Origin of the sequence: Streptomyces antioxidans (assembly GCF_000968685.2) — a bacterium.
Classification (GTDB): domain Bacteria; phylum Actinomycetota; class Actinomycetes; order Streptomycetales; family Streptomycetaceae; genus Streptomyces; species Streptomyces antioxidans.
This window is the reverse complement of record NZ_LAKD02000001.1, coordinates 403,078-458,546: the sequence shown is the minus strand read 5'-3', so window position 1 is coordinate 458,546 and position 55,469 is coordinate 403,078. Positions and strand designations below refer to the sequence as shown.

Here is a 55,469-nt window from a genome sequence, read left to right as displayed (position 1 = left end):
CGCACGACGGGTCGCCCACCCCTGCGGTCCCGAAGTCGATCACCGCGCTCAGCCGCCCGTCCGCGACCAGCAGATTGCCCGGCATCAGATCCGAGTGCACCCACACCGGCGGCCCGTCCCAGCCGGGCGCCGCCAGCGCCTCCTCCCACGCCGCGGTGGCCGCGTCGGTGTCGACCGTGTCCGGTGTGCCGCGCAACAGGCCGATCGCGGTACGGGTCTCCTCGTCCACTTCCCGCAGCGGTCCGCCCCGGTAGGCGGGCGGGCCGTCCGCGGGCTCGATCGCGCGCAGCGCGACGATGAACTCCGCGAGGTCGGCCGCGAGTGCTCCGGGCCGGGCGACCCGCCCCTCCGTCGGGTTCTCCCCGTCGAGCCAGCGGTGCACGGTCCACGGCCAGGGGAAGCCGTCGCCCGGCGCGCCCTTGCCGAGCACCGCGGGGATGGGGACCGGCAGCGCGGGCGCGAGCCGGGGCAGCCAGTGGTGCTCCAGCTCCACGCCCTCGGCGCCGCCCGCGACCCTCGGCAGCCGTACGGCGAGCCCGTCGCCGAGCCGGAACAGGGCGTTGACGGTGCCGGACGAGGCGAACCGCTCGATGGGCAACCCGGCCCACCGGGGGAACTGCGCGGCGAGCAGCCGCCGTACGAGAGCCGCGTCGATGGGCCGTTCGTCGGCGTGCATCGTGCTCGCGCTCATCGGCACCCTCCTGAGTCGTGTGGCACACCACTAGGCCCCAGGGGAGGGTTCGGCCGCAACCGAATTTGCCCCGGCGGGCGTTGGGGGCGCCCGGACCGTTCCGCCCGTGGGCGCCCGCGGCGGCCTGTTCCCCTTCCCGCCCCTTCCCACAGCCCCGAAAAGCGGCTCCGCCCGGGGTCAGAGCCAGCGCGGGGTGTCGGCGCCCAGGTGGCCCGGGGGACGGACCCAGTCCAGCGGGCCGTCCGGGGTGGCGATCGGTGAGCGGGCGTACCGCAGCGTGCCCAGGTCCGAGTCGGTCTCGGCCAGCCAGGGCTCCGGGTCGTGCGCGGGGCCGTCCCCCCGGGCAGCGGGGGCGATGCCGTGCGTCAGCCACGACGCGGTTCCCGCGAGGGACAGCCGCAGATGGCGCCCGGCACCGTCCTCCTGGCGCTCGGTCAGCGCCCGCAGCACCGTCGCCGCCAGCAGATAGCCGGTGCCGTGGTCAAGCGCCTGGGCGGGCAGCACCCCGGGGTGGCCGTCGGAGTCTACGTCGGCGTTCGCCTCGATCGCGGCGATGCCGGTGGCCGCCTGGACCAGGCTGTCGAAGCCGCGCCGCCCGGCCCAGGGCCCGGACCAGCCCCATGCGCACAACTGGGCCACGACCAGCCCGGGGTGACGCCCCAGGACGTCCGGGGCGAGCCCGAAGCGGTCGAGCGCACCGGGTCGGTAACCGGTGACCACCACATCAGCGTCCGCGAGCAGCGCCTCGACGGTCCGGCGGTCCTCGGACACCGAGAGGTCCAGCGCGGCCGAGCGCTTGCCGAAGCCGGTGTCGGCGTGGGCATCCGGGTCCTCGGGCAGCCGGGGCGAGTCGATACGCAGCACATCGGCGCCGAGCAGGGCCAGCGTGCGGGTGGCCACCGGCCCGGCGATGACCCGGGTCAGATCAAGCACGCGCACGCCGCTTGCGGGCAATGCGCCGCTCGTCGGCAACCCTCCGCTCACGGATGGCCCTCCGCTGGCGGGCGGCCTATCACTCGTGGGCCCAGCGCTCGCGGACGGCCCGCCGTCCGCGGACAGCGCCCCGCTCCCGGGCGGTCCTCCACCCACAGGCAGCCCGCCACCCGCACGCGAGGGCGCATCGCCGAGGCGGCGCGGGGCGCCTTCCCCGGCCCGCCGGGACTCGATCAACGGCAGTGCGCCCAGCGGGATCTCGCTCTCTCCGGGCTCCGCCACCGCCACCGCCAAACCGCCCGCCGCGTAGACGGCCTCCTGGATCGCGCGGGCGGGGCGGGCCGCGAGCGTCCCCGCGAGTCCGTCCGGCCCGGTGTCGCCGGGCAGGTCGAGGGCGGCGAGCAGCCGGGCCCGGTGGTGGGGGTAGTTGGCGTGCGTGCGGACCCACCCGTCGGCCGCGCGCCAGAAGCCGGACAGCGGGGCGAAGTTGGTGGGCTTCCGGCCGTCGATCCGGAGGTGCCGTTCGCTGACGAACGCGGTGGCGACGGCGTCCTCGTCGACCCGTACCGCAGGAACGGCCCCGCCGGAGCGCCGCGCGCCCAGCTCGGCGGCGGCCAGCGAGCACACGCCCACGGTGGCGCGGGCCAGTTCCGCCACGGGCAGCCGGGCGGGCAGTCCGCCACTCACCGCGCGGTACGTCACCCGCTCCAGCAGCGCCGGGTCGCCGCCGAGGGCGGCCCAGGCATGGGCCGTGGCCGCGTCCGGTGATACATCGCTCCTCGTCATGCGCTCATTGTGCGCCGGGCCACCGAATCGCCCAGCGGCGAGGCCCACCGAGCGCTTGGCAAACGCCCGCCGGGGGCAAGGCACTAGCCCGGCGAAGGCCGGGCTAGTGCCTGGCGGGGGTCCCGGCCCCTCCGCCCGGTCGGGGGCGGAGAGGGCGGGACGTGCCGAGGTGGGTGGTGGGGTTAGGCGGCGCCTGCCTGCTGGTAGAGGCCCAGGGCCTCGTTGCCCAGCGTCGGGTGGTACTCGTTCGTGCCCGCGCTGACGCTGATGTTCCCGATCAGATAGCCCCCGCCGCCCGAGAAGTCGGCGAGGAAGCTGCCCCCGCTCGACCCTCCGGTCTGGACGCAGTCGATGCCCCACATCGTGGAGCCCGGGCGGCCCGCGTCGGCGAACTCATCGCCCTCGCAGTGGTTCAGCCGCTCACCGTTGCCCTCGGCGGCGGAGCCTCCGTAGCCGAAGGAGTGGACATGGCGGCCGGTCTGCGAGTTGAAGGCGATGCCCTGGGCGCCCACGGTGTCGGCCAGGGTGCGGCCGTTCAGCGTGTCCATCACGGCGAAGGCGTAGTCCCAGTTGGCGTTGCCCTGGGTGGAGACGTACTGGCCGTCCCAGAAGAGGCGGCGGGCGGTGAAGGTGCCGTAGGGGCGGTTGCCGTTGTTGTAGCCGGGGATGAAGACCCAGTTGCGGTAGCCGGTGCCGGTGGCCGCGTCCACGGTGCAGTGACCGGCGGTGAGCACGACGGACTTGTTGTCGCTGTTGGCGACGGTGGCGGAGCAGGCGAAGGTGCCGCCGGAGGCGTTCTGGAAGAAGACCTTGCCCGCCGTGGTGCTGATCAGGCCGCCGCCGGTCCAGGGGGCGGGGGACGTGGCCCGGGGCGAGGGCGCGGAGACGGAGACGGGGACGGGGGCGGTGGGGCCCGGGAGCGGGGGCACGGTCACCCGCTCACCCGTCGTGGGCGCGGGGGCCGCGAGCTTCGCGGTGCGGGCGGCGGACAGGGTGGTGACGTCCTGGGCGGTGCGCAGCCGTTCCGCCGTCCAGAAGTGGACGGCGGCGCGCTGCTCCTGGGTGGAGACGGCCCTTCCCTCGGCGGAGGGCGCGGAAGGGGACGGGGCGGCGGCGTGGGCCGTGGTTCCCGCGGCCCAGCTGAGGGTGGCGAGGCCAAGGGCGAGGGCGCTGAATAAGGTGGCGACACGTCTCATGCGGTCTGCTCCACGTTTGTTGGAGGTGCCCGAGAGCGTCAGACAACGTTGTCTAACGCTTTGTCGCCGGTAGGGTGCCACGACTGGTCCAGACCTGCCATAAGGGCGGACGTCACAATTAGGGATCCCCCTAGCGCGCTTGGGGCGCGCCCTCCCTAACGCGAGGCGCCTGAGGCTCCCCGGGCCGACGGAGCCGACGGAGCCAGCGTCGCCTCGATGCCCGCCACGAGGGCGCGCAAGCCCTCCTCGAAGCGCACCCCGTAGTCCTGGAACAGGTCCGAACTCACCGCCGCCGCCAGCGGATACCCCTCGGCCGCCATGCGCTCCTCGCGCTCCGCAGCCGGCACGCCGACGCGGCGGATGACGAGGCGGACCCCCGCGCAGATCCGGGCCACCCGGGCGAGGCGGTGCCCCAGGTCCGCTTCGCCCCTTGCTCCCGAGGCCGACCAGCCGACCGTCACCGCCGCGAAGACCTGTACCGGCGGGCTGATCGCAGTCGGCACGCCGACGCGGGGGAAGGCCGAGCGGGCCCCGCGCACATCCGGGCCACCCGGCCGGGGGACGTGGCGTAGCCCCGGGGTCGCTTTCCCCTGGACCGTCGCCCCCGCGGCCAGCTCACTGGCCGGGGCGCCGACCGCGCCACCTGCCACCCGGCGGGGCTGGGGCGAGAACCTCAGTTGTGGGAAGGGGCGGGGAGGGGAACAACCCGCCGCAAGCACCAAGACCCACCGCGCCGCACACACCTAGCGCACCCCAACCCGGAGGCCGGGGCGGGAGCCCCGGTTGTGGGGAGGGGCGGGGTGGGGAATGGGCCGCCGCAGGTGGCGACCGCCATCGGGCTCGGGCTACGCGAAGTCCAGCAGGACCTTGCAGGACCGGCTGCGGTCAGCGGCCAGGGCGAACGCCTCCGCCGCCTCCCCCATCGGCCGTACCCCGCTGATCAGCGCGTCGAACGACGGCTCCGCGGCCAGCAGCCGCAACGCGTCGTCGAACTCGGCGTGGAAGCGCAGCGCGCCCCGCAGTTCGATCTCCCGGCTGACCAGTACGTTCCCGGCGAACGGGCTCTGTCCGGGCGGCAGCATGCCGAGTTGGACGACGACCCCGCCGCGCCGCACCCTCCGCAGGCAGGTATCGAGCCCGGCGGCCACGCCGGATGCCTCGATGGCGACGTCCACCTCGTCCGAGGGCCAGTTGGGGTCGTCCGGGTCGTCGGCCCGTACGCACGCGCTCGCCCCGGCCGCCGCCGCGAACTCCAGGGCGCGGGGCAGCAGATCGGTCGCCGTGATGGTCGCCGCGCCCGCCGCGCGGGCCGCCGCGATGGTCAGGCAGCCGATCGGACCGGCCCCCGTGACCAGCACATGGCGGCCCTGCACCGGGCCCGCCCGCCGCACCGCGTGCAGCGCGACGGACAGCGGTTCGGCGAGCGCCGCCCGGCGCGGGTCCAGCCCGTCCGGCAGGGCGCGCAGTTGCGCCGCCGGGACGGCGATGCGGGAGGCGAAGCCGCCCTGGACGTGGGGGAAGCGCGCGGCGCTGCCCAGGTAGCGGGTGTCGCGGCAGACATTGGCGCGGCCGTCGGCGCACTCCGGGCACACCTCGCACGGCGTCGCCGGGTGTACGGCGACCGGCGTGCCGACCTCGGGCCCGGTCGCGGTCGCGGTCGCGGTCGCGCCCTCGCCGTACGCCACGACCGTGCCCACGACCTCGTGCCCCAGCACCATCGGCTCCTGGAGCAGGAAGTCGCCTACCCCACCGTGCCGGTGGTAGTGGAGATCCGATCCGCAGATCCCGCCGTAGCGGATCGCCAGGAGCGCCTGCCCGGGCGCCGGTTCCGGCTCCGGAAGCTCCTCGACCCGCAGATCGCCCCGCCCGTGGATCACACAGCCCAGCACCATCCGCCCAGCCTCCTCACGCTCACCCGGTGTCCCGGCGTTCACAGCACGCTCGTCATGCCGCCGTCTACGTACAGCACCTGTCCGCTCACGAAGTCCGCCGCCGGGGACGCGAGATACAGCAGCGCCCCGATCAGGTCCTCGGTGCGGCCCCAGCGCCCCGCCGGGGTCCGCCCGCGCACCCAGGCGCTGAACTCCTCGTCCTCGACCAGCGGCCGGGTCAGCTCGGTCTCGATGTAGCCGGGGCCGAGCCCGTTGACCTGGATTCCGTACCGGCCCCAGTCCGCGCACATGCCCTTGGTGAGCATCTTCAGCGCACCCTTGGTCGCCGCGTAGGGCGCGATGCCGGGGCGGACCACCTCGCTCTGCAGGGAGCAGATGTTGACGATCTTGCCGTGGCCGCGTGTGGTCATCCGCCGGGCGGCCTCCCGGCCCACCAGGAAGGCGCTGGTGAGGTTGGTGTCCAGGATCTGCCGCCAGGCGTCGTCGGTGAACTCCAGCAGGGGCGCCCGGTGCTGCGTCCCGGCGTTGTTGACCAGGATGTCGATCGGGCCCACCCGCTCCTCGGCCTCGGCGATACCGGCGGCGACGGCCGGGCCGTCGGTGACGTCGAACGCGGCGGTGTGCACTCCCGCGACCCCGGTGCCGCCGCCCAGGTCGGCGGCGGCCTTCTCCAGGGCCCGCGGATCGCGCCCGTTGAGCACCACCGTGCAACCGGCCTCCACGAGGCCGCGCGCGAGGGCGTGGCCGATGCCCCGGCTGGAGCCGGTGACCAGCGCGGTGCGGCCCGCGATGTCGAAGAGCGGATGTGTCGTCATGGCGTACGTATCCCTTCGCGCCTGCCCAGCGCTTCCGTTCGCCGCTGCCCGGCGCTAGATCACCAGGGACAGCAGCAGCACGAAGACCAGCCCGACCACGGAGATGATCGTCTCCATCACCGACCAGGTCCGCACCGTCTGCCCGACGCTCATCCCGAAGTACTCCTTGACCAGCCAGAATCCCGCGTCGTTGACATGGCTGAAGAAGAGCGACCCGGCGCCGATGGACAGCACAAGCAGCGCCACATGGGTGCTCGACATATCGGCGGCCAGCGGCGTCATCAGCCCGGCGGCCGAGATCGTGGCCACCGTCGCCGAGCCCGTGGCCAGCCGGATGGCGACCGCGATCAGCCAGGCGAGGAGCAGCGCGGAAACGCTCCAGTCCTCGGAGATATCCATGATCATCTTGCCGACGCCGATGTCGATCAGCGTCTGCTTGAAGCCGCCGCCCGCGGCGACGATCAGCAGCATGCCCGCGATCGGGGCGAGCGAGTGCTCGACGGTGGCGGAGATCCGGTCCCGGGTGAAGCCCGCCGGGCGGCCCAGCGTGAACATGCCCACGATCACCGCCGCGAGCAGGGCGATCAGGGGATTGCCGATGACGTCGGCGACCCGCTGAATCCCGTCCTCCGGATCGTCCACGACGATGTCGACCAGTGCCTTGATCAGCATCAGCACGACCGGCAGCAGCACGGTGAACACGGTGACGCCGAACCCGGGGCGCCGCTCCAGCTCCGCCGACGGGCGCGTGGGGATCAGCCGGTCCGGCGGGGTGACGTCCACCCAGCGGTCGGCGACGCGCGAGAAGACCGGGCCCGCGATGATCGCGGTGGGAATGGCGATGAGGACGCCGAGCGCCAGGGTGATCCCCAGATCGGCGTGGACCGCGTCGATCGCGGCGAGCGGGCCGGGGTGCGGCGGCACCAGGCCGTGCATCACGGACAGACCCGCGAGCGCCGGGATGCCGATCCGCATCAGCGAGAAGTTGCCGCGCTTGGCGACCAGCAGCACCACCGGGATCATCAGCACCATGCCGACCTCGAAGAAGAGCGGCAGCCCGATGATCCCCGCGATCAGCACCATCGCCCAGGGCATGGTCCGGTTGTTGGCCCTGGCGAGGATCGTGTCGACGATCTGGTCGGCGCCGCCGGAGTCGGCGAGCAGCTTGCCGAGGATCGCGCCGAGGGCGATCAGCACGCCGACGCCCGCGACGGTCGAGCCGAGACCGGCCGAGAAGCTGGTGATGACCTTGTCGAGCGGGGCTCCCGCGACGGCGCCGAGCGCCAGTGAGCCGATCGTCAGCGACAGAAACGCGTGCAGCTTGGTCTGGGTGATGAGCAGGACGAGGACGGCTATGCCGACGAGGACGGCTATGCCGAGCTGTGCGTGACCTGCCGACGTGATCGGGTCGACGGTGTCCGCTGCCAGCACCTCGGCGCTGAGTCTGGTCACGGCGGGTTCCTAACGTGCGCTACTGGTGGTCGAGCCGCCGCAGTTCGGCGGCGGCCCGCTCGGTGATGACGCCGGGTTCCGGGGAGACGTCCACGGCGACGCCGTACTCGTCCGGCTGGAGCGGTTCGAGCGTGGCGAGCTGTGAGTCGAGCAGTTCCCCGGAGAAGAAGTGGCCCTTGCGCTCCTTCATCCGCTCGGCGATCAGCTCGCGGTCGCCGGTCAGATGGAGGAAGACGACGCCAGGAGCGGCGGACCGCAGCCGGTCGCGGTACATCCGCTTGAGCGCGGAGCAGCTCACCACTCCCCCACCCGCGGCGTGGGAGTGGGCCCAGGCACCGATGGCGTCCAGCCAGGGGCGTCGGTCGTCGTCGTCCAGCGGGGTCCCGGCCGACATCTTGGCGATGTTGGCCGGCGGGTGGAAGTCGTCGGCCTCGGCGTACGGGACGCCGAGCTCCTCCGCCAGCAGCGGGCCGATCGTGGTCTTGCCCGTACCGGACACTCCCATGACGACGACAACCTGGGGGGCGTGCATCGTGTGAAACCTCGCTGTCTTCTTCGACCTCGGCGCCGCCGGACACTCAACCCCACAGATACGACGTATTCAAGAGTTCGTGACTTAAAAGTCATACTTAATTGCCGAGGTGCCGGCCGCCGTCGCGCCGCCGTCGCCCCGTGACCTCAGCCGGGGCGCTGGGTGCGGGGGGTGACCAGGCCGGTCTCGTAGGCGAAGACGACCAGCTGGGCGCGGTCCCGGGCGCCGAGCTTGATCATGGTGCGGCTGACATGGGTCTTGGCGGTGGTGTGCGAGACGACGAGCTGCGCGGCGATCTCCTCGTTGGACCGGCCGGAGCCGACCAGGGTGAGCACTTCGCGCTCGCGCGGGGTGAGGACGTCGAGGGCCGGGGCCGTCACGGGGGTGGGCGGCCGGGCGACATACTCGGCGATCAGTTTCTGGGTGATCAGCGGCGACAGCAGCGCCTGCCCGTCGACCGCGACCCGCACCGAGCGGAGCAGTTCGGCGGGTTCGGTGTCCTTGACCAGGAAGCCGCAGGCCCCGGCGCGCAGGGCCTCGAAGACGTACACGTCCAGGGCGTAGTTGGTGAGGATCACGACGCGTACGCCGGCGAGCTCGGGGTCGGCGGCGATACGGCGGGTGGCCTCGATGCCGTTGGTGCCGGGCATCTGGACATCCATCAGGACGACGTCGGGACACAGCCGAGAGGCCAGTGACACGGCCTCGTCACCGTCGCCCGCCTCCCCGACGACGTCGATGCCCGGGTCGGAGTTCAGCAGGGCCGAGAACCCGGCGCGGATCAGCGGCTGGTCGTCGGCGAGCAGGACCGAGATCGTCATGCCGGGGGCTCCTTCGGGGTGGTTCCGGGATCGGCGCCGGGAAGGGGCAGGACGGCACGCACGCGGAAGCCGCCCTCGTACGCTCCGGTGTGCAGCGCGCCGCCGATCGTGTCGACGCGTTCGCGCATGCCCACCAGTCCCTGACCGCTGCCGGGCGGGACGCGCGGGTCGGGTGCGCCCCGGGCGGGACCGTTGCGGACCGTCACCTCGAAATCCTGGCCCCGGCGGCCGATCTCCACCACGACGTGGGCACCGGGCGCGTGCCTGGCCGCGTTGGACAGGGCCTCCTGGACGATGCGGTACGCGGCCCGGTCCACCTCGGGCGGCAGCGCGTCCGCGGCGCGGACGGTGACCGCCACGGACAGCCCAGCCGCCCGCGACCCGGCCACCAGCGGTTCGAGCCGCGCCAGGCTCGGCCCCGGCTCGTCCGCCGGATCGGCGCCGGGGTCGATCCTGCGCAGCACCTCGACGGTCGAGCGCAGCTCGTGCAGGGCGTCGGAGCTGGCCTGCCGGATGGTCTCCAGGGCGCCGGGGATCCGCTCGGGCTCGCGCTCCAGCAGATGACCGGCCACGGCGGCCTGCACGTTGATCACGGAAATGCTGTGGGTGAGCGAGTCGTGCAGTTCGCGGGCGATCCGCAGCCGCTCCTGCTCGGCGCCCCGCGCGGCGGCGGTCTCGGCGCGCAGCCGCTCCTGCTCCAGCAGCTGGCGGCGCTTGCGGAGGGCTTCGCCCGCCCCGGCCGCGGCGGCCATCCAGCCGAGCACCCACAGCGGTCCGACCGCCGCGGCCCCGGGCGTGAGGCCGTGGCCGAGCCCGGCCGCGTACGACCCCAGGCACACCACGCTCGCCGCCGCCACGGCATACGCCCCCCGGCCCAGCAGCACGGCGAAGAGCACCGCCACCGTGGCCGGGGCGGGCGCGAAGATGCCCTGGTAGCCGAGGGCGTAATAGCCCACCGGTGCGAGGGCCGTGACGACGAGGACCGGCACCAGCGCCACCGGGGCCCACACCGCCGCGAACGCGGAGACGACCAGCAGCAGCCAGCCGCCCGCGTCCATCGGCCGCACCGGATGGCCCGCGGGCACGCTCAGCGTCGCGGCCACGCAGAAGAACGCGAGCACCGCACCCCACACCAGCCTCCGCCACACGCGCCGACGATATGCGGACACCTCCGCTGCCACCACGGCGGGCGTCCTCAGGGCCGGACCGCGCGGCGCTGCGCCCATGGAGTGCGGAACCGCACCAGCGCCACGAGCAGCACCACGGACAGCACCACCGCACCGCCGTCGGTCACCGCGCTCGGCAGCACGCCCCAGGCCCCGTACCGGTCGCTCACCACGGTCCACATCTCGGAGGGGATCATGACCCAGCCGAGCCCCTGCGTGACGTTCACCGCGAGCACCCACCAGTACAGGACCTGCGAACGGCTCCACAGCGCGAGGACGCCGAGTGCGTTGCCGACGACGTAGACGGTGCCGACGATCCGGAACCCGGTGGTGAAGCCGGGTGCGTCACCGGCCGGGTCCGCGCCGCCCGCACGCCGCATCATCTCCTCGATCACGCTGGTGTCGATCACCGCGAAGCCGTGCAGCGCCGACCCGAGCGCGAACAGCAGCGAACAGACGGCCGTGACGACCTGCAACGTGCGGGTGGCCGAGGTCGGGGTCGGACCGAGGGCCTTCGCGGGTTTCCGGGCGTGCATGACGTCTCTCCTGCTGCTCGTGCGGCTCGTCCGTCCCGGACGGGGTGGTGGCCCCACACTCCCGCCGGCCGCCCGCGAGATCGTCGTACGGGCGCACCGTCTTCCCCGTACTTCCCGGGAAGTACACGGTGTGGGCACGACGGCGGTCATACGGCCCGCGGCCGTCCTGGGGCGCCTGGGCGGACGACACGTAGGCTGAGCCCATGAACGACCAGGCGCCCACGGGGCGGGGGCTGCACGCCCGGGTGCTGCAATCCCTCGGGCCCGCGATCACGGCGGGGGACTACCCGCCGGGTACGGTGCTGCGCACCGACGAGCTCGAACACCGATTCGACGTATCGCGCACCGTCGTCCGCGAGGCGGTGCGGGTCCTGGAGTCCATGCACCTGGTGGAGTCCCGCCGCCGGGTCGGGGTGACGGTCCGCCCCACCGAGGAGTGGGACGTCTTCGACCCCCAGATCATCCGCTGGCGCCTGGCCGGTCCCGACCGCCCCCGCCAGCTCCGCTCCCTCACCGCCCTGCGCTCGGCCATCGAGCCCGCCGCCGCCGGGCTGGCCGCCGAGCACGCCACACCGGAGCAGTGCGCCGAACTCACCGAGCACGCGCTCAACATGGTGGCCACCTCGCGCGGCCAGCAGCTCCCCGCGTACCTGGTCCACGACGTGGCCTTCCACCGGGTGGTCCTGCGCGCCTCCGGCAACGAGATGTTCGCCCGCCTCGGCGATGTCGTCGCCGAGGTCCTCACCGGCCGCACCCAGCACCACGTCATGTTCAGCGACCCCGACCCGGAGGCCGTCACCCTCCACGTCCGCGTGGCCGAGGCGGTCCGCGCGGGCGACGCGGAGGCGGCGGAGCGCTATACGAAGGAGATCACCGTGGGCGCGCTGCGGGAGCTGGACATCCTGGCGCCCTGAGCCCGCCCGCGGGGAGCCGGTGCACCCGGGTCAGATCTGGTTCTCACCCCCGTCGACATAGAAGTTGGCGCCGAGGACGAAGCTGCTCTGCTCGGAGGCGAGGAACGCCACCAGCCCGGCGACCTCCTCGGGGCGCCCCATCCGGCCGATCGCCGTGGCCGCGGCCAGGTGCGCCCTGCCATCGGCCGCGTTCTCACCGAAGAGGCCCGTGATCCCGGGGGTGTCGACCGGGCCCGGCGAGACCGCGTTGACCCTGACGCCGCGGCCCCTGAGCTCGTTGGCCCAGGTCCGCGCGAAGGACCGGATCGCGGCCTTGGACGCCGCGTACGCACCGAACGCCTCCGTGCCGTTGTCGGCGGCGGTGGAGGCGTTCAGGATCACCGATGCGCCCTCGTTGAGCAGCGGCAGCGCCTTCTGCACGGTGAAGAGCGTGCCCCGCACATTCACGGCCAGGGTCTGGTCAAGGTGCTCCTCGGTGACCTCCTCCAGCGTCGCGAACGAGGCGGCCGCCGCGTTCGCGAAGACCACGTCCAGGCCCCGGCCCCGGGCGCGGACCGCGTCATAGAGCCGGTCCAGGTCGGCCAGGTCCGTGACGTCACCCGGGACCGCGGTGGCCCGGTCCGGGCCGATGGCCTCGACGGCCGCGTCCAGCTCGGCCTTCCGCCGGCCGGTGATGAACACGTGCGCGCCCTCGGCCGCCAGCCGTACGGCGCTGGCCAGGCCGATCCCGGTGCCGCCGCCGGTGATGACGGCGGTCTTGCCCTCAAGCTGTCCCATGCCAATGACCTCCACACATTTTCGTACCGTTCAGTACTGAAGACGAGCCTAGCGCACTTCTGAACCGATCGGTACTGAAGAGGTATGCTCGACAGCATGAAGACGCGGCAGCAGGCACCGATCGGCCGACCGAGGGGTTTCGACGCCGACGAGGCCCTTGAGCGGGCCATGCGGGTCTTCTGGGAGCAGGGCTACGAAGGCGCCAGCCTCACCGATCTCACCAGCGCCATGGGCATCACCCGCACCAGCATGTACGCGGCCTTCGGCAACAAGGAGGAGCTGTTCCGCAAGGCCCTGGAGCGCTACACGGAGGGCCCCGCGGGGTACGCGGACCGGGCCATGCGGGAACCGACCGCCCGGCAGGTGGCCACCGCGTTCCTGCACGGCGCCGTCCGGGCCAACACCCGCCCCGGCTGTCCCGCCGGCTGTCTCGGCGTCCAGGGCTCACTCGCCGCGGGAGAGCCCGGACGCAACGCCCGCGACGCCCTCATCGCCTGGCGCAACGAGGGCACGGCCCGCCTCGGCGCCCGCTTCCGGCGGGCCGTCGACGAAGGCGATCTGCCACCGGACACCGATCCCGCGGTACTCGCCCGCTACCTCATGACCGTGGCGAACGGCATCGCCGTCCAAGCGGCCAGCGGTGCCACGCAGGAGGAGCTGAAGCAGGTGGCCGACATGGCACTCCGCAACTGGCCGCCCACCTAGGGCGTGTGACCGAGGCCATCGCCACGATCACCGGAGGTCACCAGATGTCCGGTGTGGGGACCGTCCGGCTGAAGTCGCCACCGCGCAGTGCGCCGGTGGGGATCGACCAGTGCATCCAGCCGCTGTCGCCGCCGATCCACCACTCGTCCTGTCCGGACAACTGGAGCAAGTGCTGGTAATGGCTGGACTCTTCGCCGTCCGGCAGCATCGGCGAGGACCCCGTGGGGAACAGCGGCCAGCCGAAGGCCAGGTCGTCGGCGTGGAGCGCGTACGGCTGCTCCGGCCAGCCGGGGAGCAGGGCGGTGATGTCGTAAAGGGGCATGTCGTCGACCACGGAGCCCAAGTCGACCGTGCCCCAGGCCGGATCCCACGCATCGGGGAAGGCGAACCCCGGTGCCGCCGACCACGGGACCGGCTCGAAGGCGGCGGGATCGGCCCGCTCCGATGCGGAGTCGAGGGCGAAGAAGTTCAGCAGGCCCGTTCCGGCGGGAAGTAGGTCATCGAGCCAGGGAGCCAGGGCGTCGGTGTCGAGGACAGCGAGCAGGCTCAGCGGTGTGCCCTCACAGTCGGGCCACGGCGTGCCCGGCTCGAGCATCGCCCGGCCGCCGAATCGACTGTGCCCGGCCGCCTCACCGGGCCCGGCTTGGGTGAGTTCGAAACCGGGCCGGGCGAGACGTACGAGGCGCGCGGCCGAGGGGGCTCCGAGCCGTTCGGCACAGAAGTCGTGCAGGGCGGAAAACGTCGTCTTGGGGCCCATCGCCTCAAGGTCCATCCGGGAAGTCAAACACCCACTTGTGACAGGCAGGACACCTCAGGTCCCGAACTCCACCCACAACGGCTGAAGCGCCGGACCAAGGCAGAGGGCGGAGGGCTCCCCGGCGTGGCCGGGGAGCCCTCATGGGAATTGCCCGTCAGCAGCCCCGGGAGATATGGGTGACCTTCCCGGAGGCACCGGTCTGGTACTTCTTCTTGCCCTTCTCGCGGGCGTCTGTCGTAAGACAGTGCTTGACCGGGCCCTCGAGGTCGGTGATCTCAACGCTGACATTCACCGAATGGCTGCAGTGGTTGTTGAAGTAGATGGTCGTGTTGATGGTGCCGGACTTCCAGGAGAAGTTGGCGGTGTCACCGGGCGTCTGGCATGCGACGACATAGCCGCGCTTAGCCGATACGTCACCGGCAGTGGAGTGCTCCGCGGCGTTCGCCGGTCCTGCGAACAGAAGAGCGGAGCTCGCCATCGCCGCGGCGGCGATTCCGGAAATTGCTGACGCCTTGCTCAGCCTCATGGTGTTGCCTCCCCGTGTTTTTGCTTTCGGTGCGGATGTCCCGAATAGGTGCCGGTCATCCGCTATCTGACGGTGTGCTGTGGTCAGCAGCCCCTGGTCAGCTTGTCGATGTGTTCACCACCGACGTACAGGTACTTCTTGCTCTTCGTGTTGGCGTTCGCCGCGATGCACTTCTTGGTGCCGTCGCTGATGTTGATGGCGACGTTCACATCGTGTCCACAGTGGTTGTTGTAGTACACCGTGGTCGAGGCATTGTCGTCGGGGTCGTATTTGAAATTCGCCGTGTCCCCCTGGGTCTCGCATGCGACGACGTAACCTCGCCATGCCTTCGTGGAGACATCGGAACCCTCTGCGGCGGAGGAGGGACTGGCGGTGACCGCCGCACATGTTGCCGCGGCGGCAGCGATAACCGCCGCCTTCAGGAATTGCTTGGTCTTCATCTTCATCCTCCCGTTTGCGACCGCCGGAGCGATCGCGAAAACCCTACATACATCGATGCGCCATGAGTCAAGGGGTGACGGCCGGTTGACCTGTGGAGGCCAACTCCCTTTGTGTAGGTCAGTTGAAGAACGTTGTATCCAGCGGAGCGCTTCGGGCAAAGCGAGGACGCGGTCGGGCTTCGGGATACAAGCTCTTCCTTATGAGCATCGAGTACGGCAAGTGCCCGCAATCGACCGCAGAGTGAGGGTTCATTGTGGCGACGGTGACCGCTTCGGCGATGCGGGCCCTGCCCTCGGTGAACCTCCCGGCCAGCGTCCCGATGTCCGGCGCCTCCCCGTCCGGTGCCTCCGGTCACCAGAGGAGACATCCCGTCCCTACCGTCAACCAGGCCGAGAATTGCCCCGATTTCGCCGTGATCGACCTCGTTCGCTTGCTCGACGCTACGGGCGGCGGGCCAGCAAGTGGGTGTCGAGGAAGCCCCGTTCGGAGGCCGGGTCGTGGAGCAGCCGGGCCATCGTGACCCCCGCATCCGACATCGGCTGCCCGCGGGTTTCCCGTGCCGCGCACGAGTTCCGCGAAGGTACCGATCATGTTCCGCGCGAACGGCCGCGCCTCCAGCCGATTGGCGACGCCCTGGTCTCGTCCTGGTGCTCCAACACGGGAGGGAAACTAGCAGCCGCGCCGTGTGCCCCGACCGCGAGCCCGGCGGACGCCGCTCGGGCTGACAGGTTGATCGTGGTCGCGGTGACCACATCACCCCCGCACCCGCCCCAGCCGTTGTAGCGTGGCAGCACAGGACGCACGACCTGCCAAAACGCCCGCGGGTTCGTGGACGTAGCATCCACGGATATGACGAAGCCAGGCGACCAGAGTGTCCGCCCTTTCCGCGTCGACGTCCACCCGGACGAGCTGGACGATCTCCACGAGCGCCTTGACCGTACCCGTTGGCCGGACGAACTGCCCGGAGTGGGCTGGGCATACGGCATCCCGCGCGACTACCTGAAGGAGCTCGTCCACTACTGGCGGTACGAATACGACTGGCGCGCGGCGGAGGCCGGACTGAACGAGTGGCCGCAGTTCACCACCACCGTCGACGGCGCGAACATCCACTTCGCCCATATCCGCTCCCCCGAACCGGACGCGACACCGCTGCTGATGACCCACGGCTGGCCCGGCTCGATCGTCGAATTCACCGACGTCGCCGGCCCGCTCACCGACCCGCGAGCGCACGGCGGCGACCCGGCCGACGCGTTCCACCTGGTGCTGCCCACCATCCCCGGATTCGGCCTCTCCGGCCCCACCACGGACACGGGGTGGGAATTCCGCCGCGTGGCCGCCGCCTTCGCCCGGCTGATGGAGCGACTCGGCTACCAGCGGTACGGAGTCCAGGGCGGCGACTGGGGAGCCGCCGTCTCCCGCGAACTCGGCCGCACCCGGCCGGACAAGGTCATCGGCGTACACCTGAACCTGCTGCCGAACTCCGCCCCGACGCGGGAGCCGGGTGCGGAAGAGCTCAGAGCCCTGAGCACGGACGAGCGCGAGCGCACCCTGGCCTCCTGGAAACGCGCCCAGGCATGGAGCCGCGACCGTCAGGGCTACGCCGACATCCAGGCCACCCGCCCACAGACCCTGGCATACGGCCTCACCGACTCCCCGGTGGGCCAACTCGCCTGGATCGCCGAGAAGTTCAAGGAGTGGACCGACTCCGAGGACCGTCCCGAGGACGCCGTAAACCGCGACCACATGCTGACGAACGTGATGCTGTACTGGCTGACCGGCACGGCAGGCTCGTCCGCCCGCATCTACTACGAGCGGGCCCACGCCGACTACTGGGGCTCCCCGCCCGAGCCGTCGACGGCACCGACCGCTCTGGCCGACTTCCCCCGGGACAACTTCATCCCGCTGCGGCACATCGCGGACCGGACCGACAACATCGTCCAGTGGACGACATACGACCGGGGTGGGCACTTCGCGGCAATGGAACAACCGGAGCTGCTGGTCGACGACGTGAGAACGTTCTTCCGGACGCTCCGCGAGCTTCCCTGAGTGACCACCGCCGGTGGGCCGGTTCCGCGCCGCGGTGGGCTGGCCGCGCCGGAACCGGGCGCTGCCGCCGGGCGCCGCGACCGCGCGGACAGCGACCTGGGAACGCCGGTCAGAGCCGCCGCGCAGTGAACAGGTAGGTGCGCCAGGACAGGGTGAACGCCCCGGCTAGATGCTCCTTAACGGCCCTCTCAATATCGAGGACCAGAGCTTCTCGGACATCGGTGGCCGCCCGCGCCGGTAGGACAGCTCAATCGGTACGGTGTCCCGGACCGCGGCGTATGGACCGTCGGCGGCGTGGCGGCGGCAGGCCTTCTGGTGTGCTGGCTGGGTAACCGGGGGTCAGAGGACATTGTCGGCATTTCCTCGTCGTTGGTGCTGGTCACCTACCTAGTGGGCGCCGCCACTGGCTGCCGGCTCCTTGAGGGCCGATCCCGCGTGTACTCGGCGATCGGACTGGCGCTGACGGCGGTGGTCATTCCATTCGCGACCGCGTATCTCATGGTTCCGGTGATCGTCGCCGCACTGGCCGCGGCCTACCGATGGCTGAGCGCCCGCCGGTCGTGAGGGTCGGGCCAAGACGTCCCACGTGGTTCGGGGACCGTGTGTCCTCGCTCCGGAGCGGGGGGGACTGCGGGCGACCGCTCGTGCCCGCCGTCCTTCTTCACCCCGTGGCCTGGTCGTTCCGCAACCGTTCGAAGAGTTGTCTCGCCCGCTCCTCGTCCCACTTCAGCGCGCTGCCCTTGGACGTGGCGACCCCACGGCCGGCCACCGGGACGGTCAGCCGGTTGCCGTGGCCGCCCGCGACGCGCTTCATCGCCTCGAACAGCGACACCAGCGTCCGCAGGTCCGTGTCCTTGTCGACGATGAGCGTGTCCAGGCCCGCGCCGACCGTCGGCAGGGACTTCCACGGGACGAAGACCTGGTCCGGCCGCGCGGCCCGTTTCGCCAGCGCGGCAAGGAACTTCTGCTGGTTCTGGCTGCGGCCGAGGTCGCCCTTGGCCTCGTGGTGGCGCTGGCGGACGAAGGCCAGGGCCTGGCGGCCGTCCAGCGTCTGGCAGCCCGCCTTCAGATCGGCGCCCGACTTCTCGTCCTTGACGGGCTTGTCGAGACACATCCGCACGCCGCCCACCGAGTTGACGACGTTGACGAAGCCCGCGAAGCCGATCTCCGCGTAGTGGTCGATCCGCAGCCCGGTGTTGTGCTCGATCGTCCGCACCAGCAGTTCGGGGCCGCCCAGCGAGAACGCCGCGTTGAGCTTGTTCCCGGACGGCCCGGGGCGCTTCCCGGTCATGGGGTAGGTGTACGGCGGGATGGTCACCCAGGAGTCGCGCGGCAGGCTCACCATCGTCGCGCCGTGGGCGCCGGTGTGCAGGATCATCATCGAGTCGGTGCGGCGGCCCTCGGCCGAGCCGGTGTGCAGGTTCTTCTTGTCCTTCGGGGAGAGGCCGTCGCGGCTGTCGGAGCCCACGATGAGGTAGTTCGTGCCCTTGCCCGGCGCGGGGCGGTCCTCGACCTTGGCCAGGTCGACGTCGTCGTTCAGCTTGGACCAGGCCCAGCCGTACGTGGACGCGGCCCCGAGCAGGACCGCCGCGAGCAGCACGACCACCGTGCGCCGCAGCCGCCGGGGCCACCGGCGGGGGGAGGCGGCATCGTGGTTCATGATCCTCCCTCCCCCGCCCAGGGCAGACCCTGGCGCCCGGCCGGTTCGGCGATCCGGTGCTCCCCGGCGGAGCCGGAGCGATGGATGCGGTGCCAGCGCAGCCGCGTCCCGAACAGGGCGCTGACCACCGACTGGAAGATCACCAGGTACATCAACTGCCGGTAGACGAACAGCTGGAACGGCATCGCCCACAGCACCCGCAGCCGCTCCCCGTCCAGCCGCAGCGCGTATCCGGCGCCGAACAGCTGCACCACGAGGAAGGCGACCCACACCCCGATCGACTCCACGGGGTCGGCGAACGCCACGCCGTAGAGGGCGAAGACGTCCACGATGGGGGCGAGCAGCGGCAGCGCCACCTGGAAGAGGAACAGATAGGGCAGCGCCCGGCGGGCGAAGCGTCCGCCGGGACCGACCTCGCGGAGGGCGCGGCGGTGCTTCCACATGGCCTGGAGCGTGCCGTAGCACCAGCGGTACCGCTGCCGCCACAGCTGGCGCAGCGAGGTGGGCACCTCGGTCCAGGCGATGGCGGACTCCTGGTAGACCACCCGCCAACCGGCCCGCCACAGGGCCATGGTGAGGTCGGTGTCCTCGGCGAGGGTGGCCTGGCTGACCCCGCCGAGGGCCATCAGCGCGTCCCGCCGGAAGGCCCCGATGGCACCGGGCACGGTCGGCATGCACTCCAGCACCTCGTACATCCGGCGGTCGAGGTTGAAGCCGAACACGTACTCCAGGTGCTGCCATCTGCCCAGCAGTCGGCGGCGGTTGCCGACCTTGGTGTTGCCGCTGACCGCGCCGATGGCCGGGTGGGCGAGCGGCTGGATGAGCTGGCGGAGGGCGTCCGGTTCGAAGACGGTATCGGCGTCGGCCATGACCACGAGGTCGTGGCGGGTGTGGGCGAGGCCGGTGTTGAGGGCCGCCGCCTTGCCCGCGTTCGGGCGGCGGACCACCTCCACCCGGGGGTCGTCGACGCTCGCGGCGATATCGGCCGTACGGTCGGTCGAGCCGTCGTCGATCACGATGAGCTGCAGCTCGGGGTGGGTGGAGGCGAGCAGCGAGCGGATGGTGGTCTCGATGCCCGCCTCCTCGTTGTACGCGGGGATGAGCACCGTCACCGGCTCGTTGATCTCGCGCAGCCAGGGCGAACCGGGCCGGTAGCGGTGCTGGCGCCGGACATGGGCCCGCGCGAAGAGGACGACCAGCAGCAGCCGCAGCAGGGCCAGAGCGCCCGCGACGCCGAGCACCCAGGTCATGGCCCGGACGAAGACGTGCCCGACGGACTGGACCTGGAGCAGTGCCTTGCCCTGCAGCTGGCCGACGGTGGAGGCGGGGGTGTTGGCGGCCGTGCTGGCCCCGGTGCTCGCGGGAGCGCCGCCCGGACTGTCGCCCGAGGCGTTGACCGGGGTGCGGCCGAGCCCTTCGGACACCGTCGTGTACCTCTCGACCTTCCGGTTCCTGAAGAGCTTCCGCACCTCGCTGACGGCGGTGTCCGTCTGGCTGTACTGGCGGACGACGCCGCGCTCCGGCTTCCGTGTCGGCCGGTCGGCGGCGACCAGCAGATACCCCTGCTCGGCGGCGCGCCGGGCGGCCGTCCACTCGCCGCCGCACATCGTGTCGGCCTGGGTGGTGAGCGGCAGCCGCAGCAGCCGGGGGGTGATCCCCGCACTGCCCGCGAGCGCGGTCCGGGTGAGGGACAGCTCGAGGCGGGTGCGCACGGCGGACGCCGAGCCCAGGTCGGAGCCGGTGTAGGTGAGCGAGCCGATCTCATGGCCCGCGTCGCGGATGCGTCGCACCAGCTCGGGGTGGCGGGCCGCCTGGACGCCGGAGAGGAAGAAGGTGGCGTGCGCGCGGTGGGAGCGCAGCAGGTCCAGCAGGCGTGGGGTCCAGACGGGGTCGGGTCCGCCGTCGAAGGTGAGGGCGACGGTGCGCTCCGGCATCCCGGCCGTCTGCGCCGTGTCGCCGTCGAGGCGGACGATCGGCTTCCCGGTGTCGGCGGCCTTGGGGATGGGGCTGGTGCAGGGGCGGCGGGTGGGCTGGGAGGCGACCTCATGGGTGGTCCAGCCCTCGAAGACCAGCGCGGCGGCGACGGCGGAGACGACGATGAGCAGCAGCAGCCAGTGGCCGCGCGGCGCGGGGCGGTGTGCGTGCCGGGGGCTCACCAGGGGCCGCCCCCGGACGGTTCGGCGTCAGCCAGGGGGGCGGTCACCTCGGCGCCGTAGGAGTACATGCTGGGCCAGCCGGACGGGGCGCCGCGGGTGTGGCCGGTGGTGTGGCCGCCGGTGCCGCCCGTCGTGCCGCCGGTGGAGGACAGTTCGGCGGTCCTGGGCGGCTGCTCGCCGTCCTGCCACACCACTCCGGACAGGGCGGTCGCCATCAGCAGCAGATAGCCGACGCAGGCACAGCCGACGCCCAGCGCCGCGAGCGCCAGCAGCTGTCTCCGGCCGCCGGAGGCATTGACGAATATCTGGCCCGTTTGTGTTCTTCGCCGTCGCTTTTCGGTCACCCTCTTCACCATGTGCCGAAAGTGTAGCGATGGGTTCGCCTGGGTGTTACCTCGCGGGACGCTCCCCCTCCTCCCCCGGACAGCCCCCTTGACCTGGCCTTTCTCTCTGATGGGCGGCTGGCCGAAAAGTGTGAGAGAAGGCTCACGGTGCGCCGGATGGGACGAGGCTCACGCCGGACCCGGGCGGGACACCTGGGGCCAGCGCTCGTACCACCGCTGGTCGGCCTCCAGCTGGGCCGCAAGCGAGATGAGCACCGGCTCGCCGTTGGCCGGGCCGAGGAGCTGGGCGCCGAGCGGCAGCGTGCGGTGCTCGGGGTCGGCGAACCCGGCGGGCACGTTCATCGCGGGCCAGCCCAGGACGTTCCACGGCCAGGCGTACGGGCACGCCGCGATCATGGCCCGGTCCGTACGCCACCCGGACAGACCCGCCATGGCACCGATCCGCAGCGGCGGGGTGGCCGTCGTCGGGGAGAGGACCACGTCGAAGCGCTCGAAGATCGCCCCGACCTGGCGCCGCAGCGGCTCCTCGTAGGACCGCGCCCACCGCAGCGCGGCACCGCCCAACAGGCGGCCGTTGCGGACCGCGCCGCGGGTGCGGATGTCCAGCAGCAGCGGATCGGGGACCCGTCCCGACCATTCGGTGATCCCGGCCGTGGCGCGCGGCAGGAAGGAGAAGCCCACCAGCCCGTAGCGCGGCTCGGCCTCCACCACCTCGTGGCCGAGGGCCGCCAGCCGCTCGGCGAGCCGGATGATGGCCGCCCGCACCGCCGGGTCCAGCCTCTTGGTCGTACCGGTGAAGGCCGTCTTGAACGACAGGGCGATCCGCAGCCGCCCCGGATCGCGGCCCACCGCGGACAGCACGTCCACCGGCTCGGGGCAGTGCAGGTCCCCCTCGCGGTTGCCGGTCGCGATGTGCAGCAGCAGCGCCGCGTCGGCGACCGTACGGGCCAGCGGGCCGTTGCAGGTGATGCCGTTGAAGGCCTCGGCGTCCGGCCAGGTGGAGATACGGCCGCGCTGGGGCTTGATGCCGACGAGATGCGTCCAGGCGGCGGGGATGCGGACCGAGCCCGCGCCGTCCGAGCCGAGCGCGGCGGGCACCAGACCGGCGGCGACGGCCGCCGCGCCGCCGCCGGAGGAGCCGCCGGGGGTGTGCTCCGGGTTCCAGGGGTTGCGGGTGTCGCCGAAGGCGGGGCCCTCGGTGAACGGCCACTGGCCCAGCTCGGGGGTGTTGGTCTTGCCGACGATCACGGCCCCGGCCGCCTTCAGCCGCCGTACCGCCTCGCCGTCCTCGGCCTTGGCCGGGAACTCGCCGCAGCAGCCGAACGCGGTGGGCTCGCCCGCGACGTCCGTGTCGTCCTTGACCGCGAGCGGGACGCCGAGCAGCGGCAGCCGCTCCCCCGCCGCCAGCCGCCGGTCGGCCTCGGCGGCCTCGCGCAGGGCGGCCTCGGCGCGGACGCGGCGGAACGCGTTGAGCGTGGGCTGGGTCTCGGCGATGCGCTGGAGCGACTGCTCGACCAGCGCACGGGAGGTCACCTCGCCCCCGGCCAAGGCGCGGATCTGCTCGCCCAGACCCTTGGGAATGACGCTGGTCACCGTGGACCTCCTCGGGTGAGTTCGGCCACTCCCCCTTTACCCCGGGCCGCCACTCGGCGCACCCTGGGCAACGGTGATGACCCTTTTCATCACGTTCATCACGATCATCGCTGAGCACAGAGGACACCCGCATGACCGACATCGCGGCGCGCCGCACCGGCCTCCACGCACGCACCGGAGGCCCCTCCGACGGCGAGGACCACCTGTTGGAGCACCTGCTCGGCTGGTCGCTCGCCATCGTCCTCGCCTTGCTCACCACGCAGCTGGGGCTGTTCTGAGGCCATACGTCACGGTGCAGCACACTGCACCATGACGTATGCCATAGTGGACCACATGACGTTCGACGCCGCAGCCTGGCTGGAATCCGCCACCATCGACCCGGCCGTATGCGCCCTGCGCCCCGACTACCGGGCACTGCTCATCACCGCCGAGGGGCTGCGCCCCGGGCCCAGCGACGAGCTGAGCGAGCGGCTTCTGGCCGACGCCGAGGCGGCGGCGCGTCAGCGGTTCGGGGACGGGCCGGTGGAGGAGCATCCGCATCTGGCCGCCTGGCGCGAGGCGTTCCGCGCCTTCGGCGCGAAGCCGCAGCGCACCCGGCCCAGCGCGGAGGCCCTGCTGCGGCGGGTGCCCGCCGGGCTGCCCCGGGTGGACCGGCTGACCGACATCTACAACGCGGTCTCGGTCGGGCATGTGATCCCCCTGGGCGGCGAGGACCTGGACCACTACGTGGGCGCGGCCCGGCTGGTGCGCGCCGAGGGCGACGAGCACTTCGAGACGACGGCCGGGGGCGAGCCCGCGGTGGAGCACCCCGCCCCCGGCGAGGTGGTGTGGCGGGACGAGGCGGGCGTCACCTGCCGCCGCTGGAACTGGCGCCAGTGCGTCCGTACGAGGCTCACGCATGACACCACCCGGGCGATGTTCGTCCTGGACGCGCTGGGGCCGATGGACGACACCGCGCTGAAGGTGGCCGGGGACCGGCTGATGGAGGCGCTGACGGAAGCGAGCCCGGGCGCGAGGATCGCCTCCCGGCTGCTGGCCACGCCGTAGGTCTTCCCCCACCCCGCCCCTTCCCGTAACCAGGGTCTCCGCCCCTGGACCCCGGGTGCTGGGGCAGGGGCCCCGGCCCCTCAAGCGCGCTGGCGCGGGTCGGCTTCGGCCCTGGACCCGGGGGTGACGAACTGACCGTCGTCGGTGGAGACGCCTGCGCGTCCGGGTCGTCTGGTCGGGGGCCAGGGCGAGGCCCGGGCGCGCCACCGCGTTGGGGTGCCCATCTGAGTGGCGGGGGCGCGGGGCTTCGCCCTCCCGTCACCGGGGCTCTGCCCCTGAACGTCGGGGGCCGGGGCGGAGCCCCGGGTCCGGGAAGGGGTGGGGTGGGGTGGGGGACAGTCCGGTGCGGGCGGGACGATTCGGTGTGGGCTAGAACAGGGCCTGCTGACCCGGGGTCGGGGGCTCCTCCTCACCGAACAGCTTCGGCGGACCCGTGAGCAGCGGCGCGATCCGCCGCGAGCCGGGACAGGAGATCAGCTCGTACGCGGAGCGCCGCCCCGGCGGGTCATGGCGGGCGAAGCGCCCGCCGACGACCGCGATCTCTCGGGTGCAGACCGGGCAGGTGCGGCGGGGTGACGACGACATGGCTCCAGTGTCACCCCTCCCCCCGACAACGGACCTCAGGCAACGGCCCCGGACCGACTCCCGGCCGTTCGCTCAGAACGCGTCCACCGGCCGGTACGCCCCCCATACCTCCCGCAGCGCGTCGCACACCTCGCCCACCGTGGCCCGCGCCGCGAGCGCGTCCTTCATCGGGTAGAGGACATTCGCGGCACCGGGCTCGCTCTCGGCGGCCTTCCGGAGGGAGGTCAGGGCCGCGCTCACCGCCGAGCGGTCGCGCTCGGCGCGCAGCCGGGTGAGGCGGTCGCGCTGCCGGGCCTCGATCTCGGGGTCCATCCGCAGCGGCTCGTACGGCGCCTCCTCCGCCTGCTGGAAGCGGTTGACGCCGACGACCACCCGCGTACCCGCGTCCGTCTCCCGGGCGATCCGGTAGGCGTTCCGTTCGATCTCCTCCTTCTGGAAGTTCCGCTCGATCGCGGCCACCGCACCGCCCAGGTCCTCGACCCGTCGCATCAGTGCGACGGCCGCCTCCTCGACGGCGTCGGTCAGCGACTCGATGGCGTAGGAGCCCGCGAAGGGGTCCACGGTGGCCGTCACATCGGTCTCGTGCGCCAGCACCTGCTGGGTGCGCAGCGCCAGCCGGGCCGAGGTGTCGGTCGGGAGGGCGATGGCCTCGTCGAAGGCGTTGGTGTGCAGCGACTGGGTGCCGCCGAGCACCGCGGCCAGGCCCTGCACGGCCACCCGTACGAGGTTCACCTCGGGCTGCTGGGCGGTGAGTTGGACCCCCGCGGTCTGGGTGTGGAAGCGCAGCATCTGGGACTTCGGATCGCGCGCGCCGAACTCCTCCCGCATCACCCGCGCCCAGATCCGCCGCGCGGCCCGGAACTTGGCGACCTCCTCCAGCAGCGTGGTGCGGGAGACGAAGAAGAAGGAGAGCCGGGGTGCGAAGTCATCGATGTCCATCCCCGCCGTGACGGCCGTACGGACGTACTCGATGCCGTCGGCGAGGGTGAACGCGATCTCCTGCGCGGGCGAGGCCCCGGCCTCCGCCATGTGGTAGCCGGAGATCGAGATGGTGTTCCACTTGGGCAGCTCGGCCCTGCAGTACTTGAAGATGTCCGCGACCAGCCGCAGCGAGGGGGCGGGCGGAAAGATGTAGGTGCCGCGGGCGATGTACTCCTTGAGGATGTCGTTCTGGATGGTGCCCGTCAGCCCGCTCCCGGGCACGCCCTGCTCCTCGGCCACGAGTTGGTAGAGGAGCAGCAGCAGGGCCGCGGGCGCGTTGATGGTCATGGAGGTCGAGACCCGGTCCAGCGGAATGCCGCCCAGCAGCACCCGCATGTCCTCGACCGAGTCGATGGCCACCCCCACCCTGCCGACCTCGCCGTGTGCGAGGGGCGCGTCGGAGTCGTAGCCCATCTGGGTCGGCAGGTCGAAGGCCACCGAAAGACCGGTGGTGCCGTGCTCGATCAACTGCCGGTAGCGGGCGTTGGACTCGGCGGCGGTGCCGAACCCCGCGTACTGCCGCATCGTCCAGGGGCGGCCGGTGTACATCGTCGGATAGACCCCGCGGGTGAAGGGGTACGCCCCCGGCTCGCCCAGCCGCCCGGCCGGGTCCCAGCCGCTGAGCGCGCCGGGCCCGTACACCGGCTCGACGGGGAATCCCGACTCCGACTCGCGCGCCATGGGTCACGCCTCCTGGTGGCTGATACCGGGCGTTCTCCCGGTACGGGGCCTTGTTCACAGCATGCGTCGATGTTCGCCCCGCGGCAGCCCCGGGAAGCATTCAGAGCAAAAAGATCAGGGGAGGGGTTCGGATGCACCGGACAGCGGTGGTCGGCACCGCGCTGGCCACGGCCACGGCGGCGGCACTGGTCGCCGGGTGCCGACCGGGGGAGGCGACCGTGAACGGCCGGGGGCAGGAACGGCCCCAGACCCGGGCCAGTACGAGTACACCCGCGCACGAGGCGCCGCCCCGGCCGCGGCGCACGTACACCCACAAGGCCAAGCCCAAACGGGTGGCGGCACCCCCACGCACCACGGCCCCCGCCGTGCCGCGGCACACCGCGCCGAGGGTGGCCCCGCCGGTGATCACCTTCGGCACCAGCGGGGACCGGGTGCGCGAGCTCCAGGCCCGGCTGCGCGCGCTCGGCCTCTTCCACCGGAACCCGACGGGGTACTTCGGCACCATCACGCAGGCGTCGGTCAGCGCGTACCAGCGGGGCCACGGCCTCGCGGCCACCGGCTCGGTGAACCAGCGCACCTGGACCTCACTGCGCTCGGCCACGAAGCCGCCCACGCGCGACGAGCTCTACCCGCCGACCACCCTTCCGCTGGCCAAGCCCGATCCGCGCTGCCTGACCGGCCGGGTGCTGTGCATCAGCAAGACCAGCCGCACCCTGGCCTGGATGGTCAACGGCCGGGTGGTGTCGGCGATGGATGTGCGCTTCGGCTCGGAGTACACCCCGACCCGGGAGGGGTTGTTCCAGGTCAACTTCAAGAGCCGGGACCATGTCTCGACGATCTATCACACACCGATGCCCTACGCGATGTTCTTCAGCGGCGGCCAAGCCGTGCACTACTCCTCGGACTTCGCCGCCCGCGGCTACAGCGGCGCCTCACACGGCTGTGTGAACGTCCGGGACAAGAAGAAGATCGCCGCCCTCTTCGAGAAGGTGAAGGCGGGCGACAAGGTCGTGGTCTACAAGTAGGTTCACGACCACCAGTGGTCTACAGGCAGGGCCGCAACCATCAATTGAGGAACCCCGGCGGCGAGGACCCGGTCCGCGAGAGCGGCGCCGGTTGAGGCGCAAAGAAGGGGCGGCGCGGGCAGAGCCGGGGGAACGTGCTCTGCCCGCGCCGAATGCGCGGAGCCGTCGGTACGGGGGGAACCTCGGCTCCCGCGCGGCCGATGACCAGTCGGCCCGTTTCTTTCAGCGTCACCGCTGAAAAAAACGTCACACCTGGGTGCCGGAGACTCAGTCAGCACCCGTCTCCGCGGTGGTCGTCGCGGTGTCAGTGGCGGTTATGGGCGGGGTGGTGTCGGTCGGCGTGCCGCTCGGCGTGCCGGTGGTGTCCTGGGAAGGGGGCGGCGGGGACGTGGCGCCGTCCCCGCCACCTTTTCCCGGATCGCCACCGGAGTCGCCACCGCCAGGACCGGCGCTGTCGCCCGAGCCACCACTGTCACCGGATCCCGAGCCGGGCCCGGAACCGGAGCCGTCCGAGCCGCCGTCGCCACCCCCGTCGTAGCCGCTGTCCGGGCTGCCGCTGTCACCGCCGCTGCCGGTGCTCTCCTCGTCGCGCGGGAGGCCGCCCTCACCGTCGTCGGCGAGGGCCTGTGTGCAGTAGCCGTGGATAGCGGACGCGCCGCCCGCCGCCTTGGTCAGCTTCTTGAGCGACTTCTTGTCGAGGTCCGCGCCCAGACCCGTTTCCGAGTCCAGATAGCGGGGGCAGACGGCCAGGGCCCACTTCGGGACGCCGGTCTTCCCCTTTGAGTGGCCGTTCGCCTTGCCGTTCTTGCCCTTGCCGCCGTCCTCCGGGTCGGCGGGAACCGTTCCGCCCTGGGCGCCGTTCGACCCCACATCGCTGGCATCGTTGTCGCCCGACCCGCTGGGATCAGGCGCCGTCGTACCGCCGTCTTCGGAGATCTCCGGATGGGCGGAGTCCCCGCCGGGGCCGCCGTCCGACATGCTCACCGAGGGTCCCGGAGTGTGGTCGGTCTGCCCGAACGGTGTCGGCAGTACCCCCGCGGCTGCCGCCACCGCGAATCCGCTGAGCGCACATCCGGCCACGACCGCGACCATGCCCGCGCGCAGCGGGCGCCGCAGCCGCGGTTGTCTCTCTCTGAACCGCCGGACCCGGTGCGGCCGCCGGGCCATGTCCTTCCCGGCCGCGGACCCCGCCCCGGCGTGGGCGTCGACCTCGACACGGGCCGCCCGGAAGGCGGCCAGGGCCGCCTCCTCACCGGGAAGCGCGGACGCGTCGGAGGGGGGCGCCGTACGGCCCGCGCCGGCGACGGCGCTGAGCACGGCCGCCAACCGTTCCGCACTGGCATATGACTGGTCGTTCTGGCCGTCGGGAGCCGCAGGCTGCCCCTCGACCGTTTCGCCGCGAAGCAACCGCTCCGCGGCCCTGTCATCCAGCCAGCTGTAGCGGTGGTCTTCGGCCATCACATGTCCTTCTGCGTTGGCGCGCACGAATCCGTCACACCAGCAGACTTCGCCACACCCGGCTTGGTTGCACCGCCGCCGTGTGACTCGCGTTGCCCCGGGACCCCGTCGAGCACCGCATCGCCCCCGCCCGCGGCGCCGATCAGATCGGCGAGCCGCCGCAGGCCCCGGTGCGCTGCGGTGCGCACCGCCCCGGGCCGCTTGCCCAGCACCGTGGCCGCGCTCTTGGCGTCAAGCCCGAGGACCACCCGGAGCACCACCGCCTCGGCCTGGTCCTGCGGCAGCTGGGAGATCAGTCCGAGCGCCTTGCCGGTGCCGATGGCCTCCATCGCCTCACCGGCGGTGTCCGCGTCGGAGGGGCGGAACTCCAGCTCCGACTCATCGCCCCCGATGGCCGGGCGGCGGCCGCGCATCCGTATGTGGTCCAGTGCGCGGTTGCGGGCTATCCGGGCCGCCCAGCCCCGGAAACGGTCCGCGTCCCCGGAGAATCGCTGCAGGTCACGGGCGATCTGTAGCCAGGCCTCCGAGGTGATGTCCTCCGCGTCGCCATCACCGACCAGCGTGCGTACGTAGCCGAGGAGGCGAGGGTGCACGGACCGGTAGACGGTCCGGAAGGCGGTCTCGTCCCCTTCCTGCGCCGCGAGCACCGCGGCGGTCAGCTCCGCTTCGTCCCCCTGCACGCTCTCTTCCTGCCCCACTCGGAGAATCCGTGGTCCAGTCGATTCCGGCGTAGCCCGCGGACTAGCCCTGCCCGTAGGGCGGGTACTGCTGACCGGGCTGGCCGGGCGGCGGGGTCGGCGGCATCTGAGGGGCACCATACGGCGCGGGGCCGGGGGCCGGGGAGCCGTACGGGTTCGGCGACGGCATCCCGTACGGCGCCGGACCGGCCATCTGCGGGGGCAGCGAAGCCCGCTGCTCCTGCAGCGCGGTGATCTGCCGGACCAGCAGCAGCGCCAGGACCGCCGCGGCGATGAAGATCACGATGGCGAACATGTCGAAGGCCAGGATGGAGTGCAGGCTCTCGATGTCGCTCTTCGCCTCCGAAGCGGAGGGGCTGTAGTCGTCACCCTCCACCTTGCCCCGCAGCAGGTTGTACCGGATCCCGCCGACGGCGTTGGTGACCAGCGCCACGATCCAGGTGATCCACCAGCCGTTGAGCAGACCGCGGTTGGCGGCGTGCGGCCCCTGCGGGGAGCTGGCGCGCCAGATGTCATTGGCGATCTGCTTGGGGAACCAGAGGTTGACCACGGGGGTGAACCACGAACCGGCCGCCCAGCCGCTGCCGAAGCGGTGCTGGCCGGGCGCGAAGGCCTCGGCGTTCAGCCGCAGCCGCCGGAACCAGATCGCCCAGACCACGGCGATCGCGACGGTGAGCAGCGAGTAGAGGACCTGGGCCGCGGTGAACATGTCGTCGGCGTCGTCGAGGTCCTTCTGGGTGACGGAGACCGGCTTGCCCTCGACCGCGTCCAGCATGTCCCCGATCACGCTGAACTGCCCGGATCGCGCCACCAGGAGGAAGATCAGCGCGGGCAGCGCCAGCCCGAACAGCGCGACGAGCGTGGTGGAGAGCCCGCGCCGCAGATCGACCCCGCCGGCCGGCATGCCCATCGGCGGAGCGGCCGGGTACCCGCCGGGCATCGGCTGCGCCTGCGGTGGGACGGACGGCTGCTGCGGGGGGCCGGGCGGCTGCTGGAGCTGCTGCTGGTAGGTCCCGCATGCGGCACAGCGCCCGTCGGGGCCGACGGCGACAGCGCGGCAGTGGCCACACGGATACATGGTCTTTTGAGTCCCCCTGGGAACGTGGCCACTTCAGGCCACGCGAGAAAATGAGCCTCTGACCGCGCCCAGAGCGCGGACCTGCACGTTACGGGCATCCGACCGGTCCCGTCCAGAGCGGAACGGGCCCCGTACAGCGGGGTGGAGTCCCCGGTTTTCGCGCAAGGGGAGGTGTGACGCGATCGAGTCATGCGACGCTGTAAGGGGTACGAGCCTGATCCAGGCTCTCCTGATCGACGGTCGGGGCCTCTCCTGTGGGGGGTGGCGGCCCCGACCGTCCTTCATCTCTCCCTCCCCGAACGCGGCCCCCGGCCGAGCTGACTGCTGCCCTCAGACCCCCAGCCGGTCCGCGAGCCGGGTGAAGTCGGACCAGCTCAGCGGCGGCTTCCCGGGGTCCCACACCCGCTGCGCCAGCGCCGCGAGCGGCAACCGGATGCCCCGGGCCACCTGTGCGGGGGTCTGGGCCCCGGGCTGGTCGCCCCAGACCGCGAGGCGGGCGCCGAGGATACGGTCGGGTCCGGTCAGGCCCTTGTCGGAAACGGGCGTGGAGCCGCGCAGTACCGCGGGGGACCAGTCCTCGTAGATGCGTTCCCCGGTCGGATAGGTGAAGCCGCCGGGCTCGCCGAGCACGTAGTAGAGGAAGGAGTCGTTGAGGTTGACCAGGTCGCGGCCCTCCTTCAGATACTCCTGGGGCTGCCGTGCCGCCTCCTTCTGCCGTCCCGTCCAGTACTCGACCTCGATGTCCTTGTCGGGCTTGACGACGCCGCCCGCGAAGAAACCGTCGTTCCACGCCTTGGGCTGCTTGCCGAGCTTCCGCGCGAGCCGGGCCCGGTCGTTCAGCCAGCCGGTGACCAGGTCCTGCACCCGGGCGTTGCGGCCGTACTTCTTCTTCGCGGCGGCGGCCAGCTTGGGGAACGACGCCTGGGGGTCCTTGACGGTCAGCGCGAGGTACTCGTCGGCGCCCAGGTGCCACCAGCGGCCCGGGAAGAGCGGGGCGTACTCCCGCATCAGGTCGTCGACGATGCGGGCCGCGCCCGGGTTGGAGATGTCCACCGAGCCCTGGAAGGTGGTGCCGCCCGCGTTGCGCAGCTGGAGCTGCGGATGGGCGCGGATGACGGCGCCGAGGTGGCCCGGCGAGTCGATCTCGGGGATGACGGTGATGTGCAGCCGCTGCCCGAGCGCGACGATCTGCCGGACCTGGTCCTTGGTGAGGTGCTGGGACGAGACGATCTCGGGGTGGCTGGTGCTCTGGATGCGGAAGCCCTGGTCGTCCGAGAAGTGCAGGGCCAGCTGGTTGAGCTTGAGGTCGGCCATCTGGCGCATCCGGGCCTCGATCCACCCGGCCGGGTAGAACTTGCGCGCGATGTCGAGGTTGAGGCCGCGCTGGGCGCGGCCGGGCCGGTCGTGGATCACGCCCTCGGGGAGCCGGCCGCCGGAGCGCAGGGCCTGCTTCACGGTGCGGGTGCCGTAGAAGACGCCCGCGTCGGCGGGGCCGGTGATCCGGGCGCGGCCGTCCGCGACCTTCAGGGTGTACGCCTCGCCGCCGCCGCTCTGCTTCGGGGCGAGGGCCAGGGAGAGGTCACCGCGGCGGGCGGGGCCCGAGGTGGTGCGCAGCCCCAGCTCCGCGGCGATCGTACGGGCCTCGTCGGCGAGCGACCCCTTGAGGTCGGCCACCACGCGGCTGTTGTCGCCGGGCCGCCAGCCGGGGCCGGAGGCCGGGGTGAAGTCGCGGACGGAGGGGATGGTGCGGGACGGTGCCGAGGGCTTCGCGGGCGTGTGGGTGCCCGGCGGGCGCCCGCCGCTGTCGGTCTGCTGACAGCCGAGGGACGTCAGGACGAGTGTGCCGACGACCCCCGCGACGAGCCCGCGGACGCAGGACACCCTGGTGGCTCTGAGCGGCAATCCCATGGCGGTGTACCTCCTCCTCGGACCCTCCCCCGCGAACCGTCCCCGCTTCGGGCGTTCGGTCGCCTATGGCCGAAAAAAGCCCTGCGCCCCGAATGCCGTCCACCGCATGCGATAAAACCTCCCCGTTCGGGTGATATCGCGTTCCCATCGGCACATCCGCCTCCCCCCGTCGTTAGCGTGAACTGCTCACGCGCCCAGCCCATGTGTCCCACGCCTCCCCCGGGGCCGTTTCTCCCGGGTGTCCGCATCCCATGCGCGCCTCATGCGTGTCCGAGGAGTCCACGCTGTCCAGGTCCAGGTCCCGCGCCGCCGCCTCCCGCCTCGACCGGCTCAACACCGCCCCCGCCGACGCGGCCGAGGCCGCGCTCCTCGCCTGTTGCGGCAGCCGTCGCTGGGCCCGGCTGATCGCGGCCCACCGCCCGTATCCGGATCTGGAGGCGCTGCTGGCCGCCGGGGACGAGGCCAGCTATGACCTCACCCCCGCCGATCTGGACGAGGCGCTCGCGGATGAGTCGGTGGTGGGCCATGAGCTGCCGCCCGCGGACAGCCTGGGCTCACTGGCCGCGCACACCGCGCTCCAGGCCGCCCATGACGCGTACGAGCGTCGATTCGGTCACGTTTTCGTCATCTGTCTGGATGGTCTGCGGCCCGACGAGCGGCTGGACCGGCTGCTGACCGGGATCCGGGACCGGCTGGGCAACGAGCGGGAGCGGGAGCGCGACAACACCGCCGAGGAGCTGCGGCGCATCGCCCGCGGCAGGCTGGTCCGGCTGGCCGGGACCCGGTCCCGTTTGCCGGATGTGCCCGGATCCCGGATCGCATGATCGCCCGTCCGTGCTTGATCGATCACACTTGAGCCCCCCGGACGGACCCTCCGACAACACGTCGGTACGATGGCCAGGGCCGGTGGACCGTACCCGGCCGGGCCCGACCGACCCCGAAGCCGGCAGGCCCCAATCCCGCTTCCGGAGGGTTTTTCCGTGCCGGCTGGAACGCTGTATCGCGGCCGGGAAGGCATGTGGTCCTGGGTGGCTCATCGAGTCACCGGCGTCCTCATCTTCTTCTTCCTGTTCGTACATGTGCTGGACACCTCGCTGGTCCGCGTCTCGCCCGAGGCGTACGACGACGTGGTCGCCACGTACAAGAATCCCGTCGTGAACCTGATGGAGTACGGCCTGGTGGCCGCCATCCTGTTTCACGCGCTCAACGGCCTGCGCGTCATCGCCGTCGACTTCTGGTCCAAGGGCGCGAGGTACCAGCGTCAGATGCTCTGGGGCGTCGTCGGTGTCTGGGTCGTGCTGATGGCCGGTGCCTTCTACCCGGTCCTCCAGCACACGCTGCGCGAACTGTTCGGGAGCTGACGCACATGTCCGCCGAGACCACCACCCCCGCGACCGACGCGGTCAGCGCGTACGACGTGGACCATCCGGCCCCGGTCATCGAGCCGCCGCGGGCCCGCACCCGCAAGACGCCCAGGGCGACCCGTACGAACTTCGAGATGTACGGCTGGCTCTTCATGCGCCTGTCCGGCGTCCTGCTGGTCGTCCTGGTCCTGGGCCATCTGCTGATCCAGCTGGTGCTGGACGGCGGTGTCACCAAGATCGGCTTCGCCTTCGTGGCCGGCCGCTGGGCCTCGCCGTTCTGGCAGGCATGGGATCTGATCATGCTCTGGCTCGCCACGCTGCACGGCGCGAACGGCCTGCGCACGATCATCAACGACTACGCGGAGCGGGACAACACCCGCCTGTGGCTGAAGGCGCTGCTCTACACGGCGGCGGGATTCACCATCGTGCTCGGCACTCTGGTGATCTTCACCTTCGACCCGAACATCCGCTAGGCCCCGGGGCTGAGGTATCCACTCATGAAGATCCACAAGTACGACACCGTCATCGTCGGCGCCGGCGGGGCCGGGATGCGCGCGGCCATCGAGTCGACCAAGCGCAGCCGCACCGCGGTGCTCACCAAGCTCTATCCGACCCGGTCCCACACCGGCGCCGCGCAGGGCGGCATGGCCGCCGCCCTCGCCAACGTCGAGGAGGACAACTGGGAGTGGCACACCTTCGACACGATCAAGGGCGGTGACTACCTGGTCGACCAGGACGCCGCCGAGATCCTGGCGAAGGAGGCCATCGACTCGGTCCTGGACCTCGAGAAGATGGGCCTGCCGTTCAACCGGACCCCGGACGGCACCATCGACCAGCGCCGCTTCGGCGGCCACAGCCGCAACCACGGCGAGGCCCCGGTCCGCCGGTCCTGCTACGCCTCGGACCGCACCGGCCACATGATCCTCCAGACGCTGTACCAGAACTGCGTCAAGGAGGGCGTGGAGTTCTTCAACGAGTTCTACGTCCTGGACCTGCTGATGGCCGAGGTCGACGGGGTCAGGCGCACCGCCGGTGTGGTGGCCTACGAGCTGGCCACCGGTGAGCTGCACGTCTTCCAGGCGAAGGCGGTGGTCTTCGCCTCGGGCGGCTGCGGCAAGTTCTTCAAGGTGACCTCCAACGCCCACACCCTCACCGGTGACGGCCAGGCGGTCGCCTACCGGCGCGGGCTGCCGCTGGAGGACATGGAGTTCTTCCAGTTCCACCCGACCGGCATCTGGCGGATGGGCATCCTGCTGACGGAGGGCGCCCGTGGTGAGGGCGGCATCCTCCGCAACAAGGACGGCGAGCGCTTCATGGAGAAGTACGCGCCGGTCATGAAGGACCTCGCCTCGCGTGACGTCGTCTCGCGGTCGATCTACACCGAGATCCGCGAGGGCCGCGGCTGCGGTCCCGAGGGCGACCACGTCTATCTGGACCTCACCCATCTGCCGCCGGAGCAGCTGGACGCCAAGCTGCCCGACATCACCGAGTTCGCGCGGACCTACCTCGGCATCGAGCCGTACACGGACCCGATCCCGATCCAGCCGACCGCGCACTACACGATGGGCGGCATCCCGACCAACGTCCAGGGCGAGGTGCTGGCGGACAACGACACCGTCGTGCCCGGCCTGTACGCCGCCGGCGAGGTCGCGTGCGTGTCCGTGCACGGCGCCAACCGCCTGGGCACCAACTCGCTGCTCGACATCAATGTCTTCGGCCGCCGGGCGGGCATCGCCGCCGCGGAGTACTCCGCCGCGGCCGACTTCGTCGAACTCCCCGAGGACCCGGCCGGGTTCGTCCGGGCACAGGTGGAGAGCCTGCGGGACGCGACCGGCACCGAGCGGGTCACCGAGGTCCGCAAGGCGCTCCAGGAGACCATGGACAAGAACGTCATGGTCTTCCGCACCGAGCAGACGCTCAAGGAGGCCGTCGAGGAGATCGGCCACCTGCGCGAGCGCTTCCGACAGGTCAGCGTCCAGGACAAGGGCAAGCGGTTCAACACCGATCTGCTGGAGGCCATCGAGCTGGGCAATCTGCTCGACCTGGCCGAGGTCATGGCCATCTCCGCGCTGGCCCGCAAGGAGTCGCGCGGCGGTCACTACCGCGAGGACTACCCGAACCGCGACGACGTCAACTTCATGCGGCACACCATGGCGTACCGAGAGGTGGGCGCGGACGGATCCGAGTCCATCCGCCTCGACTACAAGCCGGTCGTGCAGACCCGCTACCAGCCGATGGAGCGTAAGTACTGATGAGCACCCCCACGCTTGAGAAGTCCGACCAGGCCCCCGAGGCGACCGACGCCACCGCCTCGCACCTGATCACCGTCACCTTCCGGATCCGGCGCTTCAACCCGGAGGTCTCGGACCAGGTGATCTGGGAGGACTTCCAGATCGACCTGGATCCGAAGGAGCGCGTCCTCGATGGTCTCCACAAGATCAAGTGGGAGCTGGACGGCACCCTGACCTTCCGCCGCTCCTGCGCCCACGGCATCTGCGGATCCGACGCGATGCGGATCAACGGCCGCAACCGGCTGGCCTGCAAGACGTTGATCAAGGACATCAGCCCGGAGAAGCCCATCACGGTCGAGCCGATCAAGGGGCTCGCGGTCCTCAAGGACCTGATCGTGGACATGGAGCCGTTCTTCCAGGCCTACCGCGATGTGATGCCCTTCCTGATCACGACGGGCAATGAGCCGACGCGGGAGCGGCTGCAGTCCGCGGCGGACCGCGAGCGGTTCGACGACACCACCAAGTGCATCCTGTGCGCCGCGTGCACCTCCTCGTGCCCGGTGTTCTGGAACGACGGCCAGTACTTCGGCCCGGCGGCGATCGTCAACGCGCACCGCTTCATCTTCGACTCCCGTGACGAGGGCGGTGAGCAGCGGCTGGAGATCCTGAACGACAAGGACGGCGTCTGGCGCTGCCGTACGACCTTCAACTGCACGGAGGCGTGCCCGCGGGGAATCGAGGTCACGAAGGCCATCCAGGAGGTGAAGCGCGCGCTGATCACGCGGCGCTTCTGAGGAGGGCTGCGGCTCCGTAGGAGTCTGTGGACGAAGGCCCCGCTTCCCGGGTTCCGGGGGCGGGGCCTTCGTCGTTCCAGTGGGCATCAGCGAACTATGCATCGTGCGTATACACATGGCGTATAGTCCTCTGCATGGCCACCGCCTACGTTCTCCCGATCAAGACCGCTGCCGCGCTCTTCCCGCTGCTGGCGCTCCTACTGTTGCTGCCGACAGCCGTCGCCCTGTACCGCCGCCACGGCGTGATGTCCCGCGGCCGGACGCTGTCGCTGTACGGCTTCCTCTACTACTCGCTCACCGCCCTCTGCATGACGATCGTGCCGCTGCCGAAGCAGACCGCCGACATGTGCCAGCGGTTCGCGATGGTGGCCCATCCGCAGTGGATGCCCGGGAACACGTTCCGGGACATCTGGAAGGAGGCGGACCACGAGGTCGGGCTCAACGCGCTGGTCCTCCAGAACCCCGCCGTCGCCGGAACCGTCTTCAACCTGCTGCTGCTCCTGCCGCTCGGCGTCTTCCTGCGCTATCACTTCCGGCGCTCGCTGCCCGCCACCGCCGCGATCGGCTTCGCGGTCTCGCTGTCCTTCGAGCTGACGCAGTGGACCGGGGTGTGGGGCCTCTACAGCTGCCCGTACCGGCTGTTCGACGTGGACGACCTGATCGTCAACACGGCGGGGGCGATGGCCGGTTGGCTGCTGGCCGGGCCGGTCGCGCGGACGCTGCCGACGCTGGAGTCGCTGGACGGGCGGGCGCTGGCGGCACGTCCGGTCCCGTTCGGGCGGCGGCTGACGGCGCTGGTCGTGGATGTGGCCGGATATGTCATCGCCTCGGTGTTCACCGCCGCGGTGATGATGTACCGGGGCGGGTCGGCCCCGGTCTGGACACTGCTGGGGATCTTCGTGGCCTGGTTCGTGCTGCTGCCGCTGGCGACCGGGGCGACGCCCGGGAAGCGGCTGTTGCTGCTGAAGCTGGTGGCGGAGGACGGCGGTCCGCTGGTGGCCTGGCGGCTGGCCCTGCGTGCGCTGCTGATCGGGGCGCTGGTGATGCCGTTCCTGGCGGGGCTGTTCCTGGCGTTGCTGACGCTGCTGCGCGAGCCGTATCCGTCGGCCCTGTTCGCCACCGTCCGCGACTCGGGCACGCAGGGTGCGGCGGCGGTCCTCACGGCGCTGAGCCCCGCTCAACTGCTGGCGGTGGTGGTCGGGTTCACGCTGACGGCGTCCTGTGTACGGAAGACGCTGCGCCACCCGGACCGGCTGGCCCCGCACGACCGCGTATCGGGCATCCACAACGCGACGCTGCCGCATGGGCGGGCGGTGCGGGAGGCTGCGCGGGCGGTGCGGGAGGTGCGGACGGCCGCCGGGGGGACGGCGATGGCTGACCGGGCGGCTGACTGGGGCGCTGACCGGACGGCTGACCCGGTCGCTGACCGGCCTGCCGCGGCGCCCTCTGACCGGCCTGCTCCTGTCGCCGTAGGCGCGGACCGGGGGTGAGTTGACAAGCGCTCAGGCGCGGGTCGAGGCGAGCTCCACGACGGTGATGTCCGGGGGCGCCCCGATCCGCACCGGCGGGCCCCAGGCGCCCGCGCCACGGGTCACGTAGAGCTGGGTGTCGCCGTACCGCTCGAGACCGGCGGCGGTGGGGTTGGCGAGCTCGGCCACATAGGTGCCGGGCCACAGCTGACCGCCATGGGTGTGGCCGGAGAGCTGGAGATCCACGCCCGCCTTCACCGCGTCGTGGATCACCACCGGCTGGTGGGCGAGCAGTACGGAGGCGCGTGAGCGGTCGCGGTCGCCGAGCGCCTTGCCGAAGTCGGGCCCCTGGCCCTCGCTCTCGCCCGCGATGTCGTTCACCCCGGCGAGGTCGAAGCCGGGCAGCTCGGTGCGCTCGTTCTCCAGGGGCCTCAGGCCCAGCTCGCGGACGTGGTCCACCCACTCGGCCGCGCCCGAGTAGTACTCGTGGTTGCCGGTGACGAAGTAGCCGCCGAGGCGGGCGCTCAGCCCGCGCAGCGGCTCGGCGGCCGGGCCGAGGTCGGCCACGCTGCCGTCCACGAGGTCGCCGACGACGGCGACGAGGTCGGGGTTGGTGCGGTTGACCGTCTCGACCACCCGCCGGGTGTGGTCGCGGCCCAGGATCGGCCCGAGGTGGATATCGCTGACGACGGCGATCCGGAAGCCGTGGGCGCGGCGCGGCAGCTTGGCGAGCGGCACGGTGATCCGCCTGACCCGTGGGCCGCGCAACACGGTGTACGTCCCGTACCCCACCGTCCCGGCCGCCACGGCAGTGGCGCCGACGGCGACGGCCCGTGCGACGAAGAGGCGGCGGGAGGGCGCGGGATCCGCGGGGGCCGCAGGATCCGCGGGCGCCGCCGCCCCTCCTTCGGCGTCCGTGGCGGCTGCCTGTGCGGTGGGCTTGGCTGCGCCGCCCCCGGCGGCGGCCGTGACCGGCCCGGTCACGGCGACCGGCCCGGTCACGGCGGGCCCCGGCGCTCCGGCCGGGTCCTCGATGCTCCCGTCGGCGACGGCCTCGGCCGCACTCACCACAGCCGCGCCCGGACCGCCTTCGGCCGCCGGGCCCTTGCCGTCTCCGGCCGCCGCGCCCTCGCGGGCGCCCGTGCCGACGGCCGCCGGTGCGGGTGCGGGTGCGGCGACGCCGTCGGCAGCGGCGGACGCCGTCGGCGGGCCGTCTGGCGGGCCGTCTGGCGCCCCCGGGCCCGCGGTCGGCCGCACACCGGCGGACTTGTCCAGCCAGGCGCGCAGCAGGGGCCGTACCGCCTCGCCCGCCAGGAGGGCCAGGGTCAGGTACAGGAGCAGGGCCAGCCAGAGGTAGCCCGGCCAGGCCAGGGCGCGCTGGAGGGGGAAGGGCGCGCCCGCGCGGCCCGCGACCAGCGCGCCGACGCTGATCAGCGGCAGCGCGAAGGCCGCCGCCGTGCCCGCGCGGCGCGCCCGGCCCCCGCGCGCCGTCGTATCGCGGATGAGCCGCCGCCACGCGTACCAGTGGACGGCGGTCAGCAGACCGACGACGACCAGTGCGATCAGGACGTAGAGCACGACCATCCCCGGTGCCTCCCCTAGCGACTACGCGACTACGCGACTACCTGCAACTGCTGGCCTGCCGCGACCACCTGCCGCAGCTGCCCGGAACGGCTACCCGGAGGCGTCGTTCCGGCGCAGGGCGCGTACACCGCGCAACCCGATCACCCCGATCGCCGTCCCCAAGAGAAACGAGGTGATCGCGAGCAGCAGATGCACCCAAAAGTACGCGGTGGGATCACCGGAGTCGTCGAAGGCGAGTCCGCTGGCGTCCTTCCACAAATTTTTGACAAAGGTGAACCAGATGACCCAGCTCCAGACCCCGAAGGCGAGCAGGAACCAGGACACGGGGCGGCTGAGCTTCATGGTCTCCAGTATGGGCACGGCCTCCCATACCTCCACGCGGGGGTCTGCCGTCAATACGTCGGCGCTGCTGTCGCTCTCCTCAGCGACGCCAGGTACGTTCACCTCCGTGCCCACACCTTCCTTCACCAGCACTCACGTCCGACACAGCACCCGTAAGAGCGGCAGCAACGACAAGAGTCCCGGCGAGCACCGCACCCCCGCGCGCCGCGCCGTTGCCCCGCTGGCCGCCACCGCCGCCGCCCTCCTGCTGTGCGGTCCGCTCGCCGCCGCCCCGGCGTACGCCGCCGACCAGCCGGGTGGCGCCACCGACGCGGTCAAGCCGCCCGCCCATATGTCCACGGTGGGCGGGAAGCGGCTCGGCCGCCCCGACACCCAGGTGGACCCCAAACCAGGCGCGCCCGCGCTGCCCAAGGGGCTCAGCGGGAAGTCATGGCTGGTGGCCGACGCCGAGTCGGGCGATGTGCTCGCCGCGCATAACGCCCACTGGCAGCTGCCGCCCGCGTCCACGCTGAAGATGCTGTTCGCGGACACGCTGCTGCCGAAGATGCCGAAGACGAAGACCCATAAGGTGCGGCTGTCCGACCTGGAGGGGATGGGTGAGGGCAGCAGTCTGGTCGGGGTCAAGGAGAACTACACCTACTCGGTCCACGACCTGTGGCTCGGCGTCTTCCTGCGCTCGGGCAACGACGCGGTGCACGTGCTGTCGGCCATGAACGGCGGGGTCCCGGCGACCGTAAGGGAGATGCAGGCACACGCGAAGCATCTGAACGCCCGGGACACCCATGTGGTCACCCCGGATGGCTACGACGAGAAGGGCCAGGTCAGCAGCGCGTACGACCTGACCCTCTTCGCCCGCTCGGGGCTGCAGAAGGCGGATTTCCGGGAGTACTGCTCGACGGCGACCGCGCAGTTCCCGGGGACGTTCGAGAAGGACAAGAAGGGCAAGAAGACCCGCTCCAGCTTCGGCATCCAGAACACCAACCGGCTGCTGACCGGCCTCGGCGTCGAGCCCTACAAGGGCATCGCCGGGGTCAAGAACGGCAACACCACGAACGCGGGCGCCACCTTCACCGGGGTCGCCCAGCGCGGCGACCGGGTGCTGCTGGTCACCGTCATGAATCCGCAGGAGAAGGAGGCGAACGAGGTCTATAAGGAGACCGCGAAGCTCTTCGACTGGGGGTTCAAGGCGTCGGGTTCGGTGAACCCGGTCGGCACCCTCGTCCGGCCGGGCGCGGCGGGCGGTACGAATCACCCCTCGGCCGGTGGCGAGGACGGCCATAAGCACGCCCAGGCGTCCGTCTCGTCGGACCACGGAAGCTCGGGCGGTGTGTGGACCGCGGTGGGCATCACGGGCGGGTCCCTGGTGCTGCTGGGCGCGGTGGCCTACGGGGTGCACCGCCGCTGGCCGCTCCCGGAGCTGGTGCGCCGCCGCTCGCGCGACTGAGCGACGCCCTTACGGTCGCCGTGGGCGCCTTACGGCCGCTGCCGTTCGTTGTCACGCCGCCGCCGACGGGCCTTCGGGCCCGCCGGCGCGGTGCTTCTCGCCCTCGGGCTCGGGCGGTCCTGACGACCCGGACGGCCCCTCGGACGGCTCCGACGGCTCCGACGGCTCCTCGGACGGCTGGGCCTTGTCCGCCTCGGCCGCCCACTCCGCCTCGTCCTCGGCCTGGGCGGCGGGCGGGGTGGCGGTCCAGGCCGCGCAGTACAGCGTGAGTTTCGCGGTGAAGTTGATCCACAGCAGCAGCGCGATGGGCACGCCGAACGCCCCGTACATGCTCTTGGCCGCCACGTCCTTCAGATAGCTGCTGAGCAGTAGCTTGAGCAGTTCGAAGCCGATCGCCCCGATGAGCGCGGCGACCGCGACCGTATGGCGGGGCGGCTCCACGCCGGGGAGCCAGGTCAGTACGTAGCACAGCAGCAGGAAGTCGGCGCCGACGGCGATGAGGAACGCGGCGATCCGCAGCAGCCAGCCGCCGATCCCGTTCTCGGGGATGCCGATGAGCCGGGCGACCCGGCCCACGGCGGTGGCGGCCAGGGCGGACACGGCGAACGACACGAGCGCCACCCCGCCCAGCCCGATCAGTACGAACGCGTCCTTGACCTTGCGTACCAGCGGATTGCCGGGGTCCTCCTCCAGCTCCCATACGGCCCGCAGGCACTCGCGCAGCGAGCCCACCCAGCTGATGCCGGTGAACAGCAGCAGGGCGCCCGCGACGACCCCGATCGTGGCGGCGTTCTGGACCAGCGCGCCCAGGTCGAGCTGGCCGGAGATGCCGGGGATCTGCTGGGCGAGCTTCTTCTGGAGCTGCGCCATCTGCGACCGGCTGAGCGTCGCCGCGCCGATCGCCGCCCCCACGGCGATGAGCGGGAAGAAGGCGATGAAGCTGGTGAACGTGATCGCGGCGGCGAGCCGGGACCAGTGGACGCGGTCGAGCCGTTCGTAGCTACGCCAGGCGCGGGTGCGCATCAGCCAGGCCAGGGCGGGGCCGACGACAGGCAGCCGGGTCAACGATTCCATGATCAGAAACTACCCTTCCGCGTGTTGTCACTCCTCGGCGCGCCGGACGCGCGTACGGATATCCGGGTTCCCCGGACCGGCGCTCCCCTCATCACTCTTTTCGGTGAGGGCGTGCATACGGACGCACGATCACTCCATATGCCCCTGATCGGGAGGATACGTTCCCCTCCATGAAGGGGGTCGTCTGCTGCCCCGGGCCGTCTTCCGCTTGAGCGGGCACCGTAAGGGCGCGGGCCGTGTCGATGTGCGGCCCGCCGCGTGGGCGCGACCAACCACGGCGGGCGCCCGGATGGCTGACACGCCGTGACCCCGGCTGAGCGTTCCGGCGGAACGCTCAGTGAGAGGGCGCCGCCGGGCGGGAGAGGTCCACCTGACGGGGCACCACGGGCGGCGCACCGCCCGGCTGTTCATCCGCCCCGAAGGGGTATTCGCGGTCCAGCCGCCAGACTCCGTCCGCCCCCTGCTCGTACAGCGCGAAGCCGGTGATCGTCCAGGCGGCCTCGTACCCCTTGAGCTCCGCGAACGCCCGGTCCATCGCCTCCTCGTCAATGCCGTGCGCGACCGTGACATGCGGGTGGTACGGGAACTGCAGCTCACGCGCGCACGGCCCGGACTCGGCCCGGATCCGCTCCTGGAGCGCCGCGCACTCCTCCGCGCCCTCCGCGATCCTGACGAAGACCACCGGTGAGAGCGGCCGGAAGGTGCCGGTGCCCTCCAGCCGCATCGGGAACGGCCGTCCCTCGGCCGCGACCCGCGCCAGGTGGTCCTCCACGGCGGGCAGCGCCGAGGCGTCGACCTCGGTCGGTGGCAGCAGGGTGACATGCGTGGGGATGCCATGGGCGGCCGGGTCCCCGAAGCCCGCGCGCCGCTCCTGGAGGAAGCTGCCGTAGGGCTCCGGGACCGCGATCGAAACGCCGAGCGTTACGGTCCCCACTGCGTTCTCCCTCCTGGCCCTCCCGGGCTGCTGGGTTCTGGCCGCTGCACCCGTGTCAGTGTGGCGGCTGCGCCGCCTTCGCGGCTAGATTCCTCGGTCCTTCGGCACACCCGCCCAAAGACTCCCTGGTCAGGGAGCCGGACCGGTGTGTTCCGCTGCCCGCGCGGGTCTGTATCCATACGGGCGCGGGGTGTGCCGTGCTCACCGGGCGGTACGCACGGCGCCCGGCGTGCCGCTCAGCGCGCGGCGGGCAGGAAGCCCACCTTGTCGTAGGCGGCGGCCAGCGTCTCGGCGGCGACGGCCCGGGCCTTGTCCGCGCCCTTGGCCAGGATTCCGTCCAACATCGCGGGGTCGCCCAGGTATTCCTGGGTCCGCTCGCGAAACGGCGTGACCCACTCGATCAGCACCTCGGACAGATCGGTCTTGAGCGCGCCGTAGCCCTTGCCCTCGTAGCGGCGCTCCAACTCCGCGATGGCGGCGCCGGTCAGAGTGGAGTAGATCGTCAGCAGATTGCTGACGCCCGGCTTCTTCTCCTCGTCGAAACGGATCTCCGTCTCGAGGTCGGTCACCGCGCTCTTGATCTTCTTCGCCGAGACCTTGGGCTCGTCGAGGAGGTTGACGATGCCCTTCGGTGTGGACGCCGACTTGCTCATCTTGATCGCCGGGTCCTGGAGGTCGTAGATCCTTCCCGTCTCCTTGACGATGTACGGCTCGGGGACGGTGAAGGTCTCGCCGAACCGGCCGTTGAAGCGGTCGGCCAGATCGCGGGTGAGCTCGATGTGCTGGCGCTGGTCCTCGCCGACGGGGACGTGGTTGGCCTGGTAGAGCAGGATGTCCGCGACCTGGAGGATCGGATAGGTGAAGAGGCCGACGGTGGCCCGGTCCGCGCCGTGCCTGGCCGACTTGTCCTTGAACTGCGTCATCCGGGACGCCTCGCCGAAGCCGGTGAGACAGTTCATCACCCATCCGAGCTGGGCGTGCTCGGGCACATGGCTCTGGATGAAGAGCGTGCAGCGGTCCGGGTCCAGTCCGGAGGCGAGCAGCTGGGCGGCGGCGAGCCGGCTGTTGGCGCGCAGCTCCGCCGGATCCTGCGGCACGGTGATCGCATGCAGGTCGACCACGGTGTAGAACGCGTCGTGGGTCTCCTGCAGCGCGACGTACTGCCGGATCGCGCCGAGGTAGTTGCCGAGGTGGAAGGAACCTGCGGTGGGCTGGATACCAGAGAGCGCACGGGGACGATCGAGGGCCATGGCACCCATTCTCTCAGGTGTGGAACCAGACTCCGTCCGCCGGTGTATGAGATGTGTGAGGACTGGTGAAGCACAGATCATCGAGCGGGTGCGGGCCGGTGACGCCGAGGCGTACGCCGAGCTGGTGCGGGCCCATGCGCCGCTCGCGCACCGCACCGCCCGGCTGCTCGGGGCGGGCGCGGATGCCGAGGATGTGGTGCAGGACGCCTTTGTGAAGGCGTATCTCGCGCTCGGGCGGTTCCAGAGCGAGGCGGCGTTCCGCCCCTGGCTGCTGCGGATCGTCGCCCATGAGACGAGTAACGCGGTGCGCTCGGCCCGCCGGAGGCGCACGGCGGCCGACCGGGAGGGGGCGCTGCTGGCCGGGACCGAGCCGGTGATACCGGAATCGGCCGATCCGGCGGCCGTGGCGCTGGCGGGCGAGCGGCGGGCGCGGCTGCTGGCCGCGCTGGAGAAGCTGAGCGAGCCGCAGCGGCGGGTGGTGGTCTACCGCTATCTGCTGGATCTGGACGAGGCGGAGACCGCGGGGGCGCTGGGCTGGCCGCGCGGCACGGTGAAGTCGCGGCTGAGCCGCGCCCTGAGACGGCTGGAGCAACTGCTGGGGCCGTCGGAGACCGGGATGGAGACGGCCGAGAACGGGATGGAGACGGCGGATGAGATGGAGTGGGAAGGCGAAGGAGATGGCCGAGGAAGGGCTGCCCGGAGAGCTGCGGGCACTCGGGCGGGGGCCGGGGATACCGCCCTCCGGCGGACCGTCGCGGCCCGGCGGGCCGCGGACGGGCCGCGTGCAGCCGCAGGGCAGCGCGCTCCCGGGGGCGTCGACGGACGCCGTCCTGCCGGACGCCGTCCCGCTGGAGGGCGTCCGGCTGGAGGGCCGGGAGACGCTGGTCGAGCGGGTGCTCGCCCGGATCGTGGGCCTGCCGGTGCCGGTGCCGGTGACCGACGCCGACCGGATCCGGGAGGAGCAGTGGTGGCGGCCGCTGCCCGGCCTGGAGGCCGGGCAGGGCCCCGCGCCGGGGGTCAGCCGGTCGGCAGACCGGGCGCCGGGTAGGCCGCCATCAGCTCGGACACCTCGGCCCTGATCTTGGCGAGGGTGCCCTCGTCACCGCTCTTCGCGGCGGTCACCCCGCGGTCGATCCAGTCGGCCACGGCGGGCATGTGCTCGGTGGACAGACCGCGCGAGGTGAGGGAGGGGGTGCCGATCCGGATACCGGAGGGGTCGAAGGGCTTGCGCGGGTCGTACGGGACGGTGTTGTAGTTCACCACGATCCCGGCCTGGTCCAGCGCCTTGGCCGCGACCTTGCCCGGCACCTCCTTGGGCGTCAGGTCCATCAGGATCAGATGGTTGTCGGTGCCGCCGGAGACCAGATCGAAGCCGCGGGCGAGCAGTTCCCCGGCGAGCGCCTTGGCGTTGGTGACCACGGCCCGGGCGTAGTCACGGAAGGCGGGCTGGGCGGCCTCGTGCAGGGCCACCGCGATGGCGGCGGTGGTCTGGTTGTGCGGGCCGCCCTGGAGCCCGGGGAAGACGGCCTTGTCGATGGCCTTGGCATGGGCTTCGCGCGACATCAGCATCGCGCCGCGCGGACCCCGGAGCGTCTTATGGGTGGTGGTGGAGATGACATCGGCGTACGGGACGGGCGAGGGATGGGCGCCGCCCGCGATCAGACCGGCGATATGCGCGATATCGGCCACGAGCACCGCGTCCATCTCGCGGGCGATCTCCGCGAAGGCGGCGAAGTCGATCGTGCGGGGCACCGCCGTGCCACCGCAGAAGATCAGCTTGGGCCGCTCCGTCTGGGCCAGCTCGCGCACCTGGTCGAAGTCGATCGCGCCGGTGTCCTGCCGCACCCCGTACTGGACGCCGCGGAACCAGGTGCCGGTGGCGGAGACGCCCCAGCCGTGAGTGAGATGGCCGCCCATGGGCAGTGACATGCCCATCACGGTGTCACCGGGCCGGGCGAAGGCCAGATAGGCCGCGAGGTTGGCGGGTGAGCCGGAGTAGGGCTGGACATTGGCGTGCTCGGCGCCGAAGACGGCCTTGGCCCGGTTGACCGCCAGGGTCTCCACCTGGTCGATGACCTGCTGGCCCTCGTAGTAGCGGCGGCCCGGGTAGCCCTCGCTGTACTTGTTCTGCAGCACCGTCCCGGAGGCCTCCAGGACGGCGGCGGAGACATAGTTCTCGCTCGGGATCAGGCGCAGGGTCTCGGACTGCAGCAGCTCCTCGGAGCCGACGAGGGAGGCCAGTTCGGGGTCGGCGGCGAGCAGGGCGGGATGGGACAGGGGCGGGCTCATCGAGTCCTCCGGGGCGATCGGTGACGGTCCGGTCGTGTCCCGGGGTGCCCAGGCGGGCGGCACCTCGTGGCGCTATGGCCGCGCATCGCTTCCTCGTGGTCGGTTCCACGCTCGGCTCGCCAGTCACGGTGCGCACCCCCACTCTAGCTAGTGAGACAAGGAGGACAAGATGGGACCGGGACGCTCCGCGGAGCGGGCCATCGCCGCCACCGAGGCCCATGGCGCGCACAACTACCATCCGCTGCCGGTCGTCGTCGCATCCGCCGAAGGCGCCTGGATGACCGATGTCGAGGGCCGCCGCCATCTCGATCTGCTCGCCGGATACTCGGCGCTCAACTTCGGGCACCGCAACCGCCGGCTGATCGAGGCCGCCAAGGCCCAGCTGGACCGGGTCACCCTCACCTCCCGCGCGTTCCACCACGACCGGTTCGGTGCCTTCTGCTCCGAGCTGGCCGAGCTGTGCGGCATGGAGCTGGTGCTGCCCATGAACACGGGCGCGGAGGCGGTGGAGACGGCCGTCAAGACCGCCCGCAAATGGGGCTATCGGATCAAGGGCGTCCCGGACGGCCGGGCCAGGATCATCGCCGCCGCGAACAACTTCCACGGCCGGACGACCACCCTCATCAGCTTCTCCACCGATCCGGAGGCCCGTGCCGACCACGGCCCCTTCACCCCGGGGTTCTCGATCGTGCCGTACGGGGATCTGGCCTCGATGGAGGCGACGCTCGACGCCGCGCCCGAGGAGACGGTGGCGGTGCTGCTGGAGCCGATCCAGGGCGAGGCGGGGGTGGTGGTGCCGCCGCCCGGCTATCTGACCGGGGTCCGGGAGCTCACCCGGGAGCGGAATGTGCTGTTCATCGCCGATGAGATCCAGTCGGGCCTCGGCCGCACCGGCACCACCTTCGCCTGTGAGCACGAGGGTGTGGTCCCCGATGTCTATGTGCTGGGCAAGGCGCTGGGCGGCGGGGTGGTGCCGGTGTCGGCGGTGGTGTCCTCCCGCGAGGTGCTCGGGGTGCACCGCCCCGGGGAGCACGGCTCCACCTTCGGCGGCTCCCCGCTCGCCTGCGCGATCGCCCTGGAGGTCATCGCGATGGTGCGGACCGGGGAGTTCCAGCGGCACTCGGCCACCCTGGGCCAGCTGCTCCACCGGGAGCTGGGCCTGTTGCGGGGAAGGGGCGTTCAGGAGGTGCGCGGCCGGGGGCTGTGGGCGGGGGTGGACATCGAGCCCTCGCGGGGCACCGGGCGGCAGATCTCCGAGCGGCTGATGGACCGCGGAGTGCTGGTCAAGGACACCCACGGCGCCACGATCCGGATCGCCCCGCCGCTGGTGATCAGCGAGGAGGATCTGGAGTGGGGGCTGGATCAGCTGAGGGCGGTGCTGGCCGAGTGACCCGGTCCCGCGCACGGGAGGCGGCGTCAGGGCAGCACCCGGCACAGTGCCTCCAGGGCGCCCGTGAAGGCGTGGTCGGGCGGTGCCCCATAGGCGAAGACCAGCGCATCCGACGCCCCGTCCGGCTCCCCGTCCGGCTCGCCGTCCGGGGCCGGTCCGGGCTTATCGGGCCCCCGCTCCGGCTCCCGCTCCCGCTCCGGCCGCTCGCGGTAGCGGAAGCGGGACAGCCCGTCCAGGGCGAGGCTCTGCCAGTCCGCGCACTGGACCACGGACCGCTCGGTGCCCGGCGGCAGTTGGAGCACCGCGTGCAGCCCCGCCGCGATGCCCGTCACCCGCACCCGTGGGGCGCGTTCGGCGAGCGCCGCCACCAACTGGTCGCGGCGCCGCCGATAGCGCGTCCGCATGCCGCGCACATGGCGGTCGTACGCCCCGGAGTCGATGAACTCCGCGAGTGTCAGCTGGTCCAGCGCGCCCGACTGCCACTCCCCGGTCCCCTTGACCGCCAGCACGTCGTCCATCAGATGGTCCGGCACCACCATCCAGGCCAGCCGCAGCGCGGGGGCCAGGCTCTTGCTGGCGGTGCCCAGATAGACCACATGCTCGGGATCGAGCCCCTGGAGCGCCCCGACCGGGTGACGGTCATAGCGGAACTCCCCGTCGTAGTCGTCCTCCAGGACCAGCCCGCCCACCCTCGACGCCCAGTCGACCACGGCGGCGCGCCGGTCGGGGTGGAGCGGAACCCCGGTGGGGAACTGATGCGCCGGGGTGAGCAGAACGGTCCGCAGCCCGGCCGACCGGTCAAGCTCCGCCGTCCGCGCGCCCCGCCGATCGACCGGCAGCGGCACGGTGCGCAGCCCGGCCCCGCGCAGCACGTTCCAGTAGAGGCCGAGCCCGTAGGACTCCACGCCCACCGCACGGTGACCGGCCTTCGCCCGCACCCTGCCGAGCAGGGCCAGCCCCTGGACGAACCCCGCACAGACCACGATCCGTTCGGGCGCGGCCCGCACCCCGCGGGCGCGCGCCAGATAGTCGGCCAAGACCCGCCGCAGCTCGGGCCGTCCGGCGGGGTCGCCGTAGCCGAAGGCCTCGTTCGGAGCGACGGTCAGGGCGCGCCGGGCCGCGGAGAGCCAGGCGGACCGGGGGAAGGCCGAGAGATCGGGCTGTCCGGCCCGCAGATCGTAGGTGGGCCGGGTGGCGGCCACGGCGGCGGGCGGGGGCGTACGCGGCGGCGCGGGCTCGGGCGGCACGACGCGCCGGGCGACCCAGGTGCCCGAGCCCTGCCGTGCCGTCAGCCAGCCCTCTGCCACCAGCTCCCCATAGGCGTCCGCCACGGTGTTCCGGGCGATGCCGAGGTCGGCGGCGAGGGAGCGGGAGGAGGGCAGCCGGGTGCCCGGGGCGAGCCGCCCGCCGCGGACGGCGTCGCGCAGGGCGCGGATGAGCGCGTCCCGCACCCCGGTCCCGCCGCCCCGCGGCAGATCCAGATGGAGATCCGCCCCCGGCCCGCCCGTGCCGCCCGCCCGCCGTCCCTGGCCGTCTGTCCGCCGTCCGGGTTCGTCCGCCCTCCGTCCGGGTTCGTCCCTCTGAGTGGCCCATGAATCCGCCATGGAAATGGACCATACCTCTGGGCCGCCCGGCCCCTAGCGTGGAGCCATGACGACCGGTACTTCTCATGCGCACGGCCCCCGGATGCAGTTCGCCAAGGCCGCCCCCGAGGTCTACAAGGCCATGGTGGCTCTGGACGCGGCCGCCAGAAAGGGCGTCGACCCGACACTGGCCGAACTGGTCAAAGTCCGTGCCTCACAGCTCAACCACTGTGCCTTCTGCATCGACATGCACACCAAGGACGCCCGCGCGGCGGGCGAGACCGAGGACCGCCTGTACCTCCTCAACGCCTGGGAGGAGGCCACTGACCTCTACACCGAGAAGGAGCGGGCCGCCCTCGCCCTGACCGAGGCCGTCACCGTCCTGACCGACGGCTTCGTCCCCGACGAGGTCTACGAGCACGCCGCCAAGCACTTCGAGGAACGCGAGCTGGCCCAGCTCATCGCGCTGATCCTCACCATCAACGCCTGGAACCGCATCGGTGTGACCACCCGCTTGACCCCCGGCTCCTACAAGCCGAACGTCTGACCATCTGCCCCCGTTGTCGTTGATGACGACGGGGGCCATTGTCCGACGTCGGAGCCATCGCGTACCGCATGATGGTGGCAGGCCCCCGCATGGCAGTACGGCACGAACGCAACACAGCCAGAAGGGGGACCCGCCAATGGGAGGTCTCGTGATGACGGCGCCACTGCCCGACCAGGAGTTCGAAAATCTGCTCGACATCCATGCCCGGCTTGAGCTGCCGGATGGAGTGCGTGCAGAACTCATCGGGGGGGAGATCGTCATCTCACCGACGCCCGCGAATTTTCACAACTGGATCTTCAGCGAGCTGAATCTCCAGCTCGTCCGCGAGGTACCGGCTCAATGGCGCATTACCAACACCACAACGGTCTTCCTTCCCGCGACGGAGGAGAGGTTCATCCCGGATCTGCTCATCTGCGAGTCGGAAGCGCTGAAGAGCATGGAGGAGTGGCAGGTCCAGGCGGATGATGTCCTGCTCGTCGCCGAGATCACATCGCCCTCCACCCGAGCACGCGATCTCCAGGCGAAGGTCAAGGGGTACGCCCACTCCAACGTGCCGATGTATTTGCTGATCGACCCGCACGACGACGAGGGCTACACGACCGTGTACTCGGTACCGGACGGAAAGGGCCGCTACCGGAAGAAGCACCGAGCGGCGTTCGGGGAGCCGGTAACGCTCCCCGAACCGCTCGGCCTCGAACTCGACACCGCGGGCTTCCTCAAGTAATCCGGTCGCCCAGGCGGCCCTGCGCGCGAGCCGGGCTCAGGGCAGCCACTTCTTCCAGACGTCCGGATGCGCCTCGACCCACTTCTTCGCGGCGTCCTCCGGCGACATCCCCTTCGAGGCGATCAGCTCGGACACCTCGTTCTGGTCCTTCTTGGTCCAGTGGAACTTCTTCAGGAACGCCGCCGCCTTGCCGCCCTTCTTCGCGAAGTCCGCGTTCAGATACTTCTGCAGCGGTGTGGTCGGGTAGGCGCAGTCGAAGGAGTCGGGGTCCTCGGCGCCCTCATCGGCGCACTCGTCCGTGTACTTGGGCAGTTCGACCTCGACCATCGGCACCTGATTGAACAGCCACTGCGGCTCGTACCAGTAGGACAGAAACGGCTTCTTCGCCTTGGCGAACTGCTTCATCTGCGTGATCTGCGCCGCCTCCGAACCCGCGAAGACGATCTGGTAGTTCAGCTTCAGGTTCTTCACCAGCGCCTTGTCATTGGTGACATAGGACGGCGAACCGTCCAGCAGCTGGCCCTTGCCGCCGCTCTCCGCGGTCTTGAAGGTCTTCGCGTACTTGTTGAGGTTCTTCCAGTTCAGGACGTCCGGATGGGCGTCGGCGAAGTACTTCGGCACCCACCAGCCGATATGGCCGGTGACGCCGAGCCCGCCGCCCGGCACGATCGTCTTCTTGTCCTTGACGTAGCGCTGCTCCTGCTCCGGGTGGCCCCAGTCCTCCAGGATCGCGTCCACCCGGTCCTGGCTGAGCGCGTCCCACGCCGGAACCTCGTCCACCTGCACGGTGTCCACGCGATAGCCCAGCTCGTGCTCCAGCAGATACTGGGCGACCGCGACATTGGACTGTGCGCCGACCCACGACTGGACGGAGAGCGTGACGCTCTTCGCCCCGCCCACATTGGCGTACGGCGAGGACTGCTTGGTCATGTCCGCCGCGCCGCAGCCGGTCGCGGTGAACACGGCCGCGACCCCGGCGGCGGCCATCAGCAGCTGAGTGCGGGTGCGAGCCATCTCAGGCCCCCTTCCTGTCGCGGCGCGACGTCGGCTGGGTGACCCGGTCCAGCATCAGACCCAGGCAGACGATGGCCGCGCCGGCGACCAGACCGGTGGCCAGATCGCCCTGGGCCAGGCCGAACACCACGTCGTAGCCGAGCGCACCCGAGCCCACCAGACCGCCGATGATCACCACGGCGAGCACCAGCACCACGCCCTGGTTGACGGCGAGCAGCAGCGCCGGGCGGGCCAGCGGCAGCTGGACCTGGCGCAGCTGCTGCCCCTGGGTGGCGCCGAGCGACCGCGCCGACTCCAGCGCCGCCGGATCCACGTTCCGCAGCCCCTGGGTGGTGATACGGATGACGGCGGGCAGCGCGTAGACGATGGCGGCGGCGGCCGCCGGGGCGCGGCCGACGCCGAACAGCGCGACCACCGGGATCAGATACACGAACTGCGGCATGGTCTGGCACACATCCAGCACCGGCCGCAGCAACCGCTCCAGCCGGGTGGACCGCGCCGCCGCGATGCCGATCGCGAAGCCGAGCACCAGCGTGACGAAAACGGCGGCCAGCACCTGGGAGAGGGTGTCCATGGACGGCTCCCACACCCCGAGCACACCGATCGCGGCCATGGCGGCGGTGGCGGTCAGGGCGGTGGCCCAGGTGCCGATCAGCCAGGCCAGCGTCGCGACGATCAGCAGCACCCCGTACCACGGGAGGCCCTGAAGCCCCTCACGCAGCGGGTCCAGGATCCACTTGACGTAGTCCGCGGCCCATTCGGCGGTGCCGCCGATGACCGGCACACCCGTGTAGAGGTGGTCGACCATCCAGTCCTTGAACTGGTTGACGGGTTCCTCGATGGGGACGGTCCAGCCGGTCGGCCAGGTCTGGGACCCGGCCAGCCGTCCGACGAGGGTCACCACGACGGTGACCACCCCGACGCCCGCCCAGGCGGGCCAGCCGCGCAGCAGCCGGTGCCCGCCCTCGGCCGGGGGCTCGCCCAGGCGCTCGCCCGCGGACGCGGTGGTGCGGTCCATCACGACGGCGAGCAGCACGATCGGGAGCCCGGCGGCCAGCGCCTTGCCGACGTCCACGCTGGACAGCGCCTGGTAGACGCGGTCACCGAGACCGCCGCCGCCGATCACGGAGGCGATGACGGCCATGGACAGCGCCATCATGATCGCCTGGTTGACGCCCAGCAGCAGCTCCTTGCGGGCCAGCGGCAGCCGGGCCGACAGCAGCCGCTGCCGCCAGGTGGCGCCGAGCGAGGCCACCGCCTCCAGCACCCCGGCGTCCGCGCCGCGCAGGCCGAGGGCGGTGAGCCGGGCCATCGGGGGCGCCGCGTAGATCACGGTGGCCAGCACCGCGCCCGGTACGCCGATGCCGAAGACCAGCACGACGGGCAGCAGATAGGCGAACGCGGGCAGCACCTGCATGGTGTCCAGAATCGGGCGCAGCGCCCGGAACGCCCGTTCCGAGAGCCCACCGGCCAGACCCAGCAGCCCGCCGATGACGACGGACGCGGTGACGGCGGCGGCCATCAGCGCGAGCGTCTGCATCGTCGGCACCCACATGCCCAGCAGCCCGCACACGGCGAAGGACACCAGCGTCGTCACCGCGACCCGCACCCCGGCGACCCGCCAGGCCACCAGGGTCGAGGCGGCCGTCACCCCGGCCCAGCCGAGGGTGAGCAGGACGACGTAGACGGCGCGCACGCAGATGATGACCGCGTTGCTGATGTGGCCGAAGAAGTAGAGGAAGATCCAGTGGCTGTCGCGGTTGTCGATGATCCAGTCGCTGGCCTTGCCGAGCGGTTCTGAGACATCGACGGTCAGCGCGTCCGGCCAGCTGCCGCTCGCCCACTTGGCGTGCGCGAGCGGTATGAGCACGGCGGCGATCACCACGAGCACCGCCAGCTTGCGCGCGGCGTGGCTGTGCACGACGGCGCTCAGCAGGGACGGGCGCTCCTCGGCCGCCGCCGTCCCGGTGACCGCCGGTTCGGTGCCGGGGTCGGCGGAGGGGCGGGTGGTGGTGGCACTCATACGCGCCCCCCGGTGCGACCCGGCGGAGAGAGGGTCGAGGTGGGGCTCATGCCGCGGCCACCTCCTTGCCGTCCAGGCCCGCGACGACGCTCAGCAGACAGGCGTGGTCGACGACGCCCAGGCAGCGGCCGCCGTCCACGACGCGCGCGGGGCCGCCGGTGCGGGCCACGGCCTCGATCGCGTCGGCGACCGTGGTGCCCGGGGCCAGCGCGGGCCCGTCGTCCTGCTCGTCGGAGGTCGCGGGGCGCATGGCGCGGCGCACGGTCAGCACCTGCTCCCGCGGCACATCGCGGACGAAGTCCCGTACGTAGTCGTCCGCCGGGGAGCCGACGATCTCCTCCGGGGTGCCCAGCTGCACGATCCCGCCGTCGCGCATCAGCATGATGCGGTCGCCGAGCCGCAGCGCCTCACTGAGGTCATGGGTGATGAACACCATCGTCCGGCCCTCCTCGTGGTGCAGCCGGATGACCTCCTCCTGCATATCGCGGCGGATCAGCGGGTCGAGCGCGCTGAACGGCTCGTCGAAGAGCAGCACCTCGGGGTCGACGGCCAGCGCCCGGGCCAGGCCCACGCGCTGCTGCTGACCACCGGAGAGCTGGCCGGGGCGGCGGCGCTCGAGGCCGGTGAGGCCGACCTTCTCCACCACCTCGGCGGCCTTGGCCCGGCGCTCGGCCTTGCCCACGCCCTGGATCTCCAGCCCGTAGGCGACGTTGTCCAGGACGGAGCGGTGCGGCAGCAGCCCGAAGTGCTGGAAGACCATGGCGGCGCGGTGCCGGCGCAGATCACGCAGCCGGGCCTTGTCCATGGCCAGGACGTCCTCGCCGTCGATCTTCAGGGAGCCGGAGGTGGGCTCTATCAGCCGGGTGAGGCAGCGTACGAGGGTGGACTTGCCGGAGCCGGACAGCCCCATGACCACGAACACCTCGCCCGGCTGGACGTCGAAAGAGACCTCGCGGACGGCGGCGGTGCAGCCGGTGCGGGCACGCAGCTCAGCGGCGGACAGCTTCGCCTCGGCGGACCCGGGTATCCGGTCGGCCTTGGGGCCGAAGACCTTCCACAGGTCGCGGACCGAGAACACCGGGGCGCGCTCGCCGCTCTCGGGGATCTCGGGGGTGTCGGGCGTCTCGGGGACCACGGTCGTCGCCATCACGCCTCACCTCCCGGCGCGAGCATCGCGGCACGGTCATCGGGCCGGTCCCGTTCCCGATCGCGC

At 71.7% G+C, this 55,469-nt stretch carries 53 protein-coding genes, 2 pseudogenes and 1 riboswitch (2 of these 56 only partly in view); of the genes and pseudogenes, 18 read left to right on the top strand and 37 right to left on the bottom strand.

Annotation, left to right across the window (positions count from 1 at the left end; all coding sequences use genetic code 11):
* The 11 genes from VT50_RS01850 to VT50_RS01800 form a co-directional block, all read right to left on the bottom strand.
* A protein-coding gene (locus VT50_RS01850) for an aminoglycoside phosphotransferase family protein (protein ID WP_046090936.1) crosses the window boundary here: on the bottom strand, positions 1–691 show its 5' portion. It extends 200 nt beyond the left edge of the window; 691 of the gene's 891 nt are visible here — the first part of the coding sequence; it begins with the start codon at positions 689–691; its stop codon lies beyond the left edge, outside the window.
* Between the two features lie 177 nt (positions 692–868).
* Positions 869–2,410, bottom strand: coding sequence for a CoA transferase (locus VT50_RS01845; RefSeq protein ID WP_046090935.1), 1,542 nt, complete (start codon positions 2,408–2,410; stop codon positions 869–871).
* 182 nt (positions 2,411–2,592) lie between these two features.
* Entirely contained in the window at positions 2,593–3,606 is a 1,014-nt protein-coding gene (locus tag VT50_RS01840; RefSeq protein WP_046090934.1) for a trypsin-like serine peptidase, read from the bottom strand.
* A 155-nt stretch (positions 3,607–3,761) separates the two neighbouring features.
* Complete coding sequence (locus VT50_RS40900) at positions 3,762–4,256, bottom strand: hypothetical protein (protein ID WP_079343749.1); 495 nt, start codon at positions 4,254–4,256, stop codon at positions 3,762–3,764.
* A gap of 195 nt (positions 4,257–4,451) precedes the next feature.
* Positions 4,452–5,498, bottom strand: coding sequence for an L-idonate 5-dehydrogenase (locus VT50_RS01830; protein WP_107424696.1), 1,047 nt, complete (start codon positions 5,496–5,498; stop codon positions 4,452–4,454).
* 38 nt (positions 5,499–5,536) lie between these two features.
* Positions 5,537–6,313 (bottom strand): glucose 1-dehydrogenase, encoded by a 777-nt coding sequence (locus VT50_RS01825; RefSeq protein ID WP_046090478.1) that lies wholly within the window; start codon positions 6,311–6,313, stop codon positions 5,537–5,539.
* Positions 6,314–6,367: 54 nt separating this feature from the next.
* A complete protein-coding gene (locus tag VT50_RS01820) occupies positions 6,368–7,765 on the bottom strand; it encodes a GntT/GntP/DsdX family permease (RefSeq protein WP_046090477.1) in 1,398 nt (465 codons plus the stop codon).
* Between the two features lie 19 nt (positions 7,766–7,784).
* Positions 7,785–8,297 carry a gluconokinase gene (locus VT50_RS01815; RefSeq protein WP_046090476.1) on the bottom strand — a complete coding sequence of 171 codons (513 nt, stop codon included), beginning with the start codon at positions 8,295–8,297 and terminating at the stop codon, positions 7,785–7,787.
* A 146-nt stretch (positions 8,298–8,443) separates the two neighbouring features.
* Positions 8,444–9,118: a response regulator gene (locus VT50_RS01810; protein WP_046090475.1), complete on the bottom strand. Its 675-nt coding sequence runs from the start codon at positions 9,116–9,118 to the stop codon at positions 8,444–8,446.
* Positions 9,115–10,266, bottom strand: a complete 1,152-nt coding sequence (locus VT50_RS01805) for a sensor histidine kinase (protein WP_143645166.1) — start codon at positions 10,264–10,266, stop codon at positions 9,115–9,117. Before VT50_RS01805 ends, VT50_RS01810 begins: the two co-directional genes overlap by 4 nt.
* Positions 10,267–10,313: 47 nt before the next feature.
* Positions 10,314–10,820 (bottom strand): hypothetical protein, encoded by a 507-nt coding sequence (locus VT50_RS01800; protein WP_046090474.1) that lies wholly within the window; start codon positions 10,818–10,820, stop codon positions 10,314–10,316.
* A 203-nt stretch (positions 10,821–11,023) separates the two neighbouring features.
* Between VT50_RS01800 and VT50_RS01795 the strand changes: the two genes are divergently transcribed.
* Entirely contained in the window at positions 11,024–11,734 is a 711-nt protein-coding gene (locus VT50_RS01795; RefSeq protein ID WP_046090473.1) for a FadR/GntR family transcriptional regulator, read from the top strand.
* 30 nt (positions 11,735–11,764) lie between these two features.
* Here the strand turns inward: VT50_RS01795 and VT50_RS01790 are convergent, their stop codons facing one another.
* Positions 11,765–12,511: an SDR family NAD(P)-dependent oxidoreductase gene (locus tag VT50_RS01790; RefSeq protein ID WP_046090472.1), complete on the bottom strand. Its 747-nt coding sequence runs from the start codon at positions 12,509–12,511 to the stop codon at positions 11,765–11,767.
* A gap of 96 nt (positions 12,512–12,607) precedes the next feature.
* Here VT50_RS01790 and VT50_RS01785 point away from each other — a divergent pair, with 96 nt between their 5' ends.
* Positions 12,608–13,216 (top strand): TetR/AcrR family transcriptional regulator, encoded by a 609-nt coding sequence (locus VT50_RS01785; protein WP_046090480.1) that lies wholly within the window; start codon positions 12,608–12,610, stop codon positions 13,214–13,216.
* 37 nt (positions 13,217–13,253) lie between these two features.
* On the opposite strand, the gene VT50_RS01780 is transcribed toward VT50_RS01785, so the two are convergent.
* The 4 genes and pseudogenes from VT50_RS01780 to VT50_RS40130 form a co-directional block, all read right to left on the bottom strand.
* Positions 13,254–13,988: a DUF1963 domain-containing protein gene (locus tag VT50_RS01780; RefSeq protein ID WP_240529002.1), complete on the bottom strand. Its 735-nt coding sequence runs from the start codon at positions 13,986–13,988 to the stop codon at positions 13,254–13,256.
* A 139-nt stretch (positions 13,989–14,127) separates the two neighbouring features.
* Positions 14,128–14,499 carry a hypothetical protein gene (locus tag VT50_RS01775; RefSeq protein ID WP_143645165.1) on the bottom strand — a complete coding sequence of 124 codons (372 nt, stop codon included), beginning with the start codon at positions 14,497–14,499 and terminating at the stop codon, positions 14,128–14,130.
* Positions 14,500–14,582: 83 nt separating this feature from the next.
* Positions 14,583–14,939: a hypothetical protein gene (locus VT50_RS01770; protein ID WP_079343748.1), complete on the bottom strand. Its 357-nt coding sequence runs from the start codon at positions 14,937–14,939 to the stop codon at positions 14,583–14,585.
* 517 nt (positions 14,940–15,456) lie between these two features.
* Positions 15,457–15,599 (bottom strand): annotated as a pseudogene (locus tag VT50_RS40130) (SAM-dependent methyltransferase); the annotation flags it as partial.
* Positions 15,600–15,789: 190 nt separating this feature from the next.
* Between VT50_RS40130 and VT50_RS01765 the strand changes: the two are divergent.
* Positions 15,790–16,986, top strand: a complete 1,197-nt coding sequence (locus VT50_RS01765) for an epoxide hydrolase family protein (RefSeq protein WP_046090468.1) — start codon at positions 15,790–15,792, stop codon at positions 16,984–16,986.
* Positions 16,987–17,280: 294 nt separating this feature from the next.
* Positions 17,281–17,550 carry a hypothetical protein gene (locus tag VT50_RS38930; RefSeq protein ID WP_143645164.1) on the top strand — a complete coding sequence of 90 codons (270 nt, stop codon included), beginning with the start codon at positions 17,281–17,283 and terminating at the stop codon, positions 17,548–17,550.
* A gap of 97 nt (positions 17,551–17,647) precedes the next feature.
* Here VT50_RS38930 and VT50_RS01760 read toward each other — a convergent pair whose 3' ends face one another.
* The 4 genes from VT50_RS01760 to VT50_RS01745 all read right to left on the bottom strand — a co-directional run bounded on the left by VT50_RS01760 (position 17,648) and on the right by VT50_RS01745 (position 22,739).
* On the bottom strand, positions 17,648–18,646 hold the full coding sequence (locus VT50_RS01760) for an LCP family protein (protein ID WP_046090467.1): 999 nt from the start codon (positions 18,644–18,646) through the stop codon (positions 17,648–17,650).
* Positions 18,643–20,802, bottom strand: a complete 2,160-nt coding sequence (locus VT50_RS01755; protein WP_046090466.1) for a bifunctional polysaccharide deacetylase/glycosyltransferase family 2 protein — start codon at positions 20,800–20,802, stop codon at positions 18,643–18,645. The genes VT50_RS01760 and VT50_RS01755 overlap by 4 nt, the downstream gene beginning before the upstream one ends.
* Positions 20,799–21,146: a hypothetical protein gene (locus VT50_RS01750; RefSeq protein ID WP_143645163.1), complete on the bottom strand. Its 348-nt coding sequence runs from the start codon at positions 21,144–21,146 to the stop codon at positions 20,799–20,801. Before VT50_RS01750 ends, VT50_RS01755 begins: the two co-directional genes overlap by 4 nt.
* A 168-nt stretch (positions 21,147–21,314) precedes the next feature.
* Positions 21,315–22,739 carry an amidase gene (locus tag VT50_RS01745; protein ID WP_046090464.1) on the bottom strand — a complete coding sequence of 475 codons (1,425 nt, stop codon included), beginning with the start codon at positions 22,737–22,739 and terminating at the stop codon, positions 21,315–21,317.
* Between the two features lie 131 nt (positions 22,740–22,870).
* Between VT50_RS01745 and VT50_RS38205 the strand changes: the two genes are divergently transcribed.
* Positions 22,871–23,017, top strand: coding sequence for an SCO1431 family membrane protein (locus tag VT50_RS38205; RefSeq protein WP_107424695.1), 147 nt, complete (start codon positions 22,871–22,873; stop codon positions 23,015–23,017).
* Between the two features lie 55 nt (positions 23,018–23,072).
* The gene (locus VT50_RS01740; RefSeq protein ID WP_046090479.1) at positions 23,073–23,786 is read left to right on the top strand and encodes a B3/B4 domain-containing protein; all 714 of its coding nucleotides are present in this window, start codon (positions 23,073–23,075) and stop codon (positions 23,784–23,786) included.
* Between the two features lie 369 nt (positions 23,787–24,155).
* On the opposite strand, the gene VT50_RS01735 is transcribed toward VT50_RS01740, so the two are convergent.
* Both VT50_RS01735 and VT50_RS01730 read right to left on the bottom strand, forming a co-directional pair.
* Entirely contained in the window at positions 24,156–24,371 is a 216-nt protein-coding gene (locus VT50_RS01735) for a hypothetical protein (RefSeq protein ID WP_079343747.1), read from the bottom strand.
* A 72-nt stretch (positions 24,372–24,443) separates the two neighbouring features.
* A complete protein-coding gene (locus tag VT50_RS01730; RefSeq protein ID WP_079343746.1) occupies positions 24,444–26,033 on the bottom strand; it encodes an acyl-CoA mutase large subunit family protein in 1,590 nt (529 codons plus the stop codon).
* Between the two features lie 131 nt (positions 26,034–26,164).
* Here VT50_RS01730 and VT50_RS01725 point away from each other — a divergent pair, with 131 nt between their 5' ends.
* Positions 26,165–27,058 carry a L,D-transpeptidase family protein gene (locus tag VT50_RS01725; protein WP_046090956.1) on the top strand — a complete coding sequence of 298 codons (894 nt, stop codon included), beginning with the start codon at positions 26,165–26,167 and terminating at the stop codon, positions 27,056–27,058.
* Positions 27,059–27,325: 267 nt separating this feature from the next.
* On the opposite strand, the gene VT50_RS01720 is transcribed toward VT50_RS01725, so the two are convergent.
* The 4 genes from VT50_RS01720 to VT50_RS01705 form a co-directional block, all read right to left on the bottom strand.
* Positions 27,326–28,516: a hypothetical protein gene (locus VT50_RS01720; RefSeq protein ID WP_053048865.1), complete on the bottom strand. Its 1,191-nt coding sequence runs from the start codon at positions 28,514–28,516 to the stop codon at positions 27,326–27,328.
* A complete protein-coding gene (locus tag VT50_RS01715; protein ID WP_046090955.1) occupies positions 28,516–29,196 on the bottom strand; it encodes an RNA polymerase sigma factor in 681 nt (226 codons plus the stop codon). The genes VT50_RS01720 and VT50_RS01715 overlap by 1 nt, the downstream gene beginning before the upstream one ends.
* 61 nt (positions 29,197–29,257) lie before the next feature.
* Entirely contained in the window at positions 29,258–30,124 is an 867-nt protein-coding gene (locus VT50_RS01710) for a DUF4328 domain-containing protein (protein ID WP_240529001.1), read from the bottom strand.
* Positions 30,125–30,622: 498 nt separating this feature from the next.
* The gene (locus VT50_RS01705; RefSeq protein ID WP_046090953.1) at positions 30,623–32,200 is read right to left on the bottom strand and encodes a beta-N-acetylhexosaminidase; all 1,578 of its coding nucleotides are present in this window, start codon (positions 32,198–32,200) and stop codon (positions 30,623–30,625) included.
* A gap of 251 nt (positions 32,201–32,451) precedes the next feature.
* Here VT50_RS01705 and VT50_RS01700 point away from each other — a divergent pair, with 251 nt between their 5' ends.
* The 6 genes from VT50_RS01700 to VT50_RS01675 all read left to right on the top strand — a co-directional run bounded on the left by VT50_RS01700 (position 32,452) and on the right by VT50_RS01675 (position 38,079).
* A complete protein-coding gene (locus VT50_RS01700; protein ID WP_046090952.1) occupies positions 32,452–33,024 on the top strand; it encodes a 2-oxo-4-hydroxy-4-carboxy-5-ureidoimidazoline decarboxylase in 573 nt (190 codons plus the stop codon).
* A 156-nt stretch (positions 33,025–33,180) separates the two neighbouring features.
* A complete protein-coding gene (gene sdhC, locus VT50_RS01695; protein WP_075200591.1) occupies positions 33,181–33,561 on the top strand; it encodes a succinate dehydrogenase, cytochrome b556 subunit in 381 nt (126 codons plus the stop codon).
* Between the two features lie 5 nt (positions 33,562–33,566).
* Entirely contained in the window at positions 33,567–34,037 is a 471-nt protein-coding gene (locus VT50_RS01690) for a succinate dehydrogenase hydrophobic membrane anchor subunit (protein WP_046090950.1), read from the top strand.
* Between the two features lie 24 nt (positions 34,038–34,061).
* Entirely contained in the window at positions 34,062–35,816 is a 1,755-nt protein-coding gene (gene sdhA / locus VT50_RS01685; protein WP_046090949.1) for a succinate dehydrogenase flavoprotein subunit, read from the top strand.
* Positions 35,816–36,589 carry a succinate dehydrogenase iron-sulfur subunit gene (locus VT50_RS01680; RefSeq protein WP_046090948.1) on the top strand — a complete coding sequence of 258 codons (774 nt, stop codon included), beginning with the start codon at positions 35,816–35,818 and terminating at the stop codon, positions 36,587–36,589. Before sdhA ends, VT50_RS01680 begins: the two co-directional genes overlap by 1 nt.
* A 134-nt stretch (positions 36,590–36,723) precedes the next feature.
* Positions 36,724–38,079, top strand: a complete 1,356-nt coding sequence (locus tag VT50_RS01675; protein ID WP_078841034.1) for a VanZ family protein — start codon at positions 36,724–36,726, stop codon at positions 38,077–38,079.
* 12 nt (positions 38,080–38,091) lie between these two features.
* On the opposite strand, the gene VT50_RS01670 is transcribed toward VT50_RS01675, so the two are convergent.
* Both VT50_RS01670 and VT50_RS40125 read right to left on the bottom strand, forming a co-directional pair.
* Positions 38,092–39,642 carry a metallophosphoesterase gene (locus VT50_RS01670; RefSeq protein WP_079343745.1) on the bottom strand — a complete coding sequence of 517 codons (1,551 nt, stop codon included), beginning with the start codon at positions 39,640–39,642 and terminating at the stop codon, positions 38,092–38,094.
* Between the two features lie 90 nt (positions 39,643–39,732).
* On the bottom strand, positions 39,733–39,984 hold the full coding sequence (locus VT50_RS40125) for an SCO4848 family membrane protein (RefSeq protein WP_046085361.1): 252 nt from the start codon (positions 39,982–39,984) through the stop codon (positions 39,733–39,735).
* 10 nt (positions 39,985–39,994) lie between these two features.
* Between VT50_RS40125 and VT50_RS01665 the strand changes: the two genes are divergently transcribed.
* Positions 39,995–41,428: a D-alanyl-D-alanine carboxypeptidase gene (locus VT50_RS01665; RefSeq protein WP_338058301.1), complete on the top strand. Its 1,434-nt coding sequence runs from the start codon at positions 39,995–39,997 to the stop codon at positions 41,426–41,428.
* Positions 41,429–41,479: 51 nt separating this feature from the next.
* Here VT50_RS01665 and VT50_RS01660 read toward each other — a convergent pair whose 3' ends face one another.
* The 3 genes from VT50_RS01660 to trpS all read right to left on the bottom strand — a co-directional run bounded on the left by VT50_RS01660 (position 41,480) and on the right by trpS (position 44,686).
* On the bottom strand, positions 41,480–42,502 hold the full coding sequence (locus VT50_RS01660; protein ID WP_046085348.1) for a YihY/virulence factor BrkB family protein: 1,023 nt from the start codon (positions 42,500–42,502) through the stop codon (positions 41,480–41,482).
* Between the two features lie 334 nt (positions 42,503–42,836).
* Positions 42,837–43,436 carry a 2'-5' RNA ligase family protein gene (locus tag VT50_RS01655; RefSeq protein WP_046085347.1) on the bottom strand — a complete coding sequence of 200 codons (600 nt, stop codon included), beginning with the start codon at positions 43,434–43,436 and terminating at the stop codon, positions 42,837–42,839.
* Between the two features lie 236 nt (positions 43,437–43,672).
* Positions 43,673–44,686, bottom strand: a complete 1,014-nt coding sequence (gene trpS, locus VT50_RS01650) for a tryptophan--tRNA ligase (protein WP_046085346.1) — start codon at positions 44,684–44,686, stop codon at positions 43,673–43,675.
* A gap of 76 nt (positions 44,687–44,762) precedes the next feature.
* Here trpS and VT50_RS38925 point away from each other — a divergent pair.
* Positions 44,763–45,284: pseudogene (locus tag VT50_RS38925) on the top strand (RNA polymerase sigma factor); the annotation flags it as partial.
* 419 nt (positions 45,285–45,703) lie between these two features.
* Here VT50_RS38925 and VT50_RS01640 read toward each other — a convergent pair.
* Positions 45,704–46,975 (bottom strand): serine hydroxymethyltransferase, encoded by a 1,272-nt coding sequence (locus VT50_RS01640; protein WP_046085358.1) that lies wholly within the window; start codon positions 46,973–46,975, stop codon positions 45,704–45,706.
* Between the two features lie 39 nt (positions 46,976–47,014).
* Positions 47,015–47,112: riboswitch (ZMP/ZTP riboswitch) on the bottom strand.
* A gap of 32 nt (positions 47,113–47,144) precedes the next feature.
* Between VT50_RS01640 and rocD the strand changes: the two genes are divergently transcribed.
* Complete coding sequence (gene rocD / locus VT50_RS01635) at positions 47,145–48,365, top strand: ornithine--oxo-acid transaminase (protein WP_046085345.1); 1,221 nt, start codon at positions 47,145–47,147, stop codon at positions 48,363–48,365.
* Positions 48,366–48,391: 26 nt separating this feature from the next.
* Here the strand turns inward: rocD and pdxR are convergent, their stop codons facing one another.
* On the bottom strand, positions 48,392–49,969 hold the full coding sequence (gene pdxR, locus VT50_RS01630) for a MocR-like pyridoxine biosynthesis transcription factor PdxR (RefSeq protein WP_078840628.1): 1,578 nt from the start codon (positions 49,967–49,969) through the stop codon (positions 48,392–48,394).
* Between the two features lie 46 nt (positions 49,970–50,015).
* Here pdxR and VT50_RS01625 point away from each other — a divergent pair, with 46 nt between their 5' ends.
* Together VT50_RS01625 and VT50_RS01620 are read left to right on the top strand one after the other, a co-directional pair.
* Positions 50,016–50,495, top strand: coding sequence for a carboxymuconolactone decarboxylase family protein (locus VT50_RS01625; protein ID WP_046085344.1), 480 nt, complete (start codon positions 50,016–50,018; stop codon positions 50,493–50,495).
* A 151-nt stretch (positions 50,496–50,646) separates the two neighbouring features.
* The gene (locus VT50_RS01620) at positions 50,647–51,219 is read left to right on the top strand and encodes a Uma2 family endonuclease (protein ID WP_046085343.1); all 573 of its coding nucleotides are present in this window, start codon (positions 50,647–50,649) and stop codon (positions 51,217–51,219) included.
* Between the two features lie 36 nt (positions 51,220–51,255).
* Here the strand turns inward: VT50_RS01620 and VT50_RS01615 are convergent, their stop codons facing one another.
* The 4 genes in view from VT50_RS01615 to VT50_RS01600 are tightly spaced (at most 46 nt apart) and all read right to left on the bottom strand, a layout consistent with a single transcriptional unit that may run on beyond the window.
* Entirely contained in the window at positions 51,256–52,233 is a 978-nt protein-coding gene (locus tag VT50_RS01615; protein WP_046085342.1) for an ABC transporter substrate-binding protein, read from the bottom strand.
* Between the two features lies 1 nt (position 52,234).
* Positions 52,235–54,256: an ABC transporter permease gene (locus VT50_RS01610; RefSeq protein WP_107424694.1), complete on the bottom strand. Its 2,022-nt coding sequence runs from the start codon at positions 54,254–54,256 to the stop codon at positions 52,235–52,237.
* Between the two features lie 46 nt (positions 54,257–54,302).
* Positions 54,303–55,403 (bottom strand): quaternary amine ABC transporter ATP-binding protein, encoded by a 1,101-nt coding sequence (locus tag VT50_RS01605; protein ID WP_046085341.1) that lies wholly within the window; start codon positions 55,401–55,403, stop codon positions 54,303–54,305.
* Positions 55,403–55,469 carry the 3' portion of a GMC family oxidoreductase gene (locus VT50_RS01600; protein ID WP_046085340.1) on the bottom strand. It continues 1,520 nt past the right edge of the window, so the window shows 67 of its 1,587 coding nt (coding positions 1,521–1,587); the start codon falls outside the window, past its right edge — the gene reads right to left on this strand; the stop codon is at positions 55,403–55,405. Before VT50_RS01600 ends, VT50_RS01605 begins: the two co-directional genes overlap by 1 nt.

Excerpts from the sequence above, each read along its gene's own strand:
- VT50_RS01845 (WP_046090935.1), bottom strand. The coding sequence starts at position 2,410 with ATGACGAGGAGCGATGTATCACCGGACGCGGCCACGGCCCATGCCTGG.
- VT50_RS01840 (WP_046090934.1), bottom strand. The coding sequence starts at position 3,606 with ATGAGACGTGTCGCCACCTTATTCAGCGCCCTCGCCCTTGGCCTCGCC.
- VT50_RS01830 (WP_107424696.1), bottom strand. The coding sequence starts at position 5,498 with ATGGTGCTGGGCTGTGTGATCCACGGGCGGGGCGATCTGCGGGTCGAG.
- VT50_RS01825 (WP_046090478.1), bottom strand. The coding sequence starts at position 6,313 with ATGACGACACATCCGCTCTTCGACATCGCGGGCCGCACCGCGCTGGTC.
- VT50_RS01815 (WP_046090476.1), bottom strand. The coding sequence starts at position 8,297 with ATGCACGCCCCCCAGGTTGTCGTCGTCATGGGAGTGTCCGGTACGGGC.
- VT50_RS01810 (WP_046090475.1), bottom strand. The coding sequence starts at position 9,118 with ATGACGATCTCGGTCCTGCTCGCCGACGACCAGCCGCTGATCCGCGCC.
- VT50_RS01800 (WP_046090474.1), bottom strand. The coding sequence starts at position 10,820 with ATGCACGCCCGGAAACCCGCGAAGGCCCTCGGTCCGACCCCGACCTCG.
- VT50_RS01795 (WP_046090473.1), top strand. The coding sequence starts at position 11,024 with ATGAACGACCAGGCGCCCACGGGGCGGGGGCTGCACGCCCGGGTGCTG.
- VT50_RS01790 (WP_046090472.1), bottom strand. The coding sequence starts at position 12,511 with ATGGGACAGCTTGAGGGCAAGACCGCCGTCATCACCGGCGGCGGCACC.
- VT50_RS01785 (WP_046090480.1), top strand. The coding sequence starts at position 12,608 with ATGAAGACGCGGCAGCAGGCACCGATCGGCCGACCGAGGGGTTTCGAC.
- VT50_RS01780 (WP_240529002.1), bottom strand. The coding sequence starts at position 13,988 with ATGGACCTTGAGGCGATGGGCCCCAAGACGACGTTTTCCGCCCTGCAC.
- VT50_RS01775 (WP_143645165.1), bottom strand. The coding sequence starts at position 14,499 with ATGAGGCTGAGCAAGGCGTCAGCAATTTCCGGAATCGCCGCCGCGGCG.
- VT50_RS01770 (WP_079343748.1), bottom strand. The coding sequence starts at position 14,939 with ATGAAGACCAAGCAATTCCTGAAGGCGGCGGTTATCGCTGCCGCCGCG.
- VT50_RS01765 (WP_046090468.1), top strand. The coding sequence starts at position 15,790 with ATGACGAAGCCAGGCGACCAGAGTGTCCGCCCTTTCCGCGTCGACGTC.
- VT50_RS01760 (WP_046090467.1), bottom strand. The coding sequence starts at position 18,646 with ATGAACCACGATGCCGCCTCCCCCCGCCGGTGGCCCCGGCGGCTGCGG.
- VT50_RS38205 (WP_107424695.1), top strand. The coding sequence starts at position 22,871 with ATGACCGACATCGCGGCGCGCCGCACCGGCCTCCACGCACGCACCGGA.
- VT50_RS01740 (WP_046090479.1), top strand. The coding sequence starts at position 23,073 with ATGACGTTCGACGCCGCAGCCTGGCTGGAATCCGCCACCATCGACCCG.
- VT50_RS01735 (WP_079343747.1), bottom strand. The coding sequence starts at position 24,371 with ATGTCGTCGTCACCCCGCCGCACCTGCCCGGTCTGCACCCGAGAGATC.
- VT50_RS01730 (WP_079343746.1), bottom strand. The coding sequence starts at position 26,033 with ATGGCGCGCGAGTCGGAGTCGGGATTCCCCGTCGAGCCGGTGTACGGG.
- VT50_RS01725 (WP_046090956.1), top strand. The coding sequence starts at position 26,165 with ATGCACCGGACAGCGGTGGTCGGCACCGCGCTGGCCACGGCCACGGCG.
- VT50_RS01720 (WP_053048865.1), bottom strand. The coding sequence starts at position 28,516 with ATGGCCGAAGACCACCGCTACAGCTGGCTGGATGACAGGGCCGCGGAG.
- VT50_RS01710 (WP_240529001.1), bottom strand. The coding sequence starts at position 30,124 with ATGGGCATGCCGGCCGGCGGGGTCGATCTGCGGCGCGGGCTCTCCACC.
- VT50_RS01705 (WP_046090953.1), bottom strand. The coding sequence starts at position 32,200 with ATGGGATTGCCGCTCAGAGCCACCAGGGTGTCCTGCGTCCGCGGGCTC.
- VT50_RS01700 (WP_046090952.1), top strand. The coding sequence starts at position 32,452 with ATGCGCGCCTCATGCGTGTCCGAGGAGTCCACGCTGTCCAGGTCCAGG.
- VT50_RS01690 (WP_046090950.1), top strand. The coding sequence starts at position 33,567 with ATGTCCGCCGAGACCACCACCCCCGCGACCGACGCGGTCAGCGCGTAC.
- sdhA (WP_046090949.1), top strand. The coding sequence starts at position 34,062 with ATGAAGATCCACAAGTACGACACCGTCATCGTCGGCGCCGGCGGGGCC.
- VT50_RS01680 (WP_046090948.1), top strand. The coding sequence starts at position 35,816 with ATGAGCACCCCCACGCTTGAGAAGTCCGACCAGGCCCCCGAGGCGACC.
- VT50_RS01675 (WP_078841034.1), top strand. The coding sequence starts at position 36,724 with ATGGCCACCGCCTACGTTCTCCCGATCAAGACCGCTGCCGCGCTCTTC.
- VT50_RS01670 (WP_079343745.1), bottom strand. The coding sequence starts at position 39,642 with ATGGTCGTGCTCTACGTCCTGATCGCACTGGTCGTCGTCGGTCTGCTG.
- VT50_RS40125 (WP_046085361.1), bottom strand. The coding sequence starts at position 39,984 with ATGAAGCTCAGCCGCCCCGTGTCCTGGTTCCTGCTCGCCTTCGGGGTC.
- VT50_RS01665 (WP_338058301.1), top strand. The coding sequence starts at position 39,995 with ATGGGCACGGCCTCCCATACCTCCACGCGGGGGTCTGCCGTCAATACG.
- VT50_RS01660 (WP_046085348.1), bottom strand. The coding sequence starts at position 42,502 with ATGGAATCGTTGACCCGGCTGCCTGTCGTCGGCCCCGCCCTGGCCTGG.
- trpS (WP_046085346.1), bottom strand. The coding sequence starts at position 44,686 with ATGGCCCTCGATCGTCCCCGTGCGCTCTCTGGTATCCAGCCCACCGCA.
- VT50_RS01640 (WP_046085358.1), bottom strand. The coding sequence starts at position 46,975 with ATGAGCCCGCCCCTGTCCCATCCCGCCCTGCTCGCCGCCGACCCCGAA.
- rocD (WP_046085345.1), top strand. The coding sequence starts at position 47,145 with ATGGGACCGGGACGCTCCGCGGAGCGGGCCATCGCCGCCACCGAGGCC.
- pdxR (WP_078840628.1), bottom strand. The coding sequence starts at position 49,969 with ATGGCGGATTCATGGGCCACTCAGAGGGACGAACCCGGACGGAGGGCG.
- VT50_RS01625 (WP_046085344.1), top strand. The coding sequence starts at position 50,016 with ATGACGACCGGTACTTCTCATGCGCACGGCCCCCGGATGCAGTTCGCC.
- VT50_RS01620 (WP_046085343.1), top strand. The coding sequence starts at position 50,647 with ATGACGGCGCCACTGCCCGACCAGGAGTTCGAAAATCTGCTCGACATC.
- VT50_RS01615 (WP_046085342.1), bottom strand. The coding sequence starts at position 52,233 with ATGGCTCGCACCCGCACTCAGCTGCTGATGGCCGCCGCCGGGGTCGCG.
- VT50_RS01610 (WP_107424694.1), bottom strand. The coding sequence starts at position 54,256 with ATGAGTGCCACCACCACCCGCCCCTCCGCCGACCCCGGCACCGAACCG.
- VT50_RS01605 (WP_046085341.1), bottom strand. The coding sequence starts at position 55,403 with ATGGCGACGACCGTGGTCCCCGAGACGCCCGACACCCCCGAGATCCCC.